Raw genomic sequence first — 51,872 nt, forward strand, 5'->3', positions numbered from 1 at the left:
ATCTCGGCGTAGAGCAGCTCGACCAGCCGGGCACTGTTGGTGAAGGGCTCGACCTCGCGCTGGCGCACGATCGCGTAGGCGATCTTCTTGGCGAACTTCTCCTCGCCGTAGTCGCGCAGGACGCGGGTGAGCTCGGCGGCGGAGTACGTGTTGAGGACGTCGGCCGCGGTGGGTCCGGTGGTGCCGTCCATGCGCATGTCGAGCGGCGCGTCCGCGGCGTACGCAAAACCGCGCTCGCGCACGTCGAGCTGCATCGAGGAGACACCGAGGTCGAAGAGCACCGCGTCGACGTGGTCGAGGCCCCGGTCGCCAACCACCTCGGCGATCTCGTCATAGACGGCGTGCACGCCGACGAACCGGTCTCCGAAGGGACGGAGCCGCTCGCCGGCGAGCTCGAGGGCGGCGGTGTCGCGGTCGATGCCGATGACCCGGGCGTTCTCACACCGCTGGAGAACGGCCTCGGTGTGGCCACCGAGGCCGAGGGTGCAGTCGACGAGGACCGCGCCCTCGTGTGCGAGGGCAGGCGCCGAGGAGAGCGACGACCCGATCGAGGAGGACCGGAGCGTGGCTGGGAGTGCTCATCGGTTGCGCCCTACCGGCCCACGTGCATGAGGACGAAGAGCGCGGCGGTCAGTCCCGCCGACATGGCGGCCGAGAAGACCATCAAGGTGACGGCGTCGCGAGCCTGCTCGCGCACACGCGGTGGCCGGCCGTGAAAGCCGGCCTCACTGCGAGTGACTGCGGTGCTGCTCATGTACTCGACCCCACCTTGATTGTTGTTGCTTTCGAGCTGACGTGTGCTGACTGACGGGCCGCCGGATCTGGTCCCTGCCCGCTCCCCCGGGGAAGTGCCGTCCGACACCGGGGAAGGTGAGTCGGAAGACGAGAGGGAGCGGACACGAGACCGGATGCTGCGGAGTGCGTCAGTTCTTGAGTTGTCCGTGTTGCGGTGCTGCTGGTGCTGCTGGTCAGAAGCCGGGGAAGACCTCTTCGCTGAGCTCGGAGAACTTCTGCTCCTGCTCCTCGGAGTAGGTCGCCCGGGCCGTCGGGTCCCAGATCTCGATGCGGTTCATCGAGCCGATGACGACGACGTCCTTGGTGAGCGAGGCGTACTCACGCAGTGATCCCGGGATGGAGATGCGGCCCTGCTTGTCGGGAACCTCCCGGGAGGCGGCGGCAAAGAGCATGCGGACGTAGTCACGAGCGCCCTTGTTGGTCACCGGTGCCTCACGGAGCCGGTCGGTCATGCCCCCGGAAGTCCGCCATGGCCCAGACCGTCAAGCAGCGTTCCTGCCCTCTGGTCACCACGAGTCCTTCCGTCAGCTGATCCCTGAACTTCGCCGGGAGGAAGAGGCGGCCCTTCTCATCGAGCTTGGGCGTGTAGGTGCCGAAGAACATCCGGAACCTCCCGCGCTCGGTGTGGCAGATCGACCCTGTCCTCCACTTCGCACCACATTACTCCACTTCCCCCCACCGTCAACCATGCTTTCGGCGTTTTGCCCCCGATCGGGCGTGGTGGCGCGCCGTTCGCGGGTTTCGGTCCAGGGGCGCGTACGCCGCCTGCTGAGCGCGGAATCGGCGCGAATCGGGCTCGGTGGAGCGCTGGTGAAGGCGATCGGTGCGGAGTGGTGGGGGAAAATGGAGCGAAAGGTGGGGAAAGCGCGGCCGGTATGTTGCGGGCACGTCATACGGTTGGCGCAGCACCCGTGACACGGGTCGGGACGAGGGAGTGGGCAGCACGTGAGTACGTCGTTCGCAGGGGATGCCGATCTGGACACGCTCGCGCGTGTCGTCGGCAGGGTCCGGTCCAACATCGAGCGCGTCATCGAGGGCAAGCCCGACGTGGTGTCGGCAGCCATCGTGGTGCTGCTGGCCGAGGGTCACCTCCTGATCGAGGACGTCCCGGGCGTCGGCAAGACCCAGCTGGCCAAGGCGCTCGCGCGCAGCATCGACTCGACCGTGCGCCGCATCCAGTTCACGCCCGACCTGCTGCCCTCCGACGTCACCGGCGTCTCGGTGTTCAACCAGAACACCCGCGAGTTCGAGTTCCGGCCGGGCGGCGTGTTCGCCAACATCGTGGTCGGCGACGAGATCAACCGGGCCTCCCCCAAGACGCAGTCGGCGCTGCTCGAGTGCATGGAGGAGCGTCAGGTCACCGTCGACAACACGACCTACATGCTCGACAAGCCGTTCATGGTCATCGCCACCCAGAACCCGATCGAGATGGAGGGCACCTACGCCCTCCCCGAGGCCCAGCGCGACCGCTTCATGGCGCGCGTCTCCGTCGGCTATCCGGTCGAGGCCGCGGAGATCGCGATGCTCAACTCGCACACCACGGTCAATCCGCTCGACGACCTCGAGGCGGTCACCGATGCCGGTGAGATCCGCAAGCTGACCGAGATCGTCGGCCGGGTCCACGTCTCGACCGCCGTCCAGCGCTATGCCGTCGCGCTGATCACGGCCACCCGTCAGTCCACCGAGCTGCACCTCGGTGCGTCACCGCGAGCGACCCTGCACCTCGTGCGGGCGGCCAAGGCCGTGGCGGCGATGGCCGGGCGCGACTACGTGCTCCCCGACGACGTGCACGGGCTCGCCCGGCCCGTGCTCGCCCACCGGCTGCTGCCGAGCGTCGAGTCGTCGATGAGCGGTCGCAGCACCACCACGATCCCGGACGCGATCGTGGCCGGGGTGCCGGTCCCCGAAGCCGGCCGTGCGTGAGGCCCTTGCCGGCCTGACCGTCCGCGGACGGGTGTTCCTCGCTGCCGGGGTCACCACGATCGTCTGCGCGATCATCGTCGGCCAGTCACCACTGGTCCGCGTCGGCGTGCTGGTGACCGCGCTCCCGCTGCTGGCCGCCTTGTGGATCGGCCGCTCGCGCTACCGCCTCGCGCTGACCCGCGCCGTCTCCCCACAGCTCGTCGCGGCCGGCCAGTCCGCGCGTCCAGCTCACGCTCACCAACGAGGCCCGCACCCCCACCGGCGTGCTGCTGCTCGAGGACCACCTGCCCTACGTCCCGGGCACGCGCCCCCGCTTCGTGCTGGAGGGCATCGGCCACGGCTGGCGCCGGCACGTCACCTACCGGGTCCGCTCCGACGTCCGCGGCCAGTTCGAGATCGGGCCGATGACGGTGCGCGTCACCGACCCCTTCGGGCTGATCGAGCTCGGGCGCGCCTTCCACACGACCGCACCACTGACGGTCACACCCCGCACCGTCGCGCTGCCCGGCATCCCGATCGGCGGCGCTCGGACCGGCTCGGGCGACAACCGCCCGCGCGCCTTCGCCATCGGCAGCGCCGAGGACGTCACCGTGCGCGAATACCGCCGCGGCGACGACCTGCGCCGCGTGCACTGGCGCAGCTCGGCCCGGGTCGGCGAGCTGATGGTGCGGCGCGAGGAGCAGCCCCGGCAGTCGCGCGCCACCGTCTTCCTCGACAACCGGCTGGTCTCCCACCGCGGCCGGGGCGTCGCCTCCTCGCTCGAGGCGGCCGTCTCCGCCGCGGCCTCGATCGCCGTGCACCTGAGCCAGCGCGGCTACGCTGCCCGCCCGGTCACCGCATCCGGTGAGGACCCGGGCACGGCGTGGCACTCCCGGACCGCCGCGGTGAACACCGCTCCCCTGCTGGAGGCGCTGGCCGTCGTCCAGATCGAGCACTCGCCCCACCTCGACACCGCGTGGCTGGCCGAGCCGGGCCACGGCGGCCTGCTGATCGCCGTGCTCAGGAAGCGTCAGCGACAACGACGGACGGTTCCTCAAGCGGCTCCAGCACCACGCGGCCACCTCGGCCGCGATCACGCTCGACGTCGACGCGTGGGCACCGCACCTCGCACCGTCGGGCACCGGGTCCACGTCGGCGGCGCTGGCCAGCAGCGGCTGGCGGGCCGTGACCCTGCGCCCGCGCGACCACCTCGAAGTGGTCTGGCAGGAGCTCGGGCGTCTGAGCAGCCGGCAGAAGGTCGAGTCATGAGCGAGCGGAGCGAGCTCATCATCCAACACAGCGTCACGTGTGCCTCATGCGCGCACGGAGCGAAGCGAGTACGCGCATGAGTCGTCAGCGCACACCTCTGTCCTACACCGTGGGCTCGGCTGCGGTCGCGGCCGCGACCACCCGGTTCACGTTGCTCTCTGGGGGCACCTTCACCACCGAATCGGCGAAGGTGAACATCCCGCTCTTCTTCATCGCCGCGATCATCGCCGCCATCGGCGGGGTCGCCCGGTGGCTGCGGCTGCCGCTCATCGTCGCGCTGGTGGCGCAGCTCGTGGTGGGCGCGATGTGCGTGCTCGGCTCCACCACGGGCTCAGGTCATTCCGACGCCGACGACGCTGCGCGAGCTCGTCACCGCCTTCACGGACGCGATCGAGTCCGCGCAGGCCTTCGCGGCGCCGATCCCGCCGGGAGTCCCGCCCGTCACCGTCATCCTGCTGACCGGCGGCGTCGCGACCCTGATCGTCGTCGACCTGCTCGCGGCGGCCCTGCAGGCGGATCCCGCTCGCCGGGCTGGCACTGCTCTCCGTCTACAGCGTCCCGGTCTCGATCACCGGCAACGGCGCATCGTGGTTCACGTTCATCGCGATGTCCATCGGCTTCCTCAGCATGCTCTACCTCGTCCACGCCGAGCAGGTGGAGCGCTGGGGGCGCGGCATGCGCAACGACTCCGGTGGCACGGACGCCGATCCCAGCGGCTTCGGCGTGCGCACGGGCGCCATGCGCGGCTCTGCTCTCGCCATCGGCACGACCGCCACCGCGATGGCACTGGCGCTGCCGATCCCGGTCCCGACGCTCGAGGTCACGCTCTTCGAGGGCACCGGTCCCGGCACCAAGAAGATCGAGGTGGCCGACCCGATGGTCGACCTGCGTCGCGACCTCAGTCGCGGTCAGGACATCCCGCTGATGTGGGTGACCACTGCGGAGAAGGACCCGTCCTACTTCCGGCTGGCGGTGCTGACGCGCTTCAACGGCAACACTCGGACGCCGGGCGACCGCGACATCCCGCCGGAGCAGGTGGCGCGCGGCGAGATGCCGTCGCTGACCGGGGTGGCCGCCGGCACCAATCGCAGCGAGACGCCCTACCACGTGCGCGTCAGCAAGGACTTCGAGTCGAGCTGGCTGCCCACCACCCCACAGGTGTCGAAGATGACGGTGATCGGCGACTGGCGCTACGACCTCTCGACGATGGACTTCATGAACACCGACGGCGACACCGCGGCCGACATGACCTACTCCTTCACCGGCGTCGAGGTCGAGCCCGACCCGGCACTCATGGACAACTCCGTGTCGGGTGCCGCCTCCGTCCGCGCCGTCTACACCGAGGTGCCCGGGTCGATCTCCAGCGAGATCCGTACCCCAGCAGCGTCGGTCACCGCCGACGAGGTGACCCGCTTCCGCAAGGCCCGCGCGCTCCAGCAGTGGTTCCGCGAGGACGGCGGGTTCGAGTACAGCGACCAGCGCATCGACGACGACCCCGGCAGTCTCGCCGCGTTCCTCGACGAGTCCGGCCGCGTCGGCTACTGCGAGCAGTTCGCCGCGTCGATGGCGATCATGGCGCGCATCATCGGCATCCCCGCCCGGGTGGCGGTGGGCTTCCCGGAAGCAACGCCTGCGGGCGCGAACCAATACGAGTTCTCGGCGCACGACCTGCACGCCCGGCCCGAGCTGTACTTCCCCGGCGCCGGCTGGGTGCGGTTCGAACCCACCCCGGGTGCCCGCGCGGAGACCGTCCCGCCCTACACCAGCGCCGAGCTGGCACCGATCGCGAGCGAGAGCCCCTCGACGAGCGCGGCCGTGCCCGATGACCAGCTCCCGGACCGCGGCGCTTCGCCCGACGCCTCCAACGGGTCCGAGACCGACGAGGAGAGCTCGCTGCCCCGGGCCACGATCGTGCTGGTGACGCTGGTGGTGCTCCTGCTCGTCGCGCTGGTCCTGCTGCCGTCGTTCGTACGCCGCCAGCGCCGCGACCGCCGCCTGCTGGGCGACATCGAGGAGCTGTGGCTCGAGCTCCGTGACCACGCCGTCGACCCGGGCCACGGCTGGCCGCACGGCCGGTCCCCGCGAGCCGCCGGCGCCCGGCTGGCCGGCTGGTTCCGGTGCCGCCGGCGGCGACAGCACCGTCGATCGTCCACGCCACGGTGCCGACCCGGGCCCCCGAGGCCGTCCACGCCCTCGACCGGCTGGTCGAGCAGGTGGAACGGGCGCGCTACTCGCGCTCCGGCGTGTCAGTGGACCACGAGCAGGCCGCGAGCGACGTGCGCACGATCGAGGAGGCTCTCGATCACGGGGTCGGCCCTCGCGTGCGCCGGCGGGCGCGCTGGCTGCCGAGGTCGTTGCGTCCATCGCCGTACGTCCCTGCCGGCGAGATCGTCACCCGCGAGACGAGCGACTCGGTGAGCTAGAGGCTGACCTCAGAAGCCCCGGTCGCGGCGGTGGCGCCAGCGCTCTTCCATCCGGTCCATGAACGAACCCGACGAGCTCGAGTGCGGGCGACGAAGGCCGCGCATCTTGGGCCGGTGCACCCGGCCGCCGTCGACGACGCCGAATCCTTCGTGGCGGGTCTCGCGCATCGGCTGCTGCATCATGGCCGGGTTGCGCAGGGCGGTGACGCCGATGGTGGCCGCGCTGAGCATGACCACGAAGCCGACGATGCCGACGATCGGCTGGCTGGCCAGCACGCCGGTGGTGAGCACGGCCATGCCGATGGCGAACACGACGCCGGCGATGATCGCGCGGCGGCGGGCGACGCGTTGCATGGTGGTGCCGCGGAGCGTGGAGGCCAGCTTGGGGTCCTCCTCGACCAGCGCACGCTCCATCTGCTCAAGCAGTCGCAGTTCTTCCTCGGACAGGGGCACGGTCCAAGTCTAGGCACGGGTTGGGCCGGTGAGGTAGCGGCTACGGGAAATTTCCCACCCTCAGGTGTGGTGCAGAAGGCTCGCGGGTCGCACCGCGGCCGTCCCGAGCGCCGGGTGGCCCGGTCGACGGCCCGATCCGCCTCGGCCCAGCCGTGTTCCGGCTCCCCCGGGACGAGCTGTCGTTGCACGCTGGTGCGCGCGACGAGCCCCTCCACCCGCACCCCCACCAGCCGGAGCCGGGCCCGCTGCAGACCGAGCGCGTCGTAGAGCCGGGTGGCGGTGCGATAGATCTCCACCGTCACGTCGGTGGCCTCGGGCAGGGTGCGCGAGCGGGGTGATGGTGGTGAAGTCGGCGAAGCGGATCTTGATGGTGACGGTGCGACCGGCCACACCCGCCGTGCGCATCCGGCCGGTCACGCGGTGCGAGAGCCGGAGCAGCTCGCGCACGATCACCTCCCGGTCATCGGTGTCGCGGGTGAAGGTCTCGTCGGCGCCCATCGACCGCTCCGGCTCCAGCGGACCCGCCTTCGGGGTGATCGCCCGCCGGTCGGTGCCCCACGCCAGCTCGTGGAGGTGGCTGCCGAGGTGGTGGCCGACCGCACGCTGAAGGGTGCGCACCGGCGTGTGCGCGACGTCCCCGACCGTCATCAGCCCCAGCCGGTGCAGCATCGCCTGAGTCTTCTCCCCCACTCCCCACAGCTCGCCGACGTCGAGCGGGTGCAGGAACGCCGTCACCCCCCGCCGGCGGCACCACCACGACCCCGTCGGGCTTGGCCCGACGGCTGGCCAGCTTGGCCACCGACACCGACGCGGCCACCCCCGACCGAGCAGGTGATGCCCTGCTCGTCGTGGATCACGGCGCGCAGGTGCTCGGCGATCTCCACCGGGGACCCGAGTCGCCTCGTCGAGCCGCGCACGTCGAGGAACGCCTCGTCGAGGGAGACCACCTCGACCAGCGGGGTGACGCGGCGGAAGTTCTCCAGCACCGAGGCGGAGACGCTGGCGAAGGTCTCGAAGTCGGGCGAGATCACCACGGCTGTCGGGCACAGGCGCCGGGCCCGCGTCATCGGCAACGCCGAGCGAACGCCGTACGCCCCGGCGAGGTAGTTGGCCGAGAGCACCACCCCGCGGCTCCCGCCGCCGACGATCACCGGCACGTCGGCCGGGTCGGGGCGCTCGCGGGTCGCGACGGAGGCATAGAACGCGTCCATGTCGACGTGCAGGATCGGGGCGAGCCAGGGACGGGTCAGTCATGATCGCCCCCGGTGCTGTCCTCAGCGGTGCGTGACCCACATTTTTCGTCGTTGGAATGTGGCTGGGTCACCGGTGGCACGGCGGGTCGCTGGTGCCGCGCCCGGAGGCAGTGCGTGAGCCACATCTTCAGGCGCGGAAATGTGGCTGAGTCACCGCTGGCGGGGAGCGGTGGGGCTGGGTCAGCGGCGAGCGAGCACGTGCAGCTGGGTCGCGAGCGGGAGGAACTCGGCGCGCGTGGAGACGGCGGCCTCGAGCTCGACCAGCGCGGCGGAGGCACCGGGCTCGAGGTCGAGCAGCGAACCGGGCACGAGGTCGGCGAAGACGCGGACGCCGTGGACGGTGACGGTCTCCGGGCCGGCCATGGTGAGCATCGGCGCGAGCTCCTCGGCGGTGAAGCGGTGACCGCCCCGGGCGCTGGCAGTGGGGTCGTCGAGCAGGTCGCGGGCCGCCCGGAAGTGGCCGGCCATGGCGCGGGCCACGACGGCGGCATGCCGCTGGGCGACGAGCAGGCTGAGGTGTCCGCCGGGGCGCAGCACCGAGGCGATGGTCGCCAGCGCGGCGGCGGGGTCGTCGACGACGTCGAGCACGCCGTGGCAGAGCACCGGGTCGGCCGTGTCGACCCGGGGGTGGCGAGATCGGCGAGGTCGCCCTGCTGGCCGGTGACCCGGTCGGCGACGTCGGCCTCGCGGGCGCGCCGGTCGAGCGCGGCGAGCGCGTCGGGGCTGGGGTCGATGACCTCGACGCGGTGGCCCAGCTGTGCGAGGGGTACGGCGAACCCGCCGGTGCCGCCACCGACGTCGACGATGCGAGCGGGTGCCGCGTCGGTGTCACCGAGCAGTGCCTGCACGGCCGTCCACACCACGCCGGTGCGGACGGACTGGCGGCGCTCACTGGCTGACATGGGAGCAACCCTAGTGGGCGCTTCCCGTCGTTCCGGTGCAGGCGCGAGCGCAAGGGACCCCGGTGGTGGCGGCACTTTGCAACGCCACCCACCACGAACACGCGACCTGCCGCCACCCCCACACAGCGGTCCACCAAGGTGGCGGCACCTCGCAGCACCACGGGCCCGAGACCCGCAATCTGCCGCCACCACCACCACACAGCGGCCCACACCGCCACCCACCAAGGTGGCGGCACCTCAGCACCACGGGCACAAAACCCGCAATCTGCCGCCACCCCCACACACAAGCCGTGGTGACCCTCGAGGCCTCATCCCGGGCTCCCCGGGCTGCGGTGCCACAGCTTGCGCGCGACGTCCTTGTCGGACTCACCGGCCGGCTTGATGTCGGAGTAGGGCGACATCTGGAAGCCGCTGGAGTGGACGAGCACGCGTCTCCGCTCGGGTTCGTCGGCCCGGGTGTAGCCCTCGGGCACCCGGGCGAGCTCGGCGTGCACGGCGGCGATCGCCCCATCACCAGCGTCGTCGCGGGTGCGGGCGCGCTGCCAGACGGCGTGCAGGGCGGGCAGCTCCCACGCGCCGGTGGCGCGCAGGGACACCCCGCGGCGACCGGTGCGGCGCAGCTCGCCGCGCACGACCAGCAGCCGGGAGTGGAAGACCGTGGCGGCGTAGGGGCCCTGCGCGTCCTCGAAGAACGTGCAGTCGACCGGGCCGGTGCTGTCGTCGAGGGTCAGGAAGATGACGCGGCGCCCGGACCGGATCGGGGGTGTCTGGGTCACGACCTTCACGCCGGCGACCAGCAGCTCGGAGCGGCTGCGGCGGGTGAGGAGGTCCCGGCTGCGGGTGATGCCGATCGCGTCGAGGAAGTCGGAGTAGGGCGCCACCACGTGCTGGGTGACGTCGAGGCCGAGGATCTCCAGCTCGGCGCGCATGCGTTCGTCGGTGGTCATCTCCGGCAGCCCGGTCGCCAGCTCGCCGCCGGAGCCCGGCTCGTCGCCCGGGCTCAGGGTGAGCTGCACGGACTCGATCGGGCGCGGTGCGGCCGTGGCCCGCGACTGGGCGGCGGCCTTGGCCCACACCCCGGCGTCGGCCAGCGGGTGCCGCTCGAGGGTGGGTGCCCGCTCGCGGACCGTGGGGTCGGTGCTGTTGCGACCGGCCGCCTCGTCGGCGCGCACCGTGGCACGGGCCGGAGTGCGGGTCAACCCTCTCCCCCGGCCCCGCGAGGCGCGGTCGAGGGCGCGGGCGTGCAGGTCGAGCTCGGCGACTCGGAGCAGCAGGTCGCGACGGGTCAGCCGACCGCGCGGCCGGACGGTCTGGTCACCACCCACGATGCGGTAGATCGTGTCGAACCCACCGGCCAGCACCAGTCGCTCCAGCACCGGTCGCGAGACACCGGGCGCGCTGGAAGAAGTCGGAGAGCGAGACATAGGGGGCCTCGCTGCGGGCGGCGACGATCCGGGCGACCTCGGCGCCGCTGATGCCCTTGACCTCGGCCAGCGCCAGCCGGATCGCATAGCCGGCGTCGGTCTCCTCGGCCACCTCGACGACGTAGTCGGTGTCGGAGGCGTTGACGTCGAGCCCGTGCACGCCGATCCCGAACTGCCGGGCGTCCTCGAGGATCAGCCGCTTGGGATACATCCCCGGGTCGTGGGTGAGCACCCCGGCCGGGAAGTGCGCCGGGTAGTGCGCCTTGAGCCGGAGCCGACTGGTAGGTCGGCAGCGCGAAGGCCGCGGCGTGCGCCTTGCAGAAGCCGAACGACGCGAAGGCCTCGAGCACCTTCCAGATCCGCTCCACCAGCGGCAGCGCATAGCCCCGTCCGAGCGCGCGGGGTGGAACCAGAGCTTGGTCTGCGCCATCCCCTCGACGTCGCCGAGGGCGCGCCGCTTCTCGTCGGCCTCGGCGTAGGAGACCCCGGTGAACAGCGCGATCATCTCGATCACCTGCTCGTGGAAGACCACCACGCCACGGGTCTGCTCGAGGATCGGGCGCAGGTCGTCGTGGATGTAGTGGACGGTCTTCCAGCCCTGCTTGGCCTCGAGGTAGGGCGTGATCATGTCGCTCTTGACCGGCCCGGGGCGGAACAGCGAGATGTCGGTGATGATGTCGTCGAAGGAGTCGATGCCGGACTTGCCGACGAGCTCGCGCTGCCCGGGCGACTCGATCTGGAAGACGCCCAGTGTCCCGGCCTCGCTGATCATCGTGAAGGTCGTCTTGTCGTCGAAGGGCACCTGCGCCTCGTCGTCGAGGTCGATCTCCACGTCGTCGACCCGACTGATCTCGGCCACCGCGTGCGCCATCGCCGACTGCATGCGGATGCCGAGCACGTCGAGCTTGAGCAGCCCGAGCGCCTCCACGTCGTCCTTGTCGAACTGGCTCATCGGGGAAGCCGGCATAGGACGCCTCGACCGGGGTGCGGTCGAGCAGGGTGACGTCGGAGAGCAGCACCCCACACGGGTGTACGGCGATGTGTCAGGGGCAGCCCGTCGAGGCGCTCGACGAGTCGGAAGAAGAGATCGAGCCGGTCCTCGCCGAGACCGCTGAGCCGCAGCTCGGGCAGCTCTCGCAACGCGACCCGGGCATCGCGCGCCCGGATGTGCGGGAACGCCTTGGCGATCGCGTCGATCTCGCCGGGCGGCATCCCCGGGGCGGCGCCGACGTCACGGACCGCGTGGCGCACGCGGTAGGTGTCCATCATCGACACGCAGGCACAGCGCTCCCCGCCGTACTTGTCCAGGGATCGCCTCGTAGACCTCGAGCCGGCGCGCCGACTCCACGTCGACGTCGATGTCGGGCAACGAGGCGCGCAGCGGCGAGAGGAACCGCTCCATCAGCAGGCCGTGGCGGATCGGGTCGACCCCGGAGACGCCGAGGAGGTAGTTGACCGGGCTGCCGGCGCCGGAGCCGCGGGCGGCGCGGCGGATGCCCATCTCACCGATCAGGTCGGTGATGTCGGCGACGGTGAGAAAGTAGGAGGCGTAGCCGAGCCCGCGGATCAGCTCGAGCTCGTCGTCGAGGCGCTTCCAGATGCGCTGGCGCGGCGCCGAGCCGTGGCGGTCGCCGACCGCGGCGTCGCAGCGGGCGCGGAGCATGCCGTCGGCCGTTCGACCAGCACCGCCGTCTCCCCCACCCAGCTGGAACTCCGGGAAGTGCACCTCACCGATGCCGAGGTCGGCGCGCGGGTCGAGGGCGCAGCGATCGGCCACGGCCCGGGTCTGGGCCAGCAGCTGTCGCGCCGCCATCTCGGTGTTGTTGGCGAGACCGGACAGGCGGCAGATCTCCTCGGCCATCTCGTGCATCTGCTTGCCGGACTTCAAGAAGCCCTCGGCGTTGCCTCGATCGACGTGGCGCCGGTCGAGGGCGACCAGCCGGCGCGCCGCGTCGAGCACGTCGACGGTCGGGGCGTCGAGGCGATCGGCATAGCGGACCGCGTTGGTCAGCACCGTCGTCAGCTCCGCCCGCCGGGCGATCTGGGCCATCCGGGCGGCGTGCGCGGAGCTGTCGGGAAGCCGGTGCGAGACCAGCTCGACGACGAGGTTGTCGCGCGGCACGATGTCGCGCCACGGCGCCAGCGCCGCGAGCGCGAGGTCGTGGCGTCGCCGCGCCGCCGCCACCCCGAGCTCGGAGGCCGGCCCGAGCAGCACCATCACGTCGCCGCCCATGAGGTACGGCGCCAGCGACTCCAGCGTCGCCACCGGCCGTCCCCGCTCGCCGGTGAGGTGGGTGGCCGAGACCATCCGGCAGATCGCCGCCCAGCCGGCCTTGCCGCTGGCCGGGAACGTCACCCGGGGCAGCCCGCCCCGGTGGGCCGGCAGGTCACGGTGGGCCCCACCGCGCACGGGCGTGCGGGCAGCCGCCCCTCGGAGCGGCTGCACGCCCACCGGTGCCACGGCCGGGTCCACCCCGAGCACCGGTCGGATGCCGGCCCGCGCGCAGGCCCGGGTGAACTTCACGGCGCCGTACGTGCCGTCGCGATCGGTCAGGGCGAGCGTGTCCATCTCCTGCTCGACGGCGCGCTCGACGAGCGTCTGCGGATGCGACGCCCCGTATTGCAGGGAGTAGCCCGAAGCCACATGGAGATGGACGAACGGGTCAGGCGACACCGGACTGACCGACCCAGTGACCGGCGGCCACGAGTCGCTGGTCGAGGTGGGCGTGCGGCACCAGACCCAGTGCCGACTCGATCACGGCCGGGAACCGGTCGGCGTCACGGACCGGGTCGTCGGCCTCGCGCTCGCTGACGGCCCGGGCGGAGCCGGCCTCGGCCGCCGCCCGCTTGCCGGCACCGGCCGCGAAGAACCGGGCCCACTCGGCGAGCTCGGGAGCGAGCTCGGCCAGCAGCACCCGGGCGTTCTTCTGGCGACCGCGCCGCGCCGTGGGCTTGGCGCGGGCCGCCAGCAGGGCGGCCGCGGCCCGCAGTGCCGCGACGTGGGCGCAGGCATAGCGGGTGGGCACGTCCCGGGCCGTGATCGACTCCTGCAGCGACTCGGCGGCCAGCGCGAGGTAGGAGTGGGTCGTGGCGGGCAGCAGATGGGGATTCATGACCAGCACCGCCCCTCAGTCCGCACAGCCGACGAGCTGCCAGCGGCCGTCGGACCAGTTGAAGGAGAGGTCGAAGACGCCGGTGCCGTTGATCCCGCGGCCGGCCTCGACCCGCCAGAGCTCACGCTCGACGAGCAGGTCGGTGGTGGCCGACTCGCTCGCCGCGTCGGTGGTGGCCTGCCACCACGGAGCGGTCTCCACCCAGTGCGCGAGCACCGCGCGCACCTTCCACAACCGGCCTCGCCACAGGAACTGGTCGGGCCCCTCGGTCTCTCCTCGTCGCACCTCGACGGGGTCGTCGTACAGCCGCATCTGCGTCTCCTCACCGCTCATCGACCCCGCCACCGGCTCCGGGGGCGGTGGGGGTCGAGGTCACCGCCCACCGGAGCCGCGTCCGAACAGATGTTCGAACAAGGACAAAGGTACACGGCCCCACCGACAGTGGGTCAAGAGCGAGGGCGAACGGCTTTCAATTCACCCGTAGATAGGTGCTGGAGTCCTTGCGCCAGAGGAAGAACACGAGCAGCAGGCAGAGCACGAAGAAGAGCGCCGAGACGACGACGAAGGCTGTCGGCAGGCTGTGGTTGAGACCGAGGAAGGAGATGAGCAGGCCGAAGAAGCTGGTGCCCGTCAGCACCAGCCGTGACCAGCCGTGACCGTCCACCAGGGAACGCGCCCAGCACCACGACGAGCACCACGAAGACGACGAACGAGACCATCGCCAGCGGCACGAACTTCGGCACGAGATTGGGCGTGGCCAGCAGCGCGTCCATGCCGCCGGACTCGAGGATCGCCTGCGCCGAGGGGTTGCCCTGCGCCCGGGCGAGGACGATCTGGTCGTGCTGGAGCCAGTCAGCAGCACCGCGGCGCCGCTCACCACGACCAGCGCCAGCAGGCTCCACACCGCGTAGGTGATCGAACCGGGCTTCTCCCTCATCGACAAAACTCCCCTGACTAGGCTCGCCCCATGGCGAGCGAGCATCCTGCGATCAGATCATTTCGTGACGACCTGCACCGGCGCGGTGGCACCGGCGACGTGGTCATCCTGCCTGATTCGGTCCACACCGCCGTACTCGCCGCCGAGGCCCCGGGGTGTGAGGTCGGCGCCATTGCCAACAGCCTCCTCTTCGACAGTGGCGGCAGCCCGGTCCTGATCCTGACCTCCGGCGCCCACCGGGTCGACACCGCGAAGGTCGCCGAGCACATCGGTGTCGCGAAGCTCACCCGCGCCACGCCCGAGTTCGTCAGGCAGCACACCGGCCAGGTCATCGGGGGCGTCTCCCCCATCGACCACCCCGCGCCCGTGCCCACCGGATCGATTCGTGGCTGCGCAACCACGAGGTCGTGTGGGCCGCCGCCGGCCACCCCGCCGCCGTCTTCTCCTCGACCTTCGACGAGCTCGTGACCATGACCGGCGCCCACGAGATCGAGGTCGCGTGATGGAGATCTGGATCAACCCCGCCTGCTCCAAGTGTCGTACGGCGATCAGCGAGCTCGATGCGGTTGGTGCCGACTACACGGTGCGCCGCTACCTCGAGGACACGCCCACCGCCGAGGAGCTCGCCACCGTGGTCGAGCGGCTGGGCGTCGAGCCGTGGCACGTCGCGCGGACAAGGAGGCCCGCGAGGCCGGGATCGACCTCCCGCGCGACGCCGAGCACCGCGCCGACTGGCTGGCCGCGCTCGCGGCCAACCCGAAGGCGATCCAGCGTCCGATCATCACCGCGACCGACGGCACCACAGTGATCGGCCGCGACGCCGACTCCCTACGCGCCGTGATCGACGCCGAATCTCACTAGGGTGTGGGCGTGGAATCACTCGCACTCACCTTCTCCAGCGGCTGGGCCAGCGGCATCAACGCCTATCTGGTCGTGCTCGTGCTGGGCGTCGCCGACAGGGTCAACAACTTCTCCCAGATCCCCGACGTGCTCACGCGGTGGGACGTCCTGACGGTGGCCGGGTTCCTCTACGCGATGGAGTTCATCGCCGACAAGATCCCCTACATCGACTCCTCGTGGGACGCGATCTCCACCGCCATCCGCCCCACGGCCGGTGCCGTGATCGGCGTGCTGCTCGCCGGTGACGCGTCCACGCTCGACCGGGCGGTCCTCGGCGTCGTCGGCGGTGGCACCGCCCTGCTGTCGCACCCGGTCAAGGCCGGCGGCCGGCTCGCGATCAACTCCTCTCCCGAGCCGGTGACCAACATCAGCGCCAGCTCCGGCCGAGGACGTCGCCGTCTTCGGCGTCGTGGCCTTCGCGATCAACAACCCCGAGGCCGCCGCAGCGATCGCCGCGGTGTTGCTCATCATCGGCCTGATCGGGCTCTACTTCATCGCCAAGCTGATTCGTCGGGGCTGGCGGAGGTGGAAGAAGAAGGACCCGATCGCGGCGTCCATATGAGCGCGCTGCGGATCGTCGTCATCGGTGGCGGCTTCGGCGGTATGGCGAGCGCCGCACGCCTCGCCAAGCTCGGCCACGAGGTGACCCTGATCGAACGCTCCCCGCCCTCGGCGGCGCCCTCCAGCCGATCAGCGCCGACGGCTTCACCCGGGACGCCGGCCCCACGACCACCCTGCTGCCCGCCGTCATCCGCGACCTGTTCCGCAAGTCCGGCCGGCCGCTGGAGAACGAGGTCGACCTCCAGCCGCTCGACCTGATCCGCGAGCACCGGTTCGGAGGACCGCACCGTGCTGCGCCTGCCCGGTGGCTCGCGGGCCGGCCAGATCGAGGCCTTCGACGCACTCGGCGCCGGACTGGGCGGCGCCCGGTCGGCGTACGTCGACGGGCACCTCCGACACTGGGGAGGTGCTGCGCCGCGGCTACCTCGAGCAGGCGTGGGACCCCGCGCTCTCCCCGCGTGAGCTGACCGACCTGCTCGGCAGTCGCGAGATGCTGCACAAGAGCCTTCGCCGGGACTTCAAGGACGAGCGCCTGCGGCTCGTGGCCAGCCACCCGTTCGTGATCGACGGCCACGACCTGCGCAACGTGCCGGCCCGGATGGGCGTGACCTCCTACCTCGAGCAGACCTTCGGCGCCCGGACCGTGCCCGGCGGGCTGGCGGCCATCGGTGCCGCACTGGCCGACCGGCTCGCGACTCGCGAGGTCACCGTCGAGCGCGGCACCTCGGCGCTCGACCTCGTGCTGCGCGACGGCCGGGTCGTCGCCGTACGCACCGATGCCGGCGACCTCGACGCCGATGCCGTGGTGTGCGCGATCGACCCGCGTCGGCTCCCTGCGCTGGCCGGGTTCGTGCACCGGACCATGCCGGCGATCCCGCCCGTCATCGCGCACGTCGGCCTCGAGGGCGACGTGCCCGACCTGCCGCACGAGGTGGTGCTGCACGGCGATCCGATGCTGGTGGTGCGCGCGAACGGACCCGCCTGGGACGATCATCGGCCGCGGCCGGCTCGCCGAGGACGTGCTCCGCGCTCGCGCGGCACGGGATCGACATCCGCAAGCAGGTCGTCACCCGGATCGACCGCTCCCCGCTCGACCTCGTCGACGCCCGGGGGCGGCTCGCCGCTCGGCCTGCTCTGGCAGGGCCGCGCGACCGTGCGCGACCGGCTCGGCCCGACCACGCCGATCCCCGGTGTCTACGCCGCCGGGGCACACGCCACCCCCGGCTCCGGACTGCCCTTCGTCGGGCTCTCCGCGGCCCTCGTCGCCGAGGCGATCGGGCCTAGCTGAGCGCCCACGTGACGCTCAGGCTCGCGCCGACGGACGTCTCCCCCGGCTCGATCTTGGCCGACATCGCCATCGCGTCCATGCCGCGCGCCATGGGACCCCCGCCGGACGAGCCCCGGCCGATCGCGAGCACCTCACCGAGCGAGGCGCCGGCGAGCTCGGCGAGCTGCGTCGCCTGCCGGACCGCATCGGCGTACGCCGCAGCGACGGCCCGGTCCCGGGCTGCGGCCGGCTCCGACACCTCGAGAGCGACGCCCTCGACAGCGAGCGCGTCGCCCACGGTGGTGGCCAGCTCGTCGAGCAGCGCACCGGCGGCGTCGAGGTCGGGGCAGCCGATGGCCAGCGAGTGCCGCGCCTCGAACCCCCGCTGCTGGCCCCGGTTGTCGTGCCGGGGTCAGACGTTGATGCCGGTCGTGGCGATGCGCTTCTCCTCGGTGTGACGCCGGGCGATCGCACCGATCTGCGCGGCCGCCTCCGACGACGAGGCGAACGCCGCGGCCACCCCTGCGGCGCGCGCCACCGCGGCGACCCGGACGACGGCGGTGTCCGGGACGACGGACGTGCTGCCCTGCCCGGTGACGGTGACGCTGCGCTCACTCATGGGCGCAACCGTAACGATCAGACGGTGATCTGCAGGGCGGTGAAGATCTCGCGCGTCGCCCCGGAGAAGTTCAGCGTGTAGAAGTGCAGTCCCGGAGCCCCGCCGTCGAGCAGTGCGTCGCACAGCTCGGTCGAGATGCGGATGCCCTCGGCCCGCAGCTCCTCAGGGGTCTCGGCCAGCGGCTCGATGCGCGAGCGCACCTCGGCGGGGATCTCGCGGCCGGACAGCTCGACCATCCGGTTCATCGAGTTGAGGTTCAGGATCGGCATGATCCCCGGGATGATCGGCATGTCGACGCCCAGCGCCCTCGCTCGCTCCACCGGGGCAGAAGTAGTCGCTCGCACGCAGCACCATCTCGGTGACCGCGAACTCGGCCCCGGCGTCCTGCTTGGCCTTCAGCACCAAAGCGTCCTGCTCGAGGCTCGCGGCGTTGATGTGGCCCTCGGGGAAGGCCGCGACACCGACCGCCGCGTCGTAGTGCTCCTTGATGAAGGCCACCGGGTCGGAGGCGTACTCCAGACCGTCGTCGGCGCTGACCCACTCGGTGTGCGGGCCGCCGGGCGGGTCGCCGCGCAGCGAGGGATGTGGGCGACGCCGGCCTCGCGGTAGGCGTCGAGGATCTCGGCGAGCTCCGCGCGGCTGTGGCCGACACAGGTCAGGTGCGCGACCGGCGTCAGTGAGGTCTCCTGCGCGATCCGGCCGGTGATGCGCACGGTGGTGTCGCGCGACGAGCCGCCGGCGCCGTACGTCACGGACACGAAGGTCGGACGGTAGGGCTCGAGGTCGGTGATCGCGCGCCACAGGCGCTCCTCGCCGGCCTCGTCCTTGGGCGGGAAGAACTCGAACGAGAACGACTTCTCACCGCTCTCGATCAGCTCGCGCATGCTGCGCCCGTGTCCCTGCGTCATGGGTCAACCCTAGGTTTGGGAGCGCTGTTCGGAGGAATCCGTCCACTGGCTAGGCTCGCCACGTGAGCGAGAACTGGGATCCGGCCGCCTTCCGCGATCGCGTCCAGCGGGTCCTCGACGACTTCCTCGACGACCCGGGCCGCGCTGCTGGCTCCGCTCGGTGCCGACGCCGCCCGGCTGGTCGCGGAGGCACGTACGTCGGTCAGCGGCGGCAAGCGGTTCCCGCGCGGCGTTCTGCTACTGGGGCTTCCGAGCGATCGAGCCCGACCTCACCGACGACACAGCGCTCGTGCGGGCCTGCGCCGCGCTCGAGCTGCTGCACGCCAGCGCGCTGGTGCACGACGACTTCATGGACGCCTCCGACACCCGCCGCGGCCGGCCCGCCACGCACCGCGCGTTCGAGGCAGAGCACAGGAAGGCCGGGTGGACCGGAGACCCGGAGCAGTACGGCGCCGCGGCGGCCATCCTCCTCGGCGACCTGCTCCTCGGCTGGGCGGGCGACCTGCTGCGCCACTGCGGGCTCCCGACCGAGCGGGTCGACGCGGGACTGTCGCTCTTCGAGCTGTGCCGCACCGAGGTGATCGCGGGCCAGTTCCTCGACGTCTCCGTCCGGGCGCGCGCCCGTGCCGATGTCGAGACCGCGATGACGGTGCTGCGCTACAAGTCGGCGAAGTACTCCATCCAGCGGCCGCTCGAGATCGGTGCCGCGCTCGCCGGGGCATCCTCGGGGCAGCTGCGCGAGCTGGGCGCCTTCGGGCTGCCACTCGGCGAGGCCTTCCAGCTGCGCGACGACCTGCTCGGTGTGTACGGCGACCCCGCGGCCACCGGCAAGCCCGCGGGCGACGACCCGGTCGAGGGCAAGCGCACGGTCCTCGTCGCCATGGCGCTCTCCGCTGCTGAGCTCGCCGACGCCGTCCTCCTCGACGAGTCGCTCGGCCGCCCGCTGGACGAAGCCGCCGTGACCGAGCTGCGCAGGATCATCGACTCCTCGGGCGCCCACGCACAGGTCGAGCGGCTCATCGAGGCGCTCGCCGCCCGAGCCGTCACTGCGTTGGGGCTCGCGTCCGTCGACGAGCACGCGCGCGCCGTACTCACCGAGCTTGCTTCTGCCGCGACCCAGCGGACCGTTTGACCGCCGGCCCTCAGTCGAGCGAGGCGACCCCGGCGACGTCCGGTCCCTCGCCGCGCAGCAGCACCGAGAACGGCACGCCGCGGTCGGCGTTGACCCGCGACCCGAGCACGCTCAGGGCGATGTCGAAGGCCTTCTCGTCGGCACGCGCCGGGGTGCTCCAGCCGTCCCAGAGCAGGACGACGCCGGCCCGGCCGGCGCCGATGTCGTGCAGGCAGTCGGCCAGCGCATCGAAGTTCTGGCCGTAGTAGTCGGGGAAGCCGAGGGCCCGGCCGACGGCCGCCGGGAACTCCGCCTTGGTGCCGCCCAACCAGCCGTCGACGTGGCCGAAGCCGAAGCCGGCGTGCTCGACGGTGTGCCGAACGTCGGCGACGTCGAAGGCGCCGTGCCACTGGTAGATCCCGGGCTCGGCCCCACCGTGCACGAGTCCGGCCAACAGTCCTGCGAGTCCGCTCACGATTTCACCCGGCAATCCGGGAGAAGGATGAGTAGTGGTCGTCGGTCCAGTAGAACTCTCCACCGGAGCCGGCCACGATCCGGCGCGCGCCGCGGTCGTCGGAACCGGGGGTCTCGACGGTGTACTCCTTGTAGTAGCCCTCGTCCTGCGGCGGCAGGATGTCCTCGCGGTTCTCGAACGTGATGCCGTCGCGGTCGTAGGGGAACGGTCCGCCGGAGTCGATGAGGGACAGCGTCTCGGCCGCCTCGGGTGGCAGGTCGGCGACCCGGACGATCGGCAGCCCGCTGTCCGGGTCGGTGCCCCCGTCGCCGCCGGTGTCGTCGGTCTGCGACTGGCTCACGGTCGGAGCGGACGAGTCGGTCGGAGCGGACGAGGCGGTCGGAGACGGCGAGGTCGTCTGCTGCACCGACGGGCTGTCGCTCGGCGACGGCTCCGCGCTCGGCGTGTTGCCGTCGCCCTGCGTCCACCACACGATCGCGGCGGTGATCAGGGCGACGAGCAGGCCGATGAGGCTGCGCTGACCGGTGCGCGCCGCCCGGGAGTTGGTGCTCATGGTTCGCGACGATAGCGGGTCAGAAGCCGAGCACCTGCGCGCGCCGCTTGACCTCGGTGCCGCGGTTCTCGCGCAGCGTCGATCGGGCGGCCGGGGTAGTCGTCTTCGGTGAAGATCCGGGCGATGATCTCGCGGTCGTCGAAGTGCCGGTCGTGGAGCATGGTCAGCAGCCCCGACAGGCCCTTCACGATCAGGCCGTCCCGGAAGAACGCGGCCGGCACCGACGGCCCCATCCCGGGCTTGGGCACGGCGGCGGCGATCTCGTGGTCCTTGATCATGGTCCGCACCTTGGCCGGCGTGACCCCGAGGACCGCGGCCGTCTCGTTCCAGTCGAGCCACTCGTCCACCGGGGGCGTCGAGGTCGGCTTCGGCCAGCGGAACGGAGTCGTCAGGGGAGGTCATGGGGCAAGTATCCCTGCCGATCCCGGCTCCGCGCCACGCCGGGGCACGCTGGCGCGACCATGTCTGGGGGCTGCGTTTCGTACGATGGAGCACCGGATCCTTCCCCGTCCGGCGATGGAGGTCGAGCAGTGGAGTCACCCGAGCACGCCCGCGGTGCGGGTCGAGCGGGTCCCGACGCGCTCGTGGGCCGGCTCCTCGACCGGCGTTATCGCATCGGCCCCCGCATCGCCCGCGGCGGCATGGCGAGTGTCTACGAGGCCACCGACATCCGGCTCGACCGCACGGTCGCGGTCAAGGTCATGCACCCCGGCCTCGGCGACGACGACGACTTCGCGCAGCGCTTCGTCCGGGAGGCCCGGGCCGCCGCGAAGCTCAACCACCCGCACGTGGTCGGCGTCTACGACCGGGGCGACGACGACGACGGCGTGGTCTTTCTGGCGATGGAGTACGTCCCCGGCCACACCCTGCGCGACGTGATCCGCAAGGAGTCGCCGATGACGCCCGCGCGGGGCGCTGTCGCTCCTCGAGCCGGTCGTCTCCGCGCTCGCCGCCGCGCACCGCGCGGGCCTGATCCACCGCGACGTGAAGCCGGAGAACGTCCTGATCGGCGACGAGGCCCACGGCGGACGCGTCAAGGTCGCCGACTTCGGCCTCGCCAAGGCCGTCAGCACCGACACCCAGCACACCGCGACCGGAGGTGTGCTGATCGGCACCGTCTCCTACCTCGCCCCCGAGCTCGTCGTCGACGGCCGTGCCGACGCGCGCGCCGACGTCTACGCGGCCGGCGTCGTCCTCTACGAGCTCCTCACCGGCGCCAAGCCTCACGAGGGCGAGAGCCCCATCCGGGTCGCCTACCGCCACGTCCACGAAGACATCCCACCGCCGTCCGAGGCCGAGCCCGGCATTCCGGCGTACGTCGATGCGCTGGTCGCCCGGGCCACGGCCCGCGATCGCACCCAGCGCCCCGCGGACGCCGGCGTGCTCCTGCACCAGATCCACCGGGTGGCCCGGGCACTGCGTGACGGCGTGGTGGACGACCCCGAGCTCACGGCCGACCTCGCGCCGCGCCCTGCGGCCCCGGAGATCGAGCACGACGACGTGGACGACACGGCACCCGAGCCCTTCGACCCGGTCGCGATGGCCAACTACCGCGAGCCCGATGGTCACTCGCACACGACGGCCATCGAGCGGCTGCCCCAGCCCGCCCGGCCCGCTCCACGCAAGCCCTCGACGCCCGTCCCCGTGATCACGAACGCCCGTCGGCGCTCGGTGAAGGGTCCGCTCGTCTTCGTGCTGGTCGTCCTCCTGCTGGCCGGCCCGGGGGCCGGGGCGTGGTGGTTCAGGGTTCGCCCGCTACACCACGACGCCGGCCGTCCTCGGGGTCACCGAGGCCGCCGCGACCAGCGAGCTCGACCGGGCCGGCCTCGACGTCGAGGTCGGGGAACCACGCTTCTCCGAGACGGTCGAGGCCGGGATCGTGCTCGGCTCCGAGCCCGACCCGGGTGAGCGGGTGCTCAAGGACGGCACGGTGACGCTGGTCGTGTCCCTCGGACCGGAGCGCTACGACGTACCCCCCTCTCACCGGGATGACCGAGGACCGGGCGCAGGACGCCATCACGCAGGGCAAGCTGGCAAACGGGTCGACGACCGAGAAGTTCAGTGACACGGTGCCGGCCGGCCGGGTCATGCGCAGCGACCCTGTTGCCGGGACGACGGTCAAGCCGGACACCGCCGTCGACCTCGTGGTCAGCAAGGGCCGCCGGCCGATCGAGATCAAGGACTGGACCGGCGAGGACGCCGACAAGGCGATCGCGGCCATGGAGAAGCGCAAGCTCGAGGTCGAGGTGACGGGCGAGGAGTACAGCGACACGGTCGCCGAGGGCGACGTGATCTCGCAGAACCCGACCACGGGGCCGCTGTTCAAGGGCGACACCGTCGAGCTCGTCGTGTCGCAGGGACCCGAGCTGGTCGAGGTGCCGCGCGTGATCGCGAAGGGCGTCGACGCGGCCACCGAGGAGCTCGAGGGCCTCGGCTTCGACGTCGTCGTCGAGAACTCCGACCAGTACATCGGCCTCGGCTTCGTCTTCAGCACCTCACCCAGCGCCGGCGACATGGTGGCCGGGGGCAGCACCATCACGCTCTACCTCATCTAGGGTCGGCCCATGGCCGAGCACCCCGGCGATCTCTTCGAGCTGGCGCACGACCCGGCCCGGCTCGTCGGCTCCCCCATCACGATCGAGGACCGCGACACCGTCGTGATCGCCTACGGCGGCGAGCACAGCGCCGCCGACCGGGCGCGTCGAGACGATCCTCAACCGGCAGGTGCCCGCGAAGTACCGCGACGCCATTGCCGCCGCCGGCGTCTTCGAGCGGCTCCCGCGCGACCGACGACGTGATCCCGGGTCGACCTGCCCGAGGTGTCGCTGACGGCGCGTGCCGTGGTGGCGCTGCGCCACGACGGTGAGCTGCTCGGCTCGATCTGGGCCGCCGTCGGGGGTCCCCCGACGGCGCACCGGGTCGAGGCGCTCCGTTCCGCCGCGCCCGTGATCGCCCGCCGGGTGGTGCACGCCCGACGCGTTGCCGGCAACGCGGCCCGGGGTCGTGACGACCAGCTGGAACGACTGCTCGCCGGAGGCGAGACCGCGGTGGCTGCCGCCCGGAAGCCGGCCCTGGTCGGCCCGCTGGTGGTGGTCGCGATGCGCGGCGAGGACCCGGAGGCCGCCGTCGACCTCGCGGGCGCCCCGGCCCTGCACCTCAGCGCCGTCTGCCCCGATGCCGCGTGCGCACTGCAGGGCGACACCCTCTTCTGCGTCATGGGCGCCGGCTCCGGACGCCGCATCGTGACCGACTTCCTGACCCGGGTGCCGGGCAGCCGCGGTGTGGTGGCCGGCGTCGGCGTGACCGTCCCCGCGGCCGACCTCCCCCCCTCGCGCGCGGCCGCGGCCGACGTCGTGCGCGCACTGCTCGGGCGAGGCGAGCCCGGCCGTTGCGCCGAGCTCCCCGACGTCTTCGCCGATGTCATGGTCGATCGCCTGCGCGGCTTCCTCTCGACGTACGGCGAAGCGAGCCCGCTCACGAGGCTGCAGGCCCACGACGCCAAGCACGAGACGGGGCTGGTCGAGGCGATCGACGGCTACCTGACGGCGTCCGGCAACGTGCTGGCCGCGGCGGCGGCCCTGCACCTGCACCCCAACACGATCCGCAACCGGGTGCGTCGCGCCCGCGAGTCCTGCGGCGTCGACGCCGACGACCCGGCGACCCGGCTGGCGCTGATGATGCACCTCCGAGGCGGAGCGGACGCGCTGACACGACCCCCTTGTGGGATTGCACAAGGGGGTGGTGGAAACCGTGGCCGCGACGCCACGATCCGGCCCGGCGAACCAGCCGAGACTTGTGACCATGCGCACACACGAGTCCCCGCAGCACGTCGTCGTCATCGGTGCCGGCATGGTCGGCCTCTCGACCGCCCGGTTCCTGCAGCGTGAGGGCGTCGAGGTGACGGTCGTGGACAAGCACGACGTCGCCGCCGGCGCCTCGTGGGGCAACGCGGGCTGGCTGGCCCCGGCCCTGACCCTGCCACTGCCCGAGCCCGCCATCCCGGCCACCGGCGTCCGCGCGGCCCTGAGCCCGTCATCGCCGGTCTATGTGCCGCTGAGCGCCAACCCGCGGCTGCTGAAGTTCCTCGTCGGCTTCGCGCGGCACTGCACCGACAAGCACTGGCGCCGGGCCATGGCCGTCTTCAACCGGGCCAACGCCGTCGCGCTCGACGCCTACGCCGACCCGGCGGCGGCCCCCGGCGATGTCGCGGTGACCGCACCGACCAAGCCGGCCACGCCGTTCCTCGCCGCCTTCGCCTCCGAGAGCGACCGCGAGGTGCTGGTCGAGGAGTTCCGCCGGGTCAACGAGGCGGGCGGCTCCACCGACTACACCCTGCTCGACCACGACGCGGTGCACGCCCCGGGAGCCGACGCTCGGCGACGGCGTGCGGTGCGGCGTGACCATGGAGGGCCAGCGCTACATCAACCCCGGCGAGTTCGTGCACTCGCTCGCCAACGCGGTGAAGGCGGGCGGCGGCCGGTCATCACCGGCCGCGACGTTGCCGACGTCAAGCAGCTCGGCGACCGGGCGGTGGTCCGCTTCGACGACGGCACGCACCTCGACGCCGATGCGGTCGTGGTCGCCAACGGCACCTTGGCTGGGCCAGCTCGCCCGGCCCCACGGCGTGAGGACGATCGTGCAGGCCGGTCGCGGCTACAGCTTCACCGTGCACCCCGAGGAAGCGCCGAGGAACCCGCTCTACCTGCCGACGCAGCGCGTCGCCTGCACCCCGCTCGGCGGTCCCGAGGACGGCCTCCGGGTTGCCGGGATGATGGAGTTCCGCAAGCCCGGAGCACCCCTCGACCCGCGCCGGGTCAAGGCGATCATCGACGCCGCCACCCCGATGTTCCGCGGTGTCGACTGGGAGGCCCGCACCGACGAGTGGGTCGGCTCGCGTCCCTGCACCGCCGACGGGCTGCCGCTCATCGGTCGGACGAAGTCGTCACGCGTCTACGTCGCCGGCGGCCACGGCATGTGGGGCGTCGCCCTCGGCCCGCTCACCGGCAAGCTGCTCGCCGAGCAGGTCGCGCACGACCGGACGCCCGACCTGCTGCGCCACTTCGACCCGCTCCGCTGACCCGGGTTCAGCCGGCACCGAGCCCGGCCAGCACTGGCCGGGGGTCCATGCCGCTGTCCTCGGCGGCCGGGATCACGAGTGTCTCGGCCTCTTCCGCACACGCGGGACAACCGCGGAGGTGGACGGCCATGGCGGGCATCGCCTGCTCTTGCGCGGCGAGCAACCGCTCGACGTACTCATCGACGTGGTGGAAGCAGTCGTCGCACGAGAGCCACGGCTCGGTGTCGAGCGTGAGCTGGCGCATCACCTCGGGACCGAACGGCCTCGCTCTGCTGGTCATTGCGCACCCCTTTCCGGGATCTGGTCGAGATGGCCCGATCTGGTCAGGCTGGCCCGCAGCCGTTTCCGGCCGTCGTGCAGGGTCTTGTACAACGCGTTGCGCGTGGTGCCGAGCCGGTCCGCGAGGACGTCGATCGGCACTCCTTCGACGAGCAGCGCCACCACGATCCGACGTTGGTACGGCGACAGGTCGGTGGCCACGGCCCGTCGTACGGCGTCCGCGAGATCGATCGCCTCGACATACTGCCCGGGACCGGGCTCGGCCGTGACGAGCGCGTCGAGCGAATCGAGATGCACGTCCCTGCTGCGCCACGCGCGGTCGCGGACCGCGTTGGCGGCCCGGAGTACGGCGAACTTGTAGGCCCACGTCGTGAACCGGCTGCGCCCCTCGAACGTGGCCAGCTTGTCGAGGACTCGCATCAGGGCCTCGTCGGCAGCCCTGGTTGGCGATTTCGTCGATCACGACCACGCCCACCCCGCCGAGGGTGGGCTGCATCCGCCCCCACCTGCAGACGGGCAGCCCGCAGCAGGATCCCGTGCAGCGCACGCAGCGCGTCCTCCTGCACAGGCCCAGTCGACGAGAGTGCTTCCACCCAGTCCACGACCTCTCCGACTGCTCCGGGCGCCGCGGACTGCGAGCCCCGGCCGAGGGCGGTCACGCGGACCGTCCCCGGCGGGGCAGCGGCGACAGGATCCGCGCGGCAAGATCGGGTGGGCAGCCCCGGTCCACGAGCTCGAGCAGGGCGTGCAGGTCAACGTCCGGCGAGGTGGCGAGGCGTGTCGCGAGGCCACCGTCGAACCCGGCCTCGATCAGCCAGCACAACCGCCACGTCTGGACGTCGACCGGACCGTGATCGCACAGGCAACGGCCGAGGCCGGGAGTCGGATGGATGGTCATGCCTGTTGGTGTCACCGGACGGCCGTCTTCTTACCGAGAAACTCGCGCCGGTAAGAGCCTCGCGGTTGCGGACACCAAACTCGCATGAGCACTCCAATGAAGACATCCCCCGTGCGCTTTTCCACGGTAGCGCTCCTTGCTGCCCTCGCCCCGGTCGCGGCCCTTGTCGTCTCCTCGCCCGGCGGCCGGGACCCGGCTCAGGCTCACGAGCACGCAAGCCACACCTCGACGTACGCGACCTCCAGTGAGGACCACGGCGACCACGCTGCGGCTCGAGTGGCGTTCACGTCGCGCCAAGCCGCGTTCCACGACCAGATGCGAAAGCTCTGGGAGGACCACGTCACCCGGACTCGGCTGGCAATCGTCACGTTCGTCGACGGATCGGCGAGCTTCGACGCCACGGCGACGCGACTCCTGAAGAACCAGAAGCACCCGGGCGATGCGATCAAGCCGTTCTACGGGAAGGCCGCCGGGAGGCAGCTCACCGCCCTGCTGCGCGACCACATCCTGATCGCGGTCGACCTCCTCGTCGCAGCCAAGTCGGGTGACACCGCGGGCTTCGACTCGGCCAACACCCGGTGGTACGCCAACTCCGACGACGTGGCCGACCTCATCTCGTCCCTCGACCCCAAGGTGTGGCCGCGCGCCACCCTCCGCTCGATGATGCGCTCCCACCTCGACCAGACCCTGACCGAGGCCGCGGCCGAGCTCGGCGGCGACTACACCGCGAGCGTGCGGGCCTACGACGAGATCCACCACCACATCCCCGGCCATGGCCGACGCCCTGAGCGCGGGGATCATGCGCCAGTTCCCGGGCCGGTTCAAGGACTGAGCAAGATGACCACCGCGTTCGTTCTCTCTGGGGGAGGCAGCCCGGGTGCCGTCCGGGTGGGGATGCTGCTCGCGCTCGCCGACGAGGGAGTCGCCCGCGACCTCCTCGTCGGCACCTCGGCGGGAGCTCGCCGGCGCCGACAGCGTCTACGTGCTCTCGTCCGGCTACGCCTGTGCGCTTCCCGCGCCGCCTCGCACTCCCTTGGGTGCCGGAAGTAGATCCGTCGAACGCCCTTGACCCTTGCCGTACGATTGCCGTACATCACCGTCCAAGAGGAGTTGTGCCCGTGGCCACCGCAACCAAGCCGAAGTCGAAGGCGCGCCTCGAAGCGCGGATCGATGTCGCGCTCGACGAGCTCATCACCGAGGCCGCGGACCGCCTCCACGTGAGCAAGACCGCGTTCGTCACAGACGCGGTTCGCGATGCCGCCCTGAAGGTGATCGCCCGCGCCGATGTCACGCTGATGGCGCCGGGTGTGTTCGACGCGATGATGGGATCGATCGACATCGCAGACGAGTCACCCGAACTGGAGTCCCCTGGCCGCAGTTCCGCGCCGAATCACCGCGTGAGCACTCGGACCTACACCGTCGCGAAACTGGCTCCCGAGCACGAGCTGGAAGCATTCGACTGCGGCGAGTCCGGCTACAACGATTGGCTGACCCAGCATGCGGCGGCCTCAGCCCGAGCCGGCGTCTCTGCGGTCTACCTGCTCCTCGAGGCCGAAGCGGATCAGACCCGGGTTGTCGGCTACTACGCCATCAACCCCACGCAGATCCTCCGCGCCGAGGTGCCGCACTCGATGTCTCGAGGATGGCCGCAGGCGGTGCCTGCGTGGAAGCTCGGCAAGCTGGTGCTCCACGTCGACCTTCGCGCCGAGAAGGACGCTCAATGGGGGCGTCAGCTCTTGCGCCACGCCTTGGAAACCATCGTCCGGGTCGCCGATGCCGGAGGCGGGAAGGTCATCGTGGTCGATGCGGACAACCGGGGGCCTCGTCGGGTTCTATGCGCGCAACGGATTCAAGCCAACCGGGATCGACGGCGACCTGTCTCTCTACCTCAAGTTGTCGACCGCGCGAAAAGTGCTAGGACCCCTGCGCTGACAAGAACTCCTCGACCTCCGCCGGCGTCACCACCGGCCGGGCCGGGTGGCGCCCGTCGGGGCTGACCCACTCGTCGCCGACGAGGCTGCGCAGCACCCGCGCCGGGACTCCCCCGACGACGGCGTGGTCGGGCACGTCGCCGCGCACGACCGAGCCGGCGGCCACGACCACGTTGCGGCCGATGGTGGTCCCCGGCAGCACGATCGCGCCGTGCCCGATCCAGGTGCCGTCCCCGATGCGCACGGGCCGGTGCTCGCCGAGCTGCAGGCCGATCGGGGTCTCCGGGTCCTGATAGCCGTGGCTGGCGTCGGAGACGAAGATGTCCTGCCCCAGCCACACGTCGTCGCCGACCACGATGGACTCGTGCGCGGTCAGGCTGGTGCGAGCGCCGATCACGCAGCGGTCGCCGATGACCGGGCCACGCGCCGGGAGCGAGGTGTCGTCGTCGCCGTACCCGACCGAGAGGGTGCACTGGCGCCCGACCAGCGTGCCGACGCCGATGTGGATCGCCCGCGTGCCCATCAGCGTGGCCGGCGGGAAGGCGATGCAGCTGCTGTCGCCGAGGCTGCCGAACTCGTCGGCCAAGGCGGTCCCCGGCACGATCGCACCGGTCCGCTCGATCCAGTCGCGGCCGGCATGGACGGCCCGGTTGAGCAGGCGGCTGATGAGTGGCACCGGGTGAGGCTATCCCTACACTCAGGCGGTGACTGAGCGCCGTACCTCCCTGCTCGCGACGCTGGCGCTGCTGGCCATGACGGCGTGCTGGGGCAGCACCTTCTTCCTGATCAAGGACCTGCTCGACCGGGTGCCGACGCTCGACTTCCTCGCGGTCCGCTTCGCGATCGCCGGCGCCGCGATGCTGCTGGTCGCACCGCGCGCCATCGCGCGTCTCTCCCCCGCCGTCCGACGACATGCGGTTGTCCTCGGCGGCCTGTACGGCGTCGCGCAGATCCTGCAGACCGCCGGCCTCGCGCACACGCCGGCGAGCGTCAGCGGGTTCATCACCGGGATGTATGTCGTCCTCACGCCGCTGTTCGCGGCCCGGATCCTGCGCACCCGCATCGGAGTGGTCACGTGGGCGGCCGTCGTGCTGGCCACCGCCGGCCCGGGGCGTGCTGACCCTCGGCGGCCTCAGCATCGGGTACGGCGAAGCGCTCACGCTCGTCGCGGCGGTGCTCTACGCCCTGCACATCGTCGGGCTGGGCGCATGGTCGACATCGAGTGACGCGCTCGGGATCACGATCCTGCAGATCCCGGTGATCGCCATGATCTGCCCGGTGGCGACCGCACCCGACGGCGTCGTGCTCCCGGACAACGGCGCCGACTGGCTGTCCCTGCTCTACATGGCGATCGTCGCCGGCGCCCCGGCGATGCTCGGCCAGACCCGGGCGCAGGCACACCTGCCGCCCACCCGCAGCGCCATCATCATGAGCATGGAGCCGGTCTTCGCTGCCACGTTCGCCGTCGCGCTCGGCGGGGAGGGCATCACCTCGCGGCTGCTCATCGGCGGTGCGATGGTGCTGGCGGCCATGCTCGTCGTCGAGCTGGTCCCGCGCCGCAAGGTCGAGGCAGAAGTCACGCACATCGCGGTCTGATCCGTAGGCTTGGGGCCGTGACGACCTGCGCCCGCTGCGGCCACGAGCTGGGGATCGGCCGGTTCTGCCTGAACTGCGGCCACCCGGTCGGCGAGCCCGTGCCCGCGGACGTCGAGCCGCGACAGGCGTTCCCCGACGTTCCCGCGCTGCCCGACCAGCAGCCGGTCGTGCCTCCGTGGGCGACCCGGGCGGTCGGCGCCGTGCTCGTGGTGATCCTCTTCGCGGTCCTCGCGTCCTGCCCGGGCGGGGACGACGACGAACCCGTCGCCACCGACGAGACCGCCGAGACCGCGTCGACGACGACCCCCGTCGAGGAGGCTCCCCCGGCGCGACCCGTCGACCTCACCGGCACCGTCAAGGTCACCGCTCCGGAGGCCGCGCCCGCCACCAGCGACCCGGACGGCGAGCTGGTGTCCTACGAGCCTCGCCGGATGCTCGACGCGACGCCGGCGACGGCCCGGCGGGACCGCCGGGGACGCCACCGGCGAGACGATCACCTTCGCCCTGCGCGAGCCGACCACGATCCGCCGCGTCGGGCTGATCAACGGCTACGCCAAGCAGGTGCCCAGCGGAGCGAGCCTCGTCGACTGGTATCCCAACAACCGCCGCATCACCGCCGTCGAGTGGACCTTCGACGACGGCACCGTGGTCCGGCAGGACCTCGCGGAGAAGACCAAGCTCCAGCGACTCACGATCGACCCGGTGACCACCTCGACCGTGCAGCTGCGGCTGCTGAGCGTGACCGCGCCCGGCGCCGGCCTGCTCGGTCGCGACTACACCGCCATCAGCGACGTCCTCATCGCCGGCACCCCGGCGGCGTGACGAGCCGTGCCCCGCACCGTCATCACGCCGATCACCGACGCGGCCCAACGCACAGCGGCGGCGGAGATCTGGGCGGCCGCCCGGCACGCCGGCGGCCGCACCCCGTCGCCGAGCCGACGGGTGCGGATCGAGGAGCAGCTCGTCTCGAGTGACGTGGCCCTGCTGGCGACGTACGGCGACAAGCCGGCCGGCATGGTCGTGGCCGAGCCCTACCTCGAGGACGGCACGATCGACCCGACGTGCGGTCACATCTCGATGATCTTCGTCGACCCCGGCTACTGGGGCAGCGGGATCGGCGGCGCGCTCATCCGCGCCCTGCAGGCACCGCCCGCCGGCCGGAGTGGACGCGGCTGAGCGTGTGGACCCGCAGCGACAACAGGCGCGCGCTGCGGCTCTACGACTCCTGCGGCTTCGTCGACACCGGCGACCGCGCCTCCCTGCACGAGGGCGACCAGATCAGTCGGCTGGAGTGGCGGCGCTCCTAGAGCTTCGCGAGGATCGCTGCTGCCTTCTCGGCATCCTTCTGTGACACGTCGAGATGCGTGACGAGGCGTACGGCGCGGGGCCCGACCGCGGAGATCCGCACCCCCGCCTCACCAGCGGCCACGACGAAGTCGCCCGCGTCGGTCCGCGGCACCACCACGATGTTGGTGTCGACAGTGGCCGGGTCGAGTCCGCACGCCTCGGCCAGCAGCCCGGCGTGCGCGTGGTCGTCGGCCAGTCGCTCGACGTGGTGGTCGAGGGCGTGCAGGCCGGCCGCCGCGAGGATGCCCGTCTGCCGCATGCCGCCGCCGAGCCGCTTGCGCCAGATCCGCGCCTCGGCGATCGCGTCCGCGTTGCCGACCATGAGCGAACCCACCGGAGCGCCGAGCCCCTTGGACAGGCACACGGCGAGGACGTCGGCGACTTCGCCGTACTCACGAAGCGGGGTGGCGGTCGCGACGTGCGCGTTCCAGATGCGGGCGCCGTCGAGGTGGATCTTCGTGCCGGTCGGCGCCGCCCACGCGCAGCAGCGCCTGCAGGTCGGCGATCGGGAGCACGGCCCCGCCGGCGAAGTTGTGGGTGTTCTCGACCGAGATCGCCTTCGTCTGCACGAAGAAGGGACCCGGGTCGGGGGCGAACATCGCGTCGATCGCGGCCGGGTCGATCTGCCCCCGGTGGTGCGTCCAGGTGCGCATCGTCAGCCCGGTGATCGCGCCGTGCGCGCCGAGCTCTGCGCGGGCGATGTGGGCGGAGGCCTCGCACAGCACCTCCTGCCCGACGCCCACGAGCGAGCGCACCGCGAGGACGTTGGCCAGCGAGCCAGTGGGTGTGAAGAGCGCCGCTTCGTGCCCGAACAGCCCGGCGACCCGCTCCTCGAGCACCCGCGTCGTCGGGTCCTCGCCGTAGACGTCGTCGCCGACCTCGGCCTTCGCCATGGCGGCGCGCATCGAGTCCGTCGGGGTGGTCAGGGTGTCGGAGCGGGAGGTCGATCACGGCACCCAACCTACTTGCCTACTTCCGGAGCATCTCCGCGACCGGAGGAACGCCAGCTCGAGCGACTGCACACGGTTGAGGCGCGGGTCGACGACGGACTCGTAGCGATGGGCCGGGCGGTGCTCGTCGATCTCCTCGCCGCCGCCGACGATCTCGGTGACGTCGTCGCCGGTCATCTCGACCATCATCCCGCCGGGGACGGTGCCGAGCGCGCGGTGCACGTCGAAGAAGCCCCTGGATCTCGTCGAGCACGTCGTCGAAGCGGCGCGTCTTGTAGCCGTTGGAGGTCTCGAAGGTGTTGCCGTGCATCGGGTCGCTGACCCACGCGACCCGGACGCCCTCGGCGGTGACCTTCTCGACCAGCGGCGGCAGTCCGTCGTGGACCTTGGCGGCTCCGAAGCGGGTGATGAACGTGAGCCGGCCGGCCTCGTTCTCCGGGTTGAGCTTCGAAGCCAGCGCGAGCGCGTCGTCGGCGGTCGCGGTCGGGCCGAGCTTGCAGCCGATCGGGTTGCGGATGTGGCGGAAGTACTCCACGTGCGCGCCGTCGAGCTGGCGCGTGCGCTCGCCGATCCAGACCATGTGCGCCGAGACGTTGTAGGGCTTCTCGGTGCGCGAGTCGATGCGGGTCATGGCGTGCTCGTAGTCGAGCAGCAGCGCCTCGTGGCTGGAGTGGAAGTCGACACGGTGGAACTCGTCCGGGTCGGCGCCGATGGCCTTCATGAAGGTCAGCGCCCGCTCGATCTCGCCGGCCATCAGCTCATAGCGTTGGGCGTACGGCGACTCGCGGACGAAGTCGTTGTTCCGTGTGGACCTGTCGCAGGTCGGCGTAACCACCCGTGACGAAGGCGCGCACGAGATTGAGCGTCGCCGCCGAGGCGTTGTAGACGTCGACCGGGCGCTGCGGGTCGGGGATGCGTGATTCGGCGGTGAAGTCGACGCCGTTGACCGCGTCGCCTCGGTAGGCCGGCAGGGTCAGGCCGTCGCGGGTCTCGGTGTCGGACGAGCGCGGCTTGGCGTACTGCCCGGCCGGGCGACCGACCTTCACGACCGGCACGGAGGCGGCGTACGTCAGGACCACCGACATCTGCAGCAGCACCCGCAGCTTGTTGCGGACGATGTCGGCGGTGACGGTGTCGAAAGTCTCGGCGCAGTCGCCGCCCGCGAGCAGGAAGGCCTCGCCGCGACTGACCGCCGCGATCTTGTCCTTGAGGTCGTCGCACTCCCCGCAAACACCAGCGGCGGCGACTTCCGAAGCTTCGCGACCGCGGTGTCAACCGCGGCGCTGTCGGGGTAGGTCGGCTGCTGGGCAGGCTGCAGGGCACGCAGCTGCTCGAGGGACGGGATGCTCACCCCTCAAGGGTACGGCGAAGCACCCCCCGCACCGTCTTCGTGACCGGTGGGCGGGCGCTCGCGAGGTCTACTCCTGCCCAGGTGATCGATGTCGCGGAAGCCGGTCTTCTTCGCCCGGACGCCGCGGTTGGTCAGCCAGTCAGCACCCACAGCACGACGCCGATGCCGAGCATCGCCGCGGCGATCTGGTAGACGATCGTGTCCCTCTCGCCCCACGGGATGATGATCAGGGCGAGCGACAGCAGCGCGGCAAGGATCGGCGTCGGGCCGGGCGAGCGGAAGAACCCCTCGCCGGGATCGCGGCGCAGCACCGGGCACGCGACGTTCACGACGGTGAACACCGCGAGCAGCAGCAGCGCCGTCGTCGTCGAGAGGTTGGTGACCACGGGGCTGTCGGACTTGCTGGCGACGTACCAGATGAGGCCGAGGGCCGGGACCGTCGAGAACAGGATGCCGACCCACGGCGCGCGGGTCCGGGGAGAGACCATCCCCGGGCTGCGCGGCAGCACGTCCTGCCGGGCGAGGCCGTAGAGCAACCGACTGGCCATCAACATGTTGATCAGGGCGGTATTGGCGACGGCGAAGACGGCCGGGAACGGGAACAGCCTGTCGATCGGGAAGTCGGGGAGCGCCCTTGCTGACGACCTCCAGCAGGGCACGTCCCTCGGACTCGTTGATCGTCTCCAGCTCGCCGGGAGTAAGTACGGCGACCACGGCGACGGCCACCAGCATGTAGATGAGCACGGCGATCCCGAGGCCGGTGAGCATCGTGCGGGGGAAGATCTTCTGCGGCTCGTGGCACTCCTCGACCATGTTCACCGAGTCCTCGAAGCCGACCATCGCGAAGAACGCGATCGAGGTGGCCAGCGTGATCGCCATGAACATGCCCTTGTCACCGGCGTCGTTGAAGGTGGTGATCCGTGAGAAGTCGCCGTCTCCTTGGGCCATGGCCCAGAAGCCGACCAGGATCACGATCGCCAACGCGGTCATCTCGACCAGCGTGAGCACGACGTTGAACTTCACGGACTCGCCGACGCCCCGCAGGTTGATCAGGGCCAGCAGCACCATGAAGCCCATGGCGATCGCCGTGATGACGCCGGTGCCGGGCGCTGCGTCGAGCCACCCGTTGACGACCAGCCCGCCCGTGAGGTTCTGGGCCAGCACGTTGGCCGACGTCGATGCGCTCGTGATGCCGGAGCAGACCACCGCGAAGGCGACGAGGAAGGTGACGAAGTGGATGCCGAAGGCCTTGTGGGTGTAGAGCGCAGCGCCCGCGGCCCGGGGATACTTCGTGACGAGCTCGAGGTAGGACAGCGCCGTCAGCGTCGCGACGACGAACGCCAGCAGGAACGGCAGCCACACGACACCACCGACGAGGCCGGCCATCTGTCCGGTGACGGCGTAGACGCCGGCACCCGGGATGTCTCCGACGATGAACAGCAGCAGGAGCTTCGGGCCCATCACCCGCTTCAGCTCGAGGTGCTCGCCCTGTGGCTCGCTTTCGACGGTGTTCGTGGACATGGGCTCACACTCCGCTCGATTCGGTTCAGCGATCCCAATACTCTGGCCTCGCCGGCGGGTGAAGGCAAGCACCCCACAGGGGTCGAAAGGGCGTTTCGCGGGTCAGCGAACCTCGCACTCCACGGGGCTGTTGCAGGGCTTGACCTCGTGCCGTTCGAGCAGGTCCCCGTCGGCGTCACGGGTGACGGCCATCGCGAGGTCGCCGGTGACTGTTCCCCAGAACATCGTCTCGTCGGGCACCGGGGTGCCGGCCGCGACGGTGGCTTCGACGTGGGTGCCGTCGACCCCGATCAGCTCGACGGACGCGACGTCGGTGCCGTCGGTGCCGCCGATCCACACAGTGCGGGCCTCGCCGGTGCTGTAGTCGTCGATCGAGAACAGCTCGAGCGGCTTGCCCTCCCGGAGGAAGTCGTCGGTGCCCATCCCCCACTCGTAGGTCCGCTGGTCGCCGATCGTGCCGAGCATGGCCGGGAAGCAACCGTCCCCGGGGTCGCCCCACTCCGGGAGCGACTCCATGCAGACCAGCTCCAGCGGGCCGGCATCCACGATGATGCCCATCTCGGTCGAACCGACGGGGTAGCCCTCCTCCTCGCTGCCGAGCTCGGTCTTCTCGATCGTCTCGACTCCGTCGAAGAGCCGGGCAGGGAACTGCTTGCGCTTGTACGTCGTCACGCCGGTGTAGCGCCGCGCGCCGATGTCCACCGGGCCGCCCGAGATCGCGTCGGCCGGCACGGGCTGACTCATGCCCCCCGGGACGTTGCCCGGGGGCGGGGATGACGACCTGCCAGTCGGAGACCTGCGTGGCGCCGGGCACCTCGGCCAGCACCCGTTCGGCCAGCGGGGAGAGCACCGTCGGCGTCGTGGTCGGCTCCGTCGCGAATCCGGGGGTCATCGGTCGCACGGTCACTGCCGCCGGCCACGGTGCTGAGCACAAGGCCGAGCGCGACCACCGCGGCAACGGAACCGCCACCGGCCGGGAGCCCGCGGGCACGCCGCCGCCGTGACCCGAGAGAACGGATCGTGGCGAGGTCCGGGCCTGCGGCGTCGCGCGGGTCGTGGCCGTGCAGGTCGTGCTCGAGCTGGTCGATCGTGCGCTGGTCCATGGTGGGCCTCCGTCAGGAAAGCGGGTGCGAATGTTGCAGGTCGTCGACAGCCACGCGGAGCTTGGAGAGCGCTCGGGACAGCGTGCTCTTGACCGTCCCGCGGGCGATGCCGAGCTCCTCGGCCACCCGGGCCTCGCTGAGGTCGAAGTAGTGCCGAAGCACCACGACCCGACGCTCCTTCTCGGTCAAGCCCTTGAGCAGGCGGACGACCCGGTCGCGGTCGTCGCTGTTGCCGTGTGGTCGATCCCGGTCAGCGATCACCTCGATCGGCCCGTCGCCGACCTCGGTGATCCGTCTCCGCCGGATCCGGTCGATGTTGAGGTTGACCGGGGTCCGGCGGGCATAGGCGAGCGCGTCGGCACGGCGGACGCGCCGCCAGCTGGCGTGCAGGTGCGCGCCAGCGCGGTCTGGGCCAGGTCCTCGGCGAGGTGGTGGTCACCGGTCAGGAGGTAGGCCGATCGGCGCAGCCTCGGCCATGCCGCAACTGCGAACTCGTCGAAGTCCGAGTCGGTGCTGTTGAACATGTCGCCCCCGAGCCGTGTGTGTGCCTGTCACCCTCCCTTACGCACAGGGCAACGCGGAGGTTCTGCCGCGACGGAGAAATTCTCAGCCGAAGAAGACCTGCGCCTCGGCATACTCCTCAGGACTCACGAGCTTGAGCTCGCCGGTGCCCTCGATCAGCTTGAGTCGTTCGATCTTCGTCCCGCGCAGCGCCATCATCGTGCCGAAGTCGCCCTCGGCGACGGCGTCGATCGCCTGCAGGCCGAAGCGGGTCGCGAGCCAGCGGTCGAAGGCTGTCGGCGTGCCGCCGCGCTGGATGTGACCGAGCACGACGGCTCGTGCCTCCGCGCCGGTGCGCGCCTCGATCTCGCTCGCGAGCCGGTCGCCGATGCCGCCGAGGCGGACGTGCCCGAAGGCGTCCTTCTCACCGGAGACCAGCGTCATCTCACCGCCTTCGCGCGGGACTGCTCCCTCGGAGACGACGATGATCGGGGCGTACTTGCTCTGGAACCGCGTCTCGACCCGCGCGCACACGTCCTCGATGTCGAAGGGCTGCTCGGGGATCAGCACCATGCTGGCGCCGCCGGCAATCCCGCTGTGCAGCGCGATCCACCCGGCGTGGCGGCCCATCACCTCGACCACGAGCACGCGGTGGTGCGACTCGGCCGTCGTGTGCAGGCGGTCGATCGCCTCGGTGGCGATGTTGACCGCCGTGTCGAAGCCGAAGGTGAAGTCGGTGCCGGACAGGTCGTTGTCGATGGTCTTGGGTACGCCGACCACGTTGACGCCGAGGTCCGCGAGCTTCGTCGCGACGCCCAGCGTGTCCTCACCGCCGATCGCGACCGGGGGCGTCGACGCCGTCCTTGGCGAGGTTGTCCTTGATGCTCTCGACGCCGCCGTCGATCTTGAACGGGTTGGTGCGGCTCGAGCCGAGGATGGTGCCGCCGCGCGGCAGGATTCCGCGGCACTGGGCGATGCCGAGCTCCATCGTCAGGCCCTCGAGCGGACCCTTCCAGCCGTCGCGGTAGCCGACGAAGTCGAAGCCGTGCGTCTTCACTCCCTTGCGGACCACGGCACGGATCACCGCATTGAGTCCCGGGCAGTCGCCGCCTCCGGTGAGCACTCCGACGCGCATCTTGAACTCCTCATCGCTGGATTTGATCGATCCAACCCTAGCCACGTGACCCCCTCCGTGTGAAGGGGGTCACGCGGGCGCCCATTAGGGTCGGCGCCATGACCTTCTCGATCGTGGCCCGCTCCGACGACGGTGAGTCGTGGGGCGTTGCCGTGGCCTCCAAGTTCCTCGCCGTCGGCTCGGCGGTCCCCGCGGCGGTCGCCGGTGTCGGTGCGATCGCGACGCAGGCCGACGCCAACATCTCGTACAAGTTCCTTGCCCTCGCACACCTCGACGACGGGGCAACGGCCCCGATCGCGCTCGACCGACTGCTCGAGGAGGACGACAAGCGCGACCACCGCCAGGTCGGCATCGTCGACGTGGAGGGCACGGCCGTCACCCACACCGGCTCCGAGTGCTTCGCATGGGCCGGCGGGACCACCGGCGCGGGCTACGCGATCCGGGGCAACATCCTCACCGGCCCCGAGGTCGTGGCCGCGATGGAAGCGTCATGGCTCTCCTCGACCGACGCCCCGTTCGCCCACCGCCTGACCGCCGCGCTCAAGGCCGGCGACGACGCCGGCGGCGACTCCCGCGGCCGGCAGTCGGCGGCTCTTCTCGTGGTGAAGGACGGTGCCGGGTACGGCGGCTTCGATGACGTCGCAGCCGACCTGCGCGTCGACGACCACGCCGATCCGGTGGGCGAGCTGATCCGGTTGCTCGACCTGAACGACCTCTACCTCACCGCCTCGAACGAGGAGGAGAAGGTCGCGATCGATGACGCGCTCCGGGCCGAGCTCGACGAGCGGTCACAGGCGGCCGGCCGCGCGGACTTCCGCGCCCTGGGTCGGCGCGGAGAACTACGAGATGCGCGTGGCCGAGGACTTCAGCTGGCTCGACCAGCGCGTGCTGGAGATCCTGCGCGGCTGATATCGCTGCGGGCTTGCACCTCGATTGCTAGCGTGACCACTTCATCGACTCGACGGGACACGCCATGACGGAAGGCGATCATGGCCGACTCGCATTCCTCGATGCGGTTCGGGGACTCGCGGCATCCATCGTCGTCTTGGCCCACATCGGCCCACTCGTGTCCGACTCCTTCCCTTGGGCCTACGTCAACCTCGTCGACTTCGGCCAGCTGGGCGTGGTCCTGTTCTTCATCTGCAGCGGCTTCGTCATCCCGGCGAGCCCGGAGCGAGACGGGTCACTGTCGGCCTTCTGGATCAAGAGGTTCTTCAGGCTCTACCCAGTGTTCTGGGTCAGCCTCCTTGCGGCGTTCGGGTACGCCGTGCTGGGAATCAAGGAGAACGGCGACCTGACGACGTCCGACTGGCTCGCCAACATCTCGATGGCTGCTCCGGCCTTCGGTGCGGAACTTGCACTGCCGCCGTACTGGACCTTGATCTACGAGTTGCTGTTCTACGGCTTCGTGTCGCTCTTGGTGCTGCTACGCATCTCGCACCTGTCCGTCGAGCTGTCGCTGATCACCAGCGCGGCCGGCATCTTCCCGGCGCTGCTGATACCGATGCCGGCGGCCGGCCAGCTGAACGCAGGGATCTTCTGGATGGGCAGCATGTTCACGGGTGCCGTGCTCTGCCGTTGGTACAACGGTCAGACTCGCTGCAGGCAACGCCGTCACTTGTGTCCTCGGGACTCTGACGGTGGGCGTACTCACGGCCGTCACCAGCCTCCACGCAGTCGCGCCCGACAACAATCCGTTCCACTCACACATGTGGCCCTTGATCGCTGCCCGGTAGGGGCGTATGTCCTTTTCTTCATGCTTCTGGCCACGAGGAAGCGCCCGCTCCGGTTCCCGGGTCTCGCTGGGCACCATCAGTTACTCGATGTACGTCCTGCACGAGCTGGTCCCGGTCGCGATCCCGCACGTCGGCCCGCCCATCGTCCCGATCGTCGTCGGCTTCGCGCTCACCGTTGCCCTGAGCAAGCTCAGCTACCGATGGATCGAGGCGCCGGCGATGGCCAAGGGAAGTCTGTACGCCGCACGCCTGAACGCTCGAGGCAAGACCCCGGTGCCGCTGCATCCACCCGAACATTTGCGAGCGTGACCCGCACAGCACTCAGGCAGGTTTCGTCGCCGGGACGTTGAACTCGTTGTAGACGAACGCCTTGCCGGTGAAGCGCGGGAACGGGAAGCTGCGCCACTTCTCCGGCCGTAGGCCGACCGCGGTCGACAGGTCCATCAGGTCCTCGCCGGTGGTCCAGCGGACGTGCGTCGGGTCGGAGGCGTAGCCGCGCTCCTGCGGACAGATGAACAGCACCTTCCCGCCGGGCTTGAGGTAGGGCAGGTAGTCGCGGACAACGCTCTCCCCCATCTCCGGAGGCATGTGCTCGATGACGTGCGCGATCAGGATCCCGTCGAAGGACTCCGGCACCCGCAGTTCGGAGCTCTCCCACTCCTCGACCGTCAGAGCATTGAGCCCACGCTCGCGTGCGATCTGGATGGAGGTCTCGTTGTGGTCGACGCCGACCGATCCCGCGCCGAGCGTCTCGAGGTTGCGCCCGATGCCGCAGCCGACATCGAGGGTGCGGCCCAGTCCTTGCCGCTGGAGGTTCCAGCGGTAGGGCGCCCGGACGTTCAGCACTCGCTTCCACGTGGCTTCCTGCTTCTTCAGCAAGCGTTCGGCGTAGTCCGAGCCTTCCGTATCGCGCATGGCGGAGAACCTACCCGAGGCCGCCCGCTACTTTGATCCCCATGTCTGTCCTTGCCATCGACGCCGGAACGACCGGCGTCACCGCCGTCGTCGTCAGCCCCCGGGGCCAGATCGTGGCCAAGGGCTACCGGGGAGTTCGCCCAGCACTTCCCCCAGCCCGGCTGGGTCGAGCACGCGCCCGAGGAGATCTGGCAGGCGACCCTCGAGGCGACCAAGGAGGTGCTGAAGAAGGTCGATTCTTCCGAGCTCACCGCGATCGGCATCACCAACCAGCGCGAGACCGTCGTGCTCTGGGACCGCGAGACGCTCGGCTCGCCGCGCCGAGCGATCGTGTGGCAGGACCGCCGTACGGCCGACATCTGCACTCAGCTGCGCGACGCGGGTCACGAGGAGCGCGTCAGCGAGCTCACCGGGCTCCGCCTCGATCCCTACTTCTCCGGCACCAAGCTGATGTGGCTGGCCGAGCACGAGCCGCACACCCGGGCGCTCGTGAAGTCGGGCCGCTACGCCGTCGGCACGGTCGACTCCTACCTCATCGCGCGGATGACCCGCGGCACTCGGCACGTCACCGACGTCTCCAACGCGAGTCGCACGCTGCTCTTCGACCTCGAAGGAGGCGACTGGTCGGACGAGCTGTGCCAGCTCTTCGGCGTACCCCGCGACGCCCTGCCCGACGTCGTCCCCAGCTGGGGTGAGATCGCGCCCAGCGAGCCGTCCGTCTTCCTCGGCCTCTCGCTGCCGATCGCCGGCATCGCGGGCGACCAGCAGTCGGCGCTCTTCGGGCAGACCTGTTTCGACGAGGGCGACTCGAAGTGCACGTACGGCACCGGGTCCTTCATCCTCACCAACACCGGCACGTCAGTGCAGCGGTCGCAGGCCGGCCTGCTCAGCACGGCCGCGTGGCGCCTCCCCCGACGGCGTCCTCACCTACGCCAACGAGGGCGCGATCTTCGTGACCGGTGCGGCCGTCCAGTGGCTGCGTGACGGCCTGCAGATCGTCGGCAACGCCGCCGAGACCGCGGCGATCGCCGCCACCGTGGACGACACCGACGGCGTCGTGTTCGTGCCCGCACTGACCGGGCTCGGCGCCCCGCACTGGGACCCGCACGCGCGCGGCATGATCATCGGCATCACCCGTGGCACCACCCGTGCGCACATCGTGCGCGCGACGCTCGAGGCGATCGCCTTCGAGGTGCGTGACGTGCTGGAGACCATGCCCGAGCTCGCGTCCCTGCGCGTCGACGGCGGCGCCGCGGCCAACGACCTGCTGTGCCAGTTCCGGGCCGACCGGTGGGCGTCCCGGTCGAGCGGCCGAAGATCGTCGAGACGACCGCTCTGGGTGCCGCGTTCCTCGCCGGCCTCGGCACGGGAGTGTGGGAGTCGACCGACGCGCTGCGTGAGACATGGTCCCCGGACAAGCGCTTCGAGCCGCACGCCGAGCGCTCTTCCGCGGACCGGGCGCACGCCCGCTGGCAGGACGCCGTCGAGCGGTCGAAGGGCTGGGCTGTCTAGCGCAGCTTCGACAGCGCCGCTTCGGCCTTCGCCAGTTCCGCCTCGGTCTCGGCGACCGTGTCCCCGGCCTCCGACTTCACGTCCTCGGCGTCGGAGAGCTCGTCGTCGTTCTCCTCGAGATCGGACTCGATCTGCGCGATGCGGCCCTTGAGCTCGTCGACCTCGGCCCGGAGCTGGAGCGACTTGGCCCGCAGGGCCTCGACCTCGTCACTGGCCGCCGACAGCGCCTCACGCGCGGCATCGACCTCGGACCGCGCGTCCTCGACGACCCGGCTGGCGGCACGTCGCGCCTTCTCATCGGCCTCGGGGTCCGGGACGAGGTGCAGGTCTGGGCGCGGAGGCGGTTCCGCCTCTCGTCGTACGGCGACGAAGCCGACCGCCTCCGGCACCGCAAGTGCTCCGACGACCTCAGCAGATCCGACGCCCGTGGCACTCAGGGCGGCCACCAGCAGACCGCTGCGAACCGCGGCCGCCGCACCCTCGTCGACCATCGCCGCTGTCAGCGTCGCCTCCACCTCGGTCGGCGACGGCCCGGGTGACCTTGACCCCCTCGTCATGCGCCAGCCCGCGCGCCCGGGTGGTGACGGCCGCGGTCAGCTGGCGGCGCTGCCGAGTGAGAGCCCGCAGCTCCTCGCCGTCGAGGTTGGCTCCGGGCCTCCCGCAGCGCTGCCCCCGACGGCGAGCACCTGCTCGACCCGGGGTGCATCGCGGCGTACGAGCAGGTTGACGACCCGGGCTGCGAGCGACGGCTTCTTCAGCGCCTTGACCTGCGCGGCGAGCTCCTTGTCCGCCTTGTGCTCCTTCGCCAGCGCGTCACGGGCAGGCGTGAAGTCGGCCGGGGGCAGCCCGTAGAGCTGGTCGGCGATCTCCGGGAGCGAGTCGGTCACACGCTGGATCCTAGGTGTCGATATTCCAGCTCGGTCGGGTGCGGCTTCCGGGGGCACTCCCGGGTGACGCCGGTCGGCGCCCAGCCCAGCGACTCGTAGAGCCCGCGCGCCCGGTGGTTCTGCTCGAGCACCCACAACCGGCTGGCGCCCGAGCGGGCCACTGCTTCGCGGGCGATCCCGCGCCCCCACGCGTCGGGGTGGACGGCCAGATGGCGCAAGGATTCGGGGTCGTACGCCACATAGGCGACCAGTCCCTGATCTCCGGCCACCACCTCAGTCACCACCTCGGGGTCGTCGAGGACCAGCACCCACCGGGTGAGCACCGCGTCGTAGGGGAACGGCAGGTCGCCGAAGACGTGCGCGAGGCCGACGAGGTTGGCGTCCCGCTCGAGGTCGGCCAGCGGTCCCGCATCGACCGGCATCGCCCGTCGCCACTCCGCCACGTCAGTCCTCGTCGTCGAGGCCGTGCTCGATCGCCCAGCGGGTGAGCTGGACGCGGTTGTTCATCTGCAGCTTGCGCAGGGTGTTCTGCACGTGGTTCTGAACGGTGCGGTGGGAGATGACGAGCCGCTCGGCGATCTGCTTGTAGCTCATCCCCTTCGCGACCATCTTCAGGATCTCGGTCTCGCGATCGGTGAGCTCGTCGCGCGGGTCGTCGGCCGGACCGTCCGCCATCCGGCGGAACTCTCCCAGCACCGGGCCCGCCAGTCCGGGTGTGAACACCGTGTCGCCGGCCGCCACTCGGCGTACGGCATCGAGCAGCTCGTCGCGCGACGCCGACTTCACGAGATATCCAGTGGCTCCCGCCTTCACCGCTTCCAGCACGTCGTTCTGCTCGCCCGACGCGGAGAGGATCAGCACCCGTGCCGACGGGTCGTGCTGCAGGACCTGCGCTGTGACCTCGACGCCGTTGGGCCCGGGGATCTGCAGATCGAGTACGACGACCTGCGGGCGTGCGGCCGGGGAAGCGGGCCAGCGCCCGGTGACCGTCCGCAGCGACCGCAACCACGTCGAACCCCGCGGCCTGCAGGTCGCGCTCGACGGCATCGCGCCACATGGGGTGGTCGTCGACCACCATGATCCGGATCGCCTCGTCAGCCATGGTTGGACCCTAGTGGGAGTAGCGGCCACGTCGGTGCTGCAACGGGTCATCCGCACCGAGCATGATCGACTCGATCCGGGCGGTGACCCGGATCGACCAGCCCACCTCGCGGATGTCGCTGACGACGCAGTCGGCCCAGTCTCGACGTCTGCCAGCCGTGGGCCGAACGGGGTCTCGAGCCACGTGTCCGCGGCGGCGAACAGGCCACCCGGCGCGGGCATCTGGCCGGCGAACTGCTCGGCAAGGTCGTGGTGGCCCCACGACAGCAGCTGCACCACGCACCGCGCATCGTCGACCCGGAGTCGATCGGAGAGGTCGGAATCGGGGTCGAGGAGACCGATGACGAACGAGGGGTCTCCGGTGGCGACGAGCAGCGACGAGACCGTCAGCCCCGCGCGGTCGGTGGCTGCGCCCGCGGTCCAGAGCGAGACTCGGCCACCGAGACGCCCGCGCAACCGGCGGGCCGCGTCGTCGGGAGTCGCGAAGGGGTGGTCCGAGTGGATGGTCACGGCCGTCAACCTAGTCGGCATCGTTGCGTGGCCGATCGGGCGCGAGCGAGGCCGCCACGCCGTCTAGCAGGTCGCTGAGTCCGGCCGACACCCGATCCGGGTGCACCAGCGCGAAGATGCTGCGGCTGATGTTGAACCACGCCACGTCGGCCACCACCACGCGCGGCGGGATCTCCCGCAGCGCGAGGTCGGGCACCAGCGCGGCCCCGAGCCCGGCACCGACCAGCGCGAGGGTGGCGTGAAAGTCGTCGGAGTGCGCCACCACTCTGGGGTGCAGGTCCCAGCGCGCGAAGAAGGCGTCGAAGATCGCGGCGTCGCTCGACCCCGGGTGGTGCAGGATCCGGGAGAGATCGGCCAGCTGTTCGGCCGGGTACGGCGCACTGAGCCGCCGCCCCCAGCTCTCGGGAAACACCACCCGAAAGGGGTCCTCGCCCATCCAGTGCCGGGTCACCGTTGACGGCCACGACAGGCCCGACTGCCCCACCTCGGTAGACGATCGCGGCATCCCGGGTCGCCCGCGGAGCCCAACTCACGGATCAGGTGGGAGGGCTCGGCGAGCTCCACCCGCATCGCCAGCCGCTGCTCCTCCGTGAGCCGCGCCAGCACCGCTGGCAGGACGTGTGTTCCCGGGCTCGGGAAGACGCCGATCCGCACGTCACGATGCGTGTGCCGACCGACGTCCGCGACCGCCACCACGAGCCGATCGATCTGGGAGAGCACGGCATCCGAGTGCCGCACCATCACCTCGGCCGCCTCTGTCGGCACGACACTGCGAGCGGTCCGCTGGAAGAGTCGCACCCCCGTCTCCCTCTCCAGCGCCGCGATCTGCTGGGACACCGCCGACGCGGTGTAGCCCAGTCGATTGGCCGCCGCGGCGAAGGATCCCCGTCGCACCACTTCTTGGAGCGTGCGCAGGTGTTCAGGCTTGAGCATCAGCATTCCTTGTCCTCAGGATCGCGAACCGTCGTCGTCACCGGGCCCCGCGAGTCTTCCATGGCGAGCCCGCGCGCTCCTATGGTTCGTCACGCCCGGCGCCTCGGGCGGCGAGCAGGTGGTCCAGCCCCATCTGCTCGCCACAGCATCGTCGAAAGGGCCCGTCGAGTGAGTGTCCGCGTCTATCGCAACGCGACCTTCCACACCGGAGTCGCAGGTCAGCGCCCCGTCGAGGCGCTCGCCGTCGACGGTGAGACCGTGCTCGCCATCGGCGACGAGGCGATGGTCCGCGACGCCGCCGCCGCGCCGGACGATGTGATCGATCTCGGCGGCGCCGTGGTCCTTCCCGGCTTCTACGACGCCCACATCCACACCGCCAACCTCGCGCGTGAACTGGTGAGTGTCGACCTACGACCGGCGCGCACCCCCGGCCGAAGCATTAGCACTCGTTGCCGATCACGCCACCACGGTGGCTCCGGACACTGGCTGCTCGGCGGTCGCTGGAACAGCAACACTCGGGCTCCACCCGCTCGGCCCGACCGCTGGGCACTCGACACCGCCTCCGGTCCGCGCCCCGCTGCGCTGTCGAGCGTGGACGGCCACACCACCCGGGCCAACACACGCGCTGCAGCTGGCTGGCATCGATCGGCGCACCCCCGACCCGATCGGTGGCGAGATCGATCGCGACGCCACCGGTGAACCGACGGGCCTGCTGCGCGAGACGGCCGCCACCCTACTCGCGCACGTGCTGCCAGCGACCGACGACCTTCCGCGCCTGCTGCAGCGGGCGCAGGAACACCTGCTCTCGATGGGACTCACAAGCATTCATGACATCGACGGCGAGGACTGCCGCGATGCCTACCTCGCTGCTGCGCGAGGCCGGCCACCCGGGGTTGCGGGTCCACAAGGCCGTCCGCTCCCCCGACCTCGAGCTGGCGCTCGCGGAGGGGCGGCGGACCGGAGACGGTGACGACTGGTTCCGCACGGGACCGGTCAAGCTCTTCAGCGACGGCGCGCTCGGATCGCGCACCTGCCACATGAGCCACGACTTCGCCGACCAGCAGGGGAACCACGGCATCGCCGTGACGCCGTACGCCGACCTGCTGGCGCAGGTCCGGAGCGCGAACGGCGCCGGGTTGGCCGTCGCCGTACACGCCATAGGCGACCGCGCCAACCAGCTGGTCCTTGACGCATTCGAAGCGGCTGGCCCGGTCGGGCTGCGCAACCGAATCGAACACGCCCAGCACCTGCGCCCCGTCGACGTCCAGCGGATGGCTCGGCTCGGCATCGTGGCCTCGATGCAGCCGACCCATTGTACGAGCGACATCGACCTCGCCGAACAGTTGCTCGGCGACCGGGACTCGGCGTCCTACGCCCGGCGCTCGTTGCTGAACGCGGGAGTGCCGCTCGCCTTCGGGTCCGACGCACCCGTCGAGGAGGCGAACCCGTTCCACGCGATGTACGCCGCGATGACCCGCACGCGTCCCGACGGCACCCCCGACGGTGGCTGGCAGCCGGGGCAGCGGCTCAGCGCCGGCGAGGCTCTCACCGCCCACACTCTCGGGTCCGCGTGGGCGGCCGGTGAGGACCACCGCAAGGGCGTGCTGGCGCCCGGGTTCCTCGCCGACTTCGTGGTAGTCGACACCGACCCCCATGTGGCACCACCAGAGGCGGTCAGAGCCGCCACCGTGCTCACCACCGTGGTCGGCGGACTCGTCCGCTGGCAGCACGACCGCTCAACCCAGCCCACCCGGGCATGAACCCACCAGGAGAACCCGTGAAGCTCAGCCGTGTCACCACCTCGCTCGCCGCCGCCGCGGTCCTGTTCAGCGCCGCCGCCTGTGGCGGCGAATCCCTCGACAACGCCGGGGCCAAGGCAGACCCCAGCGCGTCGACCACGATCGACGCCTCCCAGCTCGACGAGGCGCCGGCCGAGGACAAGGCGGCGTCAGTCATCAACGCCATCGCGCCCGACGACAACCTCGCCGCCGCTGTGCCGGCCGAGGTACGCGAGAGGGGCCTGCGGATGACCACGTCCGAGGGCTACCCGCCGATGGAGATGTTCGGCTCGGACGGCAAGACGCTGATCGGGCTGGACCCGTCACTAGGCCGGGCGATCGCCCGCAAGCTCGGTCTGCCCGTCACCATCGCCAACGAGGACTTCAACGCCCAGATCCCCGGCGTCGTGAGCGACCGCTACGACGTGATCCTCTCGTCGATGACCGACAACGCAGAGCGGCAGGCGCAGGTCACCTTCGTCGACTACGTCGCGGCCGGCGCCGGCTTCATCGTGCGGTCCGGCAACCCCGACGGCATCGCCACTCCTGCTGACATGTGCGGGCAGACCGTGTCCGTGGTCGACAACGGCTCGTCGCTCGGACTGCCCGAGGCCTACGACGCCGAGTGCACCGACGCCGGCGAGGACGCCATCGACATCCTCAAGTTCCCCGGCGACCGGAAGCGCTGCTTCAGGTCCGCAACGGGCGCGCCCAGAGCCCAACATCACCGACTACGTCGTGGCGGCAACCAAGGCGGCCGATCCCAAGCTGGAGATCGACGCGCTGCCGATCGACGGCACCGAGTCGCCCCGGGGCATCGCCCTCGCCCCCGAGGACGCGGAGCTGATCGACGCCGTCCGGGGAGCGCTCGACGCCCTCATCGACAGCGGTGAGTACGCCGACATCCTCGCCGCCCGGAACCTCGACAAGCTCGCCGTGACCTCCGCCGAGATCAACGGCGGCGAGTGACCATGGCCGCGCGCTCAGCCCCGTTCGTCGATGTGGCCGGCCAGCAGGTGCCGGTGGCGCGCCCCGTGGCACCTGCGCCGGTGGCTCGCGGGGCTGATCGCGCTGGCTGTCGCCGGTCGCCTCGTGTGGGCGATCGTGGCCAACCCTCGCCCGGACTGGCACGAGGTGGGCCGCTACCTGTTCGCTGACAAGATCCTCGAGGGCGTGCTGGTCACTCTCCAGATCTCGGTCCCGGCCACGGTGATCGGGCTCAGCCTCGGGGTCCTGCTCGCCGTGATGCGCCTCGCGGACAACCCCGTGCTGCAGTGGTTGGCCACGCTCTACATCTGGTTCTTCCGCGGCACACCGCTGCTGGTGCAACTGATCTTCTGGTACAACCTCGCCTTCCTCTTCCCCGACCTGGTGCTGCGGGTGCCCTTCACCGGCATCGGCATGAAGTGGGACACCAACGAGCTGATGACCGGCTTCACCGCGGCCATGCTCGGCCTCGGGCTCAACCTCGGCGGCGTACTTCGCCGAGACGGTCCGCGCCGGCATCCGGGCGGTCGACCGCGGACAGACCGAAGCGGCCTACGCCCCGGGCATGACGCCCACGAAAAGGATGCGGATCATCGTGCTGCCCCGGGCGCTGCGGATCATCATCCCGCCGACCGGCAACGAGTTCATCTCGATGCTCAAGACCACGTCACTGGTCTACGTCGTGGCGGGCAACGACCTGATGACCAACGCCAGCCAGATCTACAAGAGCAACTACCTGATCATGGAGCTCCTGATCGTGGCGAGCCTGTGGTACATGCTGATGACCTTCGTCGCCACCCTCGGCCAGTCGTGGCTTGAGCGCAGGTTCGGTGCCGACGCAGTCAGGTCCGTCCGTCGTTCCTCACAACCCACGCAGCCCATCCCCATCACCACGGGAGCACTCGCATGAGCACGGTCGTGACAGCGCGGGACGTCCGGATGAGCTACGGCGACGTGCAGGTGCTCAACGGCATCGACTTCGAAGTCGCCCTCGGTGAGGTCAGCTGCATCATCGGCCCGTCCGGGTCCGGCAAGTCGACGTTCCTGCGCTGCATCAACGGGCTGGAGCCGGTGCACGGCGGCAGCCTCACGGTGCTCGACGAGCAGGTCAGGGCACACCCTGCGGGGCGGCCGTTACCACCCGTGGAACGCGCAGGAGTTCGCCGTCTTCCGACGTCGGATCGGCATGGTGTTCCAGCGGTTCAACCTCTTCGCCCACCAGTCGGCGCTGGAGAACGTCGCCTGTGCTCCCATCCACGTCGCGGGCCGCAGTCCTCGCCGGGCCCGGGCCGACGCCCGCGAACACCTCGCGCGCGTCGGGCTGGCCGATCATGCGCACAAGCGGCCGCACCAGCTGTCGGGCGGTCAGCAGCAGCGGGTGGCGATTGCCCGGGCCCCGGCCATGGACCCGGCGCTGCTGCTCTTCGACGAGCCCACGTCCGCGCTCGACCCGGAACTGGTGGACGAGGTGCTGGAGGTCATGCGCGAGCTGGCGCTGGGCGGGATGACGATGGTCGTGGTGACGCACGAGATCGCGTTCGCGCGCGAGGTGGGCGACACCCCGGCCTTCTTCGACGAGGGCCGAGTCGTGGAGAGCGGAACGCCGTTGGCGGTCATCAGGTCCCCTCAGCACGAGCGCACGAAAGCTTTCCTGTCCAACGTGCTGTGAGTCAGCGCCGTCGCCACGGCATCTTGAGCGGAGGCTGCGGCGCCCCGATGGCGCAGGTACGACTCGCGGCGACCTTCCAATAGACCCGCTCCCCCACGGCCCGCACCGGCGGCAGCCACAGCAGCGGCGCGAACCAGAACGTGAGTGGCGAGCGAGCGAGGACGCGACGGATGGCGTCGTACCCCTCGAACCGGCCGGCGGGGGTGAGCAGCTGCAGCGCCCGCTCGGTGTCCTCGCGGGTGACCCGCGGATCCGCGTAGGCATCCGGCTCGGCCGTGCCGATGAACTGGTGCGCGCCCGTCACGTCGAGCCGGGCCAGGACCCGCGCCCACCGGTGGCAGAAGGAGCAGTGGCTGTCCCAGATGATCGTCCTGTCAGTCATCGTGGAATCGTCAGCTCCCACTCGGTTCCGTGCGGGCCGGTGTCGAGCGTCGCCGTACCGCCCGGGTCGGCGATCCGACCCCTGGATGGACTCGCTGACACCGAGCCGCCCCTCGCTCACCGCGGAATCGAGGCGTCCGGGCGGGATGCCCGGGCCGTCGTCGCGGACGGAGACGACCACCTCGGCGGGCAGCGCCTCGAGCAGCACCCACGCGTGCGCATCAGGACCCACGTGCGTGGCGACGTTGTCGAGGCACGAGCCGACTGCGGCGACGAGCTCGTGCGCCACCTCGCTGGGCAGTGGCACCGGCACGCCCGGTGTCGCTACCTCCACCCGCAGCGCGTGTCCGGTGCCGAGCTCCTCGAGCATCCCGGCCGGGTCGCGCACCGTGGGGCCCGTGGTGACAGTGCCCTGCTGGCGGATCAGCGAGCGCAGCACGCGCTCCTGCTCCCCCGCGAGCCTTCCCAGCTTGGCGATCTCGGCGTCGTCGGAACCCGTGCCCCGGCGCTGGACCAGCGCAAGCACCTGCAGCACTCCGTCGTGCACCGCCCTCGCCGGGCGGGTGCGCTCCTCGGCGGCGGCCGCCGCACGTTCGGCGGCGTCCCGCTCGGCGGCCATCCGCTGCAGCGACTCACACATGTAGCCGACGATCGGCCCGCCGATCATCAGCAGGAAGACGTTGCCGTAGTTGGCCCGGTCGATGCCGTCGCGCAGGCCGAGGTCGGTGATCGAGAGCAGCGCACCCGCGATCAGGCCGCCCTTCCAGTGCCAGTGGATGGCCCGGGCCAGCAGCGCGCCCATCACCCAGAAGCCGGGAATGGTGGCGTTGTAGTCGGCGCCCTTGAGCAGCGGCGTGGCCGCGATCGCACCGATCGCCCAAGCGAGGTCGAGGACGATGAAGGTGTTCG

72 protein-coding genes and 18 pseudogenes (2 of these 90 cut by a window edge) are annotated in these 51,872 nt (G+C 71.0%); 40 read left to right on the forward strand and 50 right to left on the reverse strand.

The genetic code is table 11. From position 1 onward, the window contains the following. The 4 genes and pseudogenes from rsmH to LP418_RS30080 form a co-directional block, all read right to left on the reverse strand. Window positions 1-582: pseudogene (gene rsmH / locus LP418_RS00390) on the reverse strand (16S rRNA (cytosine(1402)-N(4))-methyltransferase RsmH) (it extends 406 nt beyond the left edge of the window). A gap of 10 nt (window positions 583-592) precedes the next feature. Then, window positions 593-754 (reverse strand): hypothetical protein, encoded by a 162-nt coding sequence (locus tag LP418_RS00395; RefSeq protein WP_257954824.1) that lies wholly within the window; start codon window positions 752-754, stop codon window positions 593-595. A gap of 214 nt (window positions 755-968) precedes the next feature. Beyond that, window positions 969-1,220, reverse strand: coding sequence for a division/cell wall cluster transcriptional repressor MraZ (locus tag LP418_RS30075; protein ID WP_336275867.1), 252 nt, complete (start codon window positions 1,218-1,220; stop codon window positions 969-971). Window positions 1,221-1,227: 7 nt separating this feature from the next. After that, entirely contained in the window at window positions 1,228-1,398 is a 171-nt protein-coding gene (locus tag LP418_RS30080) for a division/cell wall cluster transcriptional repressor MraZ (RefSeq protein WP_336275868.1), read from the reverse strand. Window positions 1,399-1,740: 342 nt separating this feature from the next. Here LP418_RS30080 and LP418_RS00405 point away from each other — a divergent pair, with 342 nt between their 5' ends. Beyond that, window positions 1,741-2,718, forward strand: coding sequence for an AAA family ATPase (locus LP418_RS00405; RefSeq protein WP_257954825.1), 978 nt, complete (start codon window positions 1,741-1,743; stop codon window positions 2,716-2,718). 85 nt (window positions 2,719-2,803) lie between these two features. Here the strand turns inward: LP418_RS00405 and LP418_RS00410 are convergent, their stop codons facing one another. Then, window positions 2,804-2,950, reverse strand: coding sequence for a hypothetical protein (locus tag LP418_RS00410; RefSeq protein WP_257954826.1), 147 nt, complete (start codon window positions 2,948-2,950; stop codon window positions 2,804-2,806). Window positions 2,951-2,981: 31 nt separating this feature from the next. On the opposite strand from LP418_RS00410, the gene LP418_RS00415 reads away from it, so the two are divergent. Beyond that, the gene (locus tag LP418_RS00415) at window positions 2,982-4,046 is read left to right on the forward strand and encodes a DUF58 domain-containing protein (RefSeq protein WP_257954827.1); all 1,065 of its coding nucleotides are present in this window, start codon (window positions 2,982-2,984) and stop codon (window positions 4,044-4,046) included. Between the two features lie 22 nt (window positions 4,047-4,068). Here the strand turns inward: LP418_RS00415 and LP418_RS00420 are convergent, their stop codons facing one another. Beyond that, window positions 4,069-4,293, reverse strand: coding sequence for a hypothetical protein (locus LP418_RS00420; RefSeq protein ID WP_257954828.1), 225 nt, complete (start codon window positions 4,291-4,293; stop codon window positions 4,069-4,071). A 189-nt stretch (window positions 4,294-4,482) separates the two neighbouring features. Here LP418_RS00420 and LP418_RS00425 point away from each other — a divergent pair, with 189 nt between their 5' ends. Then, window positions 4,483-6,384: a transglutaminase family protein gene (locus LP418_RS00425; protein WP_257957252.1), complete on the forward strand. Its 1,902-nt coding sequence runs from the start codon at window positions 4,483-4,485 to the stop codon at window positions 6,382-6,384. 14 nt (window positions 6,385-6,398) lie between these two features. On the opposite strand, the gene LP418_RS00430 is transcribed toward LP418_RS00425, so the two are convergent. From LP418_RS00430 to LP418_RS00450, 6 genes and pseudogenes are all read right to left on the reverse strand, one after another. Then, entirely contained in the window at window positions 6,399-6,842 is a 444-nt protein-coding gene (locus LP418_RS00430; protein WP_257954829.1) for a DUF3040 domain-containing protein, read from the reverse strand. Between the two features lie 233 nt (window positions 6,843-7,075). Continuing rightward, window positions 7,076-7,234 (reverse strand): annotated as a pseudogene (locus tag LP418_RS31995) (DinB/UmuC family translesion DNA polymerase); the annotation flags it as partial. 1 nt (window position 7,235) lies between these two features. Next, window positions 7,236-7,511: pseudogene (locus LP418_RS32000) on the reverse strand (DinB/UmuC family translesion DNA polymerase); the annotation flags it as partial. Between the two features lie 62 nt (window positions 7,512-7,573). Continuing rightward, the gene (locus LP418_RS00440) at window positions 7,574-8,053 is read right to left on the reverse strand and encodes a Y-family DNA polymerase (RefSeq protein ID WP_257954831.1); all 480 of its coding nucleotides are present in this window, start codon (window positions 8,051-8,053) and stop codon (window positions 7,574-7,576) included. Window positions 8,054-8,275: 222 nt separating this feature from the next. After that, window positions 8,276-8,698: a hypothetical protein gene (locus LP418_RS00445; protein WP_257954832.1), complete on the reverse strand. Its 423-nt coding sequence runs from the start codon at window positions 8,696-8,698 to the stop codon at window positions 8,276-8,278. Window positions 8,699-8,772: 74 nt separating this feature from the next. After that, a pseudogene (locus LP418_RS00450) lies at window positions 8,773-8,901 on the reverse strand (methyltransferase domain-containing protein); the annotation flags it as partial. Here LP418_RS00450 and LP418_RS00455 point away from each other — a divergent pair. Continuing rightward, a complete protein-coding gene (locus LP418_RS00455) occupies window positions 8,842-8,994 on the forward strand; it encodes a hypothetical protein (RefSeq protein WP_257954833.1) in 153 nt (50 codons plus the stop codon). The pseudogene LP418_RS00450 and the gene LP418_RS00455 overlap by 60 nt on opposite strands. Window positions 8,995-9,305: 311 nt before the next feature. Here LP418_RS00455 and LP418_RS00460 read toward each other — a convergent pair whose 3' ends face one another. The 7 genes from LP418_RS00460 to LP418_RS00490 all read right to left on the reverse strand — a co-directional run bounded on the left by LP418_RS00460 (window position 9,306) and on the right by LP418_RS00490 (window position 14,198). Further along, a complete protein-coding gene (locus tag LP418_RS00460; RefSeq protein ID WP_257954834.1) occupies window positions 9,306-10,373 on the reverse strand; it encodes an OB-fold nucleic acid binding domain-containing protein in 1,068 nt (355 codons plus the stop codon). Continuing rightward, complete coding sequence (locus tag LP418_RS00465) at window positions 10,312-11,373, reverse strand: helix-hairpin-helix domain-containing protein (protein WP_257954835.1); 1,062 nt, start codon at window positions 11,371-11,373, stop codon at window positions 10,312-10,314. Before LP418_RS00465 ends, LP418_RS00460 begins: the two co-directional genes overlap by 62 nt. Further along, window positions 11,370-11,672, reverse strand: coding sequence for a hypothetical protein (locus LP418_RS00470; protein WP_257954836.1), 303 nt, complete (start codon window positions 11,670-11,672; stop codon window positions 11,370-11,372). Before LP418_RS00470 ends, LP418_RS00465 begins: the two co-directional genes overlap by 4 nt. Then, window positions 11,653-13,095 (reverse strand): PHP domain-containing protein, encoded by a 1,443-nt coding sequence (locus LP418_RS00475; RefSeq protein ID WP_257954837.1) that lies wholly within the window; start codon window positions 13,093-13,095, stop codon window positions 11,653-11,655. The genes LP418_RS00470 and LP418_RS00475 overlap by 20 nt, the downstream gene beginning before the upstream one ends. After that, a complete protein-coding gene (locus LP418_RS00480) occupies window positions 13,085-13,534 on the reverse strand; it encodes an SAV_6107 family HEPN domain-containing protein (protein WP_257954838.1) in 450 nt (149 codons plus the stop codon). The genes LP418_RS00475 and LP418_RS00480 overlap by 11 nt, the downstream gene beginning before the upstream one ends. 15 nt (window positions 13,535-13,549) lie before the next feature. After that, complete coding sequence (locus LP418_RS00485; RefSeq protein ID WP_257954839.1) at window positions 13,550-13,867, reverse strand: DUF6504 family protein; 318 nt, start codon at window positions 13,865-13,867, stop codon at window positions 13,550-13,552. 136 nt (window positions 13,868-14,003) lie between these two features. Continuing rightward, a complete protein-coding gene (locus LP418_RS00490; RefSeq protein ID WP_257954840.1) occupies window positions 14,004-14,198 on the reverse strand; it encodes a hypothetical protein in 195 nt (64 codons plus the stop codon). 303 nt (window positions 14,199-14,501) lie between these two features. Between LP418_RS00490 and LP418_RS00495 the strand changes: the two genes are divergently transcribed. The 5 genes from LP418_RS00495 to LP418_RS00515 all read left to right on the forward strand — a co-directional run bounded on the left by LP418_RS00495 (window position 14,502) and on the right by LP418_RS00515 (window position 17,220). Next, window positions 14,502-14,939, forward strand: coding sequence for a YbaK/EbsC family protein (locus LP418_RS00495; protein ID WP_257954841.1), 438 nt, complete (start codon window positions 14,502-14,504; stop codon window positions 14,937-14,939). A gap of 66 nt (window positions 14,940-15,005) precedes the next feature. Further along, window positions 15,006-15,332, forward strand: a complete 327-nt coding sequence (locus tag LP418_RS00500) for an arsenate reductase family protein (protein ID WP_257954842.1) — start codon at window positions 15,006-15,008, stop codon at window positions 15,330-15,332. Between the two features lie 9 nt (window positions 15,333-15,341). Beyond that, entirely contained in the window at window positions 15,342-16,190 is an 849-nt protein-coding gene (locus LP418_RS00505; RefSeq protein WP_257954843.1) for a DUF4126 domain-containing protein, read from the forward strand. A gap of 30 nt (window positions 16,191-16,220) precedes the next feature. After that, complete coding sequence (locus LP418_RS00510) at window positions 16,221-16,394, forward strand: hypothetical protein (protein WP_257954844.1); 174 nt, start codon at window positions 16,221-16,223, stop codon at window positions 16,392-16,394. Beyond that, window positions 16,339-17,220, forward strand: a complete 882-nt coding sequence (locus LP418_RS00515; RefSeq protein WP_257954845.1) for an FAD-dependent oxidoreductase — start codon at window positions 16,339-16,341, stop codon at window positions 17,218-17,220. Before LP418_RS00510 ends, LP418_RS00515 begins: the two co-directional genes overlap by 56 nt. Here the strand turns inward: LP418_RS00515 and LP418_RS00520 are convergent. The 4 genes and pseudogenes from LP418_RS00520 to LP418_RS30095 form a co-directional block, all read right to left on the reverse strand. Continuing rightward, window positions 17,213-17,818 (reverse strand): annotated as a pseudogene (locus tag LP418_RS00520) (SIMPL domain-containing protein). The gene LP418_RS00515 and the pseudogene LP418_RS00520 overlap by 8 nt on opposite strands. Window positions 17,819-17,835: 17 nt before the next feature. Next, on the reverse strand, window positions 17,836-18,138 hold the full coding sequence (locus LP418_RS30085; RefSeq protein WP_336275869.1) for a methylenetetrahydrofolate reductase: 303 nt from the start codon (window positions 18,136-18,138) through the stop codon (window positions 17,836-17,838). Window positions 18,139-18,208: 70 nt separating this feature from the next. After that, a pseudogene (locus LP418_RS30090) lies at window positions 18,209-18,472 on the reverse strand (methylenetetrahydrofolate reductase); the annotation flags it as partial. Then, window positions 18,412-18,726, reverse strand: a pseudogene (locus LP418_RS30095) (methylenetetrahydrofolate reductase); the annotation flags it as partial. The pseudogenes LP418_RS30095 and LP418_RS30090, both read right to left, overlap by 61 nt. 160 nt (window positions 18,727-18,886) lie before the next feature. Here LP418_RS30095 and LP418_RS00530 point away from each other — a divergent pair. Further along, complete coding sequence (locus LP418_RS00530) at window positions 18,887-19,858, forward strand: polyprenyl synthetase family protein (protein WP_257954846.1); 972 nt, start codon at window positions 18,887-18,889, stop codon at window positions 19,856-19,858. 10 nt (window positions 19,859-19,868) lie between these two features. Here LP418_RS00530 and LP418_RS00535 read toward each other — a convergent pair whose 3' ends face one another. The 3 genes from LP418_RS00535 to LP418_RS00545 are packed head-to-tail and all read right to left on the reverse strand — an operon-like array spanning window position 19,869 to window position 21,212. Continuing rightward, window positions 19,869-20,312, reverse strand: coding sequence for a barstar family protein (locus LP418_RS00535; RefSeq protein WP_257954847.1), 444 nt, complete (start codon window positions 20,310-20,312; stop codon window positions 19,869-19,871). Between the two features lie 4 nt (window positions 20,313-20,316). Further along, on the reverse strand, window positions 20,317-20,865 hold the full coding sequence (locus tag LP418_RS00540; RefSeq protein WP_257954848.1) for a ribonuclease domain-containing protein: 549 nt from the start codon (window positions 20,863-20,865) through the stop codon (window positions 20,317-20,319). Continuing rightward, entirely contained in the window at window positions 20,862-21,212 is a 351-nt protein-coding gene (locus tag LP418_RS00545; protein ID WP_257954849.1) for an Rv2175c family DNA-binding protein, read from the reverse strand. The genes LP418_RS00540 and LP418_RS00545 overlap by 4 nt, the downstream gene beginning before the upstream one ends. Window positions 21,213-21,506: 294 nt before the next feature. Here LP418_RS00545 and LP418_RS32005 point away from each other — a divergent pair. The 9 genes and pseudogenes from LP418_RS32005 to LP418_RS00585 form a co-directional block, all read left to right on the forward strand. Continuing rightward, window positions 21,507-21,710, forward strand: a pseudogene (locus tag LP418_RS32005) (Stk1 family PASTA domain-containing Ser/Thr kinase); the annotation flags it as partial. A gap of 127 nt (window positions 21,711-21,837) precedes the next feature. Beyond that, window positions 21,838-22,773, forward strand: coding sequence for a protein kinase domain-containing protein (locus LP418_RS32010; RefSeq protein ID WP_442940350.1), 936 nt, complete (start codon window positions 21,838-21,840; stop codon window positions 22,771-22,773). Further along, window positions 22,688-22,930, forward strand: a pseudogene (locus LP418_RS00555) (PASTA domain-containing protein); the annotation flags it as partial. The gene LP418_RS32010 and the pseudogene LP418_RS00555, both read left to right, overlap by 86 nt. After that, window positions 22,851-23,210: pseudogene (locus tag LP418_RS00560) on the forward strand (PASTA domain-containing protein); the annotation flags it as partial. The pseudogenes LP418_RS00555 and LP418_RS00560, both read left to right, overlap by 80 nt. A 30-nt stretch (window positions 23,211-23,240) precedes the next feature. Next, complete coding sequence (locus LP418_RS00565; RefSeq protein WP_257957253.1) at window positions 23,241-23,420, forward strand: PASTA domain-containing protein; 180 nt, start codon at window positions 23,241-23,243, stop codon at window positions 23,418-23,420. Window positions 23,421-23,429: 9 nt separating this feature from the next. Further along, on the forward strand, window positions 23,430-23,663 hold the full coding sequence (locus tag LP418_RS00570) for a hypothetical protein (RefSeq protein WP_257954850.1): 234 nt from the start codon (window positions 23,430-23,432) through the stop codon (window positions 23,661-23,663). A 21-nt stretch (window positions 23,664-23,684) separates the two neighbouring features. After that, entirely contained in the window at window positions 23,685-24,752 is a 1,068-nt protein-coding gene (locus LP418_RS00575; protein WP_257954851.1) for a helix-turn-helix domain-containing protein, read from the forward strand. After that, window positions 24,715-25,005, forward strand: a pseudogene (locus LP418_RS00580) (FAD-dependent oxidoreductase); the annotation flags it as partial. The gene LP418_RS00575 and the pseudogene LP418_RS00580, both read left to right, overlap by 38 nt. Before the next feature lie 244 nt (window positions 25,006-25,249). Continuing rightward, complete coding sequence (locus LP418_RS00585; RefSeq protein WP_257954852.1) at window positions 25,250-25,942, forward strand: NAD(P)/FAD-dependent oxidoreductase; 693 nt, start codon at window positions 25,250-25,252, stop codon at window positions 25,940-25,942. A 7-nt stretch (window positions 25,943-25,949) separates the two neighbouring features. Here LP418_RS00585 and LP418_RS00590 read toward each other — a convergent pair whose 3' ends face one another. Genes LP418_RS00590 through LP418_RS00605 form a run of 4 tightly spaced genes read right to left on the reverse strand, consistent with a single transcriptional unit; the run spans window position 25,950 to window position 27,119 of the window. Continuing rightward, on the reverse strand, window positions 25,950-26,222 hold the full coding sequence (locus tag LP418_RS00590) for a hypothetical protein (protein WP_257954853.1): 273 nt from the start codon (window positions 26,220-26,222) through the stop codon (window positions 25,950-25,952). Then, window positions 26,219-26,641, reverse strand: coding sequence for an RNA polymerase sigma factor (locus tag LP418_RS00595; RefSeq protein WP_257954854.1), 423 nt, complete (start codon window positions 26,639-26,641; stop codon window positions 26,219-26,221). Before LP418_RS00595 ends, LP418_RS00590 begins: the two co-directional genes overlap by 4 nt. After that, window positions 26,641-26,880 (reverse strand): hypothetical protein, encoded by a 240-nt coding sequence (locus tag LP418_RS00600; protein ID WP_257954855.1) that lies wholly within the window; start codon window positions 26,878-26,880, stop codon window positions 26,641-26,643. Before LP418_RS00600 ends, LP418_RS00595 begins: the two co-directional genes overlap by 1 nt. After that, window positions 26,877-27,119: a hypothetical protein gene (locus LP418_RS00605; RefSeq protein WP_257954856.1), complete on the reverse strand. Its 243-nt coding sequence runs from the start codon at window positions 27,117-27,119 to the stop codon at window positions 26,877-26,879. Before LP418_RS00605 ends, LP418_RS00600 begins: the two co-directional genes overlap by 4 nt. Window positions 27,120-27,230: 111 nt before the next feature. Between LP418_RS00605 and LP418_RS00610 the strand changes: the two genes are divergently transcribed. Beyond that, window positions 27,231-28,169, forward strand: a complete 939-nt coding sequence (locus tag LP418_RS00610) for a hypothetical protein (protein ID WP_257954857.1) — start codon at window positions 27,231-27,233, stop codon at window positions 28,167-28,169. 68 nt (window positions 28,170-28,237) lie between these two features. Then, a complete protein-coding gene (locus LP418_RS00615) occupies window positions 28,238-29,116 on the forward strand; it encodes a type II toxin-antitoxin system TacA family antitoxin (protein WP_257954858.1) in 879 nt (292 codons plus the stop codon). Here LP418_RS00615 and LP418_RS29715 read toward each other — a convergent pair. After that, window positions 29,034-29,726: an acyltransferase gene (locus LP418_RS29715; protein ID WP_272496303.1), complete on the reverse strand. Its 693-nt coding sequence runs from the start codon at window positions 29,724-29,726 to the stop codon at window positions 29,034-29,036. The genes LP418_RS00615 and LP418_RS29715 overlap by 83 nt on opposite strands. A gap of 28 nt (window positions 29,727-29,754) precedes the next feature. Between LP418_RS29715 and LP418_RS00630 the strand changes: the two genes are divergently transcribed. The 6 genes from LP418_RS00630 to LP418_RS00655 all read left to right on the forward strand — a co-directional run bounded on the left by LP418_RS00630 (window position 29,755) and on the right by LP418_RS00655 (window position 31,953). Then, on the forward strand, window positions 29,755-30,276 hold the full coding sequence (locus tag LP418_RS00630; protein WP_257954859.1) for a DMT family transporter: 522 nt from the start codon (window positions 29,755-29,757) through the stop codon (window positions 30,274-30,276). Next, a complete protein-coding gene (locus LP418_RS00635) occupies window positions 30,224-30,646 on the forward strand; it encodes a DMT family transporter (RefSeq protein ID WP_257954860.1) in 423 nt (140 codons plus the stop codon). Before LP418_RS00630 ends, LP418_RS00635 begins: the two co-directional genes overlap by 53 nt. Window positions 30,647-30,821: 175 nt before the next feature. Beyond that, window positions 30,822-31,187 (forward strand): hypothetical protein, encoded by a 366-nt coding sequence (locus tag LP418_RS00640; protein WP_257954861.1) that lies wholly within the window; start codon window positions 30,822-30,824, stop codon window positions 31,185-31,187. Next, on the forward strand, window positions 31,169-31,468 hold the full coding sequence (locus LP418_RS00645) for a hypothetical protein (protein WP_442940351.1): 300 nt from the start codon (window positions 31,169-31,171) through the stop codon (window positions 31,466-31,468). Before LP418_RS00640 ends, LP418_RS00645 begins: the two co-directional genes overlap by 19 nt. A 6-nt stretch (window positions 31,469-31,474) precedes the next feature. Continuing rightward, the gene (locus LP418_RS00650; RefSeq protein ID WP_257954863.1) at window positions 31,475-31,822 is read left to right on the forward strand and encodes a GNAT family N-acetyltransferase; all 348 of its coding nucleotides are present in this window, start codon (window positions 31,475-31,477) and stop codon (window positions 31,820-31,822) included. 2 nt (window positions 31,823-31,824) lie between these two features. Then, on the forward strand, window positions 31,825-31,953 hold the full coding sequence (locus tag LP418_RS00655) for a hypothetical protein (protein ID WP_257954864.1): 129 nt from the start codon (window positions 31,825-31,827) through the stop codon (window positions 31,951-31,953). On the opposite strand, the gene LP418_RS00660 is transcribed toward LP418_RS00655, so the two are convergent. The 11 genes and pseudogenes from LP418_RS00660 to LP418_RS00710 all read right to left on the reverse strand — a co-directional run bounded on the left by LP418_RS00660 (window position 31,950) and on the right by LP418_RS00710 (window position 38,554). Beyond that, window positions 31,950-32,447 carry a threonine aldolase family protein gene (locus LP418_RS00660; protein WP_442940352.1) on the reverse strand — a complete coding sequence of 166 codons (498 nt, stop codon included), beginning with the start codon at window positions 32,445-32,447 and terminating at the stop codon, window positions 31,950-31,952. The genes LP418_RS00655 and LP418_RS00660 overlap by 4 nt on opposite strands. Beyond that, entirely contained in the window at window positions 32,386-32,898 is a 513-nt protein-coding gene (locus LP418_RS00665; RefSeq protein ID WP_336275870.1) for a threonine aldolase family protein, read from the reverse strand. The genes LP418_RS00660 and LP418_RS00665 overlap by 62 nt, the downstream gene beginning before the upstream one ends. A 42-nt stretch (window positions 32,899-32,940) precedes the next feature. Further along, window positions 32,941-34,294, reverse strand: a pseudogene (locus tag LP418_RS00670) (class II 3-deoxy-7-phosphoheptulonate synthase). A 131-nt stretch (window positions 34,295-34,425) separates the two neighbouring features. Then, complete coding sequence (locus tag LP418_RS00675) at window positions 34,426-34,848, reverse strand: amino acid permease (protein ID WP_336276160.1); 423 nt, start codon at window positions 34,846-34,848, stop codon at window positions 34,426-34,428. Window positions 34,849-34,942: 94 nt separating this feature from the next. Continuing rightward, window positions 34,943-35,815: pseudogene (locus LP418_RS00680) on the reverse strand (APC family permease); the annotation flags it as partial. 102 nt (window positions 35,816-35,917) lie between these two features. Next, a complete protein-coding gene (locus LP418_RS00685; RefSeq protein WP_257954865.1) occupies window positions 35,918-36,559 on the reverse strand; it encodes a hypothetical protein in 642 nt (213 codons plus the stop codon). Next, entirely contained in the window at window positions 36,556-36,918 is a 363-nt protein-coding gene (locus LP418_RS00690) for a hypothetical protein (protein WP_257954866.1), read from the reverse strand. Before LP418_RS00690 ends, LP418_RS00685 begins: the two co-directional genes overlap by 4 nt. Window positions 36,919-36,930: 12 nt before the next feature. Next, window positions 36,931-37,233 (reverse strand): sigma-70 family RNA polymerase sigma factor, encoded by a 303-nt coding sequence (locus LP418_RS00695; protein ID WP_336276161.1) that lies wholly within the window; start codon window positions 37,231-37,233, stop codon window positions 36,931-36,933. Further along, entirely contained in the window at window positions 37,176-37,442 is a 267-nt protein-coding gene (locus LP418_RS00700; protein WP_257954867.1) for a hypothetical protein, read from the reverse strand. The genes LP418_RS00695 and LP418_RS00700 overlap by 58 nt, the downstream gene beginning before the upstream one ends. Window positions 37,443-37,524: 82 nt before the next feature. Continuing rightward, the gene (locus LP418_RS00705) at window positions 37,525-38,256 is read right to left on the reverse strand and encodes an ATP-dependent 6-phosphofructokinase (RefSeq protein ID WP_336276162.1); all 732 of its coding nucleotides are present in this window, start codon (window positions 38,254-38,256) and stop codon (window positions 37,525-37,527) included. Beyond that, entirely contained in the window at window positions 38,246-38,554 is a 309-nt protein-coding gene (locus tag LP418_RS00710; RefSeq protein ID WP_257954868.1) for a 6-phosphofructokinase, read from the reverse strand. Before LP418_RS00710 ends, LP418_RS00705 begins: the two co-directional genes overlap by 11 nt. 98 nt (window positions 38,555-38,652) lie before the next feature. Here LP418_RS00710 and LP418_RS00715 point away from each other — a divergent pair, with 98 nt between their 5' ends. The 3 genes and pseudogenes from LP418_RS00715 (at window position 38,653) to LP418_RS00725 (ending at window position 40,599) form a co-directional block, all read left to right on the forward strand. Continuing rightward, window positions 38,653-39,531 carry a DUF1028 domain-containing protein gene (locus LP418_RS00715; protein ID WP_257954869.1) on the forward strand — a complete coding sequence of 293 codons (879 nt, stop codon included), beginning with the start codon at window positions 38,653-38,655 and terminating at the stop codon, window positions 39,529-39,531. Further along, window positions 39,528-40,091 (forward strand): annotated as a pseudogene (locus LP418_RS32015) (acyltransferase family protein); the annotation flags it as partial. The gene LP418_RS00715 and the pseudogene LP418_RS32015, both read left to right, overlap by 4 nt. 205 nt (window positions 40,092-40,296) lie before the next feature. Beyond that, window positions 40,297-40,599 (forward strand): hypothetical protein, encoded by a 303-nt coding sequence (locus LP418_RS00725; protein ID WP_257954871.1) that lies wholly within the window; start codon window positions 40,297-40,299, stop codon window positions 40,597-40,599. A gap of 12 nt (window positions 40,600-40,611) precedes the next feature. Here the strand turns inward: LP418_RS00725 and LP418_RS00730 are convergent, their stop codons facing one another. Beyond that, window positions 40,612-41,205 carry a class I SAM-dependent methyltransferase gene (locus tag LP418_RS00730; RefSeq protein ID WP_257954872.1) on the reverse strand — a complete coding sequence of 198 codons (594 nt, stop codon included), beginning with the start codon at window positions 41,203-41,205 and terminating at the stop codon, window positions 40,612-40,614. A 51-nt stretch (window positions 41,206-41,256) separates the two neighbouring features. Here LP418_RS00730 and LP418_RS00735 point away from each other — a divergent pair, with 51 nt between their 5' ends. The 3 genes and pseudogenes from LP418_RS00735 (at window position 41,257) to LP418_RS00745 (ending at window position 42,717) form a co-directional block, all read left to right on the forward strand. Next, complete coding sequence (locus LP418_RS00735; RefSeq protein WP_257954873.1) at window positions 41,257-42,189, forward strand: FGGY family carbohydrate kinase; 933 nt, start codon at window positions 41,257-41,259, stop codon at window positions 42,187-42,189. Continuing rightward, a pseudogene (locus tag LP418_RS00740) lies at window positions 42,158-42,433 on the forward strand (FGGY-family carbohydrate kinase); the annotation flags it as partial. The gene LP418_RS00735 and the pseudogene LP418_RS00740, both read left to right, overlap by 32 nt. Before the next feature lie 62 nt (window positions 42,434-42,495). Then, window positions 42,496-42,717 carry a hypothetical protein gene (locus tag LP418_RS00745; RefSeq protein WP_257957295.1) on the forward strand — a complete coding sequence of 74 codons (222 nt, stop codon included), beginning with the start codon at window positions 42,496-42,498 and terminating at the stop codon, window positions 42,715-42,717. On the opposite strand, the gene LP418_RS00750 is transcribed toward LP418_RS00745, so the two are convergent. The 6 genes from LP418_RS00750 to LP418_RS00775 are packed head-to-tail and all read right to left on the reverse strand — an operon-like array spanning window position 42,714 to window position 46,148. Further along, window positions 42,714-43,274 carry a hypothetical protein gene (locus LP418_RS00750; RefSeq protein ID WP_257954874.1) on the reverse strand — a complete coding sequence of 187 codons (561 nt, stop codon included), beginning with the start codon at window positions 43,272-43,274 and terminating at the stop codon, window positions 42,714-42,716. The two genes, LP418_RS00745 and LP418_RS00750, sit on opposite strands and share 4 nt — an antisense overlap. 36 nt (window positions 43,275-43,310) lie before the next feature. After that, window positions 43,311-43,604: a hypothetical protein gene (locus LP418_RS00755; RefSeq protein ID WP_257954875.1), complete on the reverse strand. Its 294-nt coding sequence runs from the start codon at window positions 43,602-43,604 to the stop codon at window positions 43,311-43,313. Further along, window positions 43,601-44,047, reverse strand: coding sequence for a GNAT family N-acetyltransferase (locus LP418_RS00760; RefSeq protein WP_257954876.1), 447 nt, complete (start codon window positions 44,045-44,047; stop codon window positions 43,601-43,603). The genes LP418_RS00755 and LP418_RS00760 overlap by 4 nt, the downstream gene beginning before the upstream one ends. Window position 44,048: 1 nt before the next feature. Then, the gene (locus LP418_RS00765) at window positions 44,049-45,215 is read right to left on the reverse strand and encodes a LuxR C-terminal-related transcriptional regulator (protein WP_257954877.1); all 1,167 of its coding nucleotides are present in this window, start codon (window positions 45,213-45,215) and stop codon (window positions 44,049-44,051) included. A gap of 10 nt (window positions 45,216-45,225) precedes the next feature. Continuing rightward, entirely contained in the window at window positions 45,226-45,651 is a 426-nt protein-coding gene (locus LP418_RS00770; RefSeq protein ID WP_257954878.1) for a LysR family transcriptional regulator substrate-binding protein, read from the reverse strand. Window positions 45,652-45,662: 11 nt separating this feature from the next. Next, window positions 45,663-46,148, reverse strand: coding sequence for a LysR family transcriptional regulator (locus LP418_RS00775; protein ID WP_257954879.1), 486 nt, complete (start codon window positions 46,146-46,148; stop codon window positions 45,663-45,665). Window positions 46,149-46,430: 282 nt separating this feature from the next. Between LP418_RS00775 and LP418_RS32020 the strand changes: the two are divergent. The 7 genes and pseudogenes from LP418_RS32020 (at window position 46,431) to LP418_RS32040 (ending at window position 50,582) form a co-directional block, all read left to right on the forward strand. Beyond that, window positions 46,431-47,118, forward strand: a pseudogene (locus LP418_RS32020) (amidohydrolase family protein). Next, window positions 47,003-47,908, forward strand: coding sequence for an amidohydrolase (locus LP418_RS00785; protein ID WP_257954881.1), 906 nt, complete (start codon window positions 47,003-47,005; stop codon window positions 47,906-47,908). Before LP418_RS32020 ends, LP418_RS00785 begins: the two are co-directional and overlap by 116 nt. A gap of 17 nt (window positions 47,909-47,925) precedes the next feature. Further along, entirely contained in the window at window positions 47,926-48,819 is an 894-nt protein-coding gene (locus tag LP418_RS00790; protein WP_257954882.1) for a transporter substrate-binding domain-containing protein, read from the forward strand. Between the two features lie 106 nt (window positions 48,820-48,925). After that, window positions 48,926-49,261, forward strand: a pseudogene (locus LP418_RS32025) (ABC transporter permease subunit); the annotation flags it as partial. 169 nt (window positions 49,262-49,430) lie between these two features. Continuing rightward, entirely contained in the window at window positions 49,431-49,823 is a 393-nt protein-coding gene (locus LP418_RS32030) for an ABC transporter permease subunit (RefSeq protein ID WP_442940353.1), read from the forward strand. A 29-nt stretch (window positions 49,824-49,852) separates the two neighbouring features. Continuing rightward, window positions 49,853-49,954, forward strand: a pseudogene (locus LP418_RS32035) (ATP-binding cassette domain-containing protein); the annotation flags it as partial. 145 nt (window positions 49,955-50,099) lie between these two features. Then, complete coding sequence (locus tag LP418_RS32040; protein WP_442940072.1) at window positions 50,100-50,582, forward strand: amino acid ABC transporter ATP-binding protein; 483 nt, start codon at window positions 50,100-50,102, stop codon at window positions 50,580-50,582. A 1-nt stretch (window position 50,583) separates the two neighbouring features. Here the strand turns inward: LP418_RS32040 and macS are convergent, their stop codons facing one another. Next, a protein-coding gene (gene macS / locus LP418_RS00805; protein WP_257954884.1) for a MacS family sensor histidine kinase crosses the window boundary here: on the reverse strand, window positions 50,584-51,872 show its 3' portion. 658 nt of this gene lie beyond the right edge of the window; the window shows 1,289 of its 1,947 coding nt (coding positions 659-1,947); its start codon lies off the right edge, out of view — the gene reads right to left on this strand; it ends in the stop codon at window positions 50,584-50,586.

It is taken from the genome of Nocardioides sp. B-3, from assembly GCF_024703895.1.
Classification (GTDB): Bacteria; Actinomycetota; Actinomycetes; order Propionibacteriales; family Nocardioidaceae; genus Nocardioides.

Excerpts from the sequence above, each read along its gene's own strand:
- LP418_RS00440 (WP_257954831.1), bottom strand. The coding sequence starts at position 8,053 with ATGGACGCGTTCTATGCCTCCGTCGCGACCCGCGAGCGCCCCGACCCG.
- LP418_RS00605 (WP_257954856.1), bottom strand. The coding sequence starts at position 27,119 with ATGACCATCCATCCGACTCCCGGCCTCGGCCGTTGCCTGTGCGATCAC.
- LP418_RS00485 (WP_257954839.1), bottom strand. The coding sequence starts at position 13,867 with ATGAGCGGTGAGGAGACGCAGATGCGGCTGTACGACGACCCCGTCGAG.
- LP418_RS32040 (WP_442940072.1), top strand. The coding sequence starts at position 50,100 with ATGGTGTTCCAGCGGTTCAACCTCTTCGCCCACCAGTCGGCGCTGGAG.
- LP418_RS00685 (WP_257954865.1), bottom strand. The coding sequence starts at position 36,559 with ATGAGTCAGCCCGTGCCGGCCGACGCGATCTCGGGCGGCCCGGTGGAC.
- LP418_RS00690 (WP_257954866.1), bottom strand. The coding sequence starts at position 36,918 with ATGGACCAGCGCACGATCGACCAGCTCGAGCACGACCTGCACGGCCAC.
- LP418_RS00775 (WP_257954879.1), bottom strand. The coding sequence starts at position 46,148 with ATGCTCAAGCCTGAACACCTGCGCACGCTCCAAGAAGTGGTGCGACGG.
- LP418_RS00540 (WP_257954848.1), bottom strand. The coding sequence starts at position 20,865 with ATGAGCACCAACTCCCGGGCGGCGCGCACCGGTCAGCGCAGCCTCATC.
- LP418_RS00465 (WP_257954835.1), bottom strand. The coding sequence starts at position 11,373 with ATGAGCCAGTTCGACAAGGACGACGTGGAGGCGCTCGGGCTGCTCAAG.
- LP418_RS00570 (WP_257954850.1), top strand. The coding sequence starts at position 23,430 with ATGGCCGAGCACCCCGGCGATCTCTTCGAGCTGGCGCACGACCCGGCC.
- LP418_RS00495 (WP_257954841.1), top strand. The coding sequence starts at position 14,502 with ATGGCGAGCGAGCATCCTGCGATCAGATCATTTCGTGACGACCTGCAC.
- LP418_RS00665 (WP_336275870.1), bottom strand. The coding sequence starts at position 32,898 with ATGCGCGCCGCCATGGCGAAGGCCGAGGTCGGCGACGACGTCTACGGC.
- LP418_RS00700 (WP_257954867.1), bottom strand. The coding sequence starts at position 37,442 with ATGTTCAACAGCACCGACTCGGACTTCGACGAGTTCGCAGTTGCGGCA.
- LP418_RS00595 (WP_257954854.1), bottom strand. The coding sequence starts at position 26,641 with ATGCGAGTCCTCGACAAGCTGGCCACGTTCGAGGGGCGCAGCCGGTTC.
- LP418_RS00395 (WP_257954824.1), bottom strand. The coding sequence starts at position 754 with ATGAGCAGCACCGCAGTCACTCGCAGTGAGGCCGGCTTTCACGGCCGG.
- LP418_RS30080 (WP_336275868.1), bottom strand. The coding sequence starts at position 1,398 with ATGTTCTTCGGCACCTACACGCCCAAGCTCGATGAGAAGGGCCGCCTC.
- LP418_RS00730 (WP_257954872.1), bottom strand. The coding sequence starts at position 41,205 with ATGCGCGATACGGAAGGCTCGGACTACGCCGAACGCTTGCTGAAGAAG.
- LP418_RS00770 (WP_257954878.1), bottom strand. The coding sequence starts at position 45,651 with ATGGGCGAGGACCCCTTTCGGGTGGTGTTTCCCGAGAGCTGGGGGCGG.
- LP418_RS00590 (WP_257954853.1), bottom strand. The coding sequence starts at position 26,222 with ATGACCAGCAGAGCGAGGCCGTTCGGTCCCGAGGTGATGCGCCAGCTC.
- LP418_RS00750 (WP_257954874.1), bottom strand. The coding sequence starts at position 43,274 with ATGACGAGGGGGTCAAGGTCACCCGGGCCGTCGCCGACCGAGGTGGAG.
- LP418_RS00725 (WP_257954871.1), top strand. The coding sequence starts at position 40,297 with ATGTCCTTTTCTTCATGCTTCTGGCCACGAGGAAGCGCCCGCTCCGGT.
- LP418_RS00480 (WP_257954838.1), bottom strand. The coding sequence starts at position 13,534 with ATGAATCCCCATCTGCTGCCCGCCACGACCCACTCCTACCTCGCGCTG.
- LP418_RS00715 (WP_257954869.1), top strand. The coding sequence starts at position 38,653 with ATGACCTTCTCGATCGTGGCCCGCTCCGACGACGGTGAGTCGTGGGGC.
- LP418_RS00710 (WP_257954868.1), bottom strand. The coding sequence starts at position 38,554 with ATGCGCGTCGGAGTGCTCACCGGAGGCGGCGACTGCCCGGGACTCAAT.
- LP418_RS00785 (WP_257954881.1), top strand. The coding sequence starts at position 47,003 with ATGCCTACCTCGCTGCTGCGCGAGGCCGGCCACCCGGGGTTGCGGGTC.
- LP418_RS00675 (WP_336276160.1), bottom strand. The coding sequence starts at position 34,848 with ATGTTGATGGCCAGTCGGTTGCTCTACGGCCTCGCCCGGCAGGACGTG.